Here is a 56,340-nt window from a genome sequence, read left to right as displayed (position 1 = left end):
GGGTGACCCGGGCGGTGCGCTGGTGTCTGCCCCTCTCCGAGCTCGACGACTCGGACGGTCCCGGCGAGCCGGGCACCGCCGTCCACGCCGCCGCGGCCGCACTGCGGGACGAGGCCGGGGCGGCGCTGGTCGAGCGGGTGGCGGCGGCGGGCGCGGTGGCCCTGCTCGTCCGGCTGACCCCGGAGGACCTCGCCGGTCCGGAGCCGCTGCCGACCCTGTTCCCCCAGGCCCGGGGCGCCGCCGACGCGGCCGCGCTGCCGCTGGCGCTGCTCCCGCCGTCGGCCGGGTACCGCACGGTCAGCCAACTCGTCGCCACCAAGGTCCTGGCCCAGACCACCCACGTCCTGGAGTACAGCGACCGGGTGCACCGCTCGCTGGGGGAGATCCTGGCCCGCGGCGCGGGGATCTCGCCGCTGGCGTACGGCATGGCGCGGATGGGCGAGGCGCCGGTCGTGGTGGTCGACGCGGAGGGCGCCGTGCTCGCCGTCGAAGCCACGGCGGCGACCGGCAGGCCGGCCGTCGAACCGGTCGCCGCAGCGTTGGCGCGGTACCTGGAGACGGTCTCGGGCGGGCCGCTGCCGCACGGCGCCGAGGTGCTCGAGACGGTCGCCGACGTGGTGCCGATCGTGGCGGCGGTGACCTTCGGCGGCGAGGTGAACGGCCTGGTCGCGGTGCTCGAGCCGCGAGACGCCGACCCCCACGACCGGGCGCAGCGGCGGATCGTCGCGCAGGAGGGCGCCACCCTGATCGGCTCGGAGATGCTGCGGCTGCGGTCGATGACCGAGGCCGAGGAGCGGACCCGCGGCGACTTCGTCGTCGACCTGGTGCACGGCCGGTTCGCCGACGGCGGGCAGCTGCAGGCCCGGGCGCGCCACCACGGGTTCGCCGTCGACGGCGCCTACGCCGTGCACGTCGCCGAGCTCGACCCGCCGATCTCCGACGATCCGCGGGCGGTCCGCCGGTTCAACGCGGCCGCCCGCGCCGTCGAGCGGCTCGATCCCGACGGCGCGGCCCCCACGCTGGCCACGCAGGTGGGCGGCAACCTCGTCGTCGTGCGGCCTGCGGCGGACCCGAGCGACGCCGCGACCGTCCGCGACCAGGCGGGAGCCGTCCGGCGGGTGCTGCGCGAGCGGCTGGGATCCGACGCCCGGGTGGCGTACGGCCGGGTCGGCACCGGCGCCCGGGGCGTCGCGGCGAGCTACCGCGAGGCGCGGACCGCGCTCGCCCTGGGCAGGCGGGTCGACGTGCCGCCGGTCGCCGGGTACGACGACCTGCGCATCTTCGTGGCGCTGCAGGACCTCGCCGACTCGGAGAACGGTCGCACCTTCGCCGCCGAGATGCTCGCCCCGCTGCGCCGCGCCGACGGGCACGCCCGCAGCCTGGAGAGCGTGGTCACGGCCTACATCGCCGAGTCGGGCAACCTCAACGCCGCCGCGCGGCGGCTGGGCCTGCACCGCAACACCACGCTGTACAAGCTCGACCGGGTCTCGCGGGTGCTCGGCATGGACATCCGGTCGGCGGACACCCAGTTCATGATCTGGCTGGCCCACCACATCGACACCTTGAGCCAGGTGACCGACAGCCTCGACGCCGAGCTCGCCCCACCCCCCTGACGGCGAACGGCGCGTCCGCCCACGAGGTGTGAGCGAACGCGCCGTTCGTCGATGGAGGGGGCGGGATCAGGCCTGCGCGGTCTCCTGCGGGCCGATGGCGAAGCGGAGCTCCTCCTGGCCCTCGTCGTTGGTGAAGGGCTGTACGTCGAGGACCTTGTCCTCCAGCACCTCGGCCGCCATGGGCTCGAGGAACACGTTCAGCCCCTCCCCGGTGAGAACCGTGTCACTCCCGTCCGCCTGGGCGGCGAGGGAGAGCTCCAGACCCTGCTCGGGATCGGTGGCCGCGATCCGCAGGCCGCCGCCGTCCGGCAGCTCCGCGTCGGTGGTCAGCGTCTTGATGGCTTCGGCCGCGGTATCGGTGATTGCCAACATTCGACCGACCGTACCGAGAATCCCGGGCGCCTGCAGACCTCAGCCGAAGGTGTCGGGGTCCGGGCCGATCCGGTTGCCCGCGTCGAGGCCGGTCAGGGTGGCCACGTCGTCGTCGGCCAGCTCGAAGCCGAAGACGTCGAAGTTCTCCACGATCCGCGACGGCGTCACGGACTTGGGGAACACGATGTTGCCGAGCTGGAGGTGCCAGCGGAGCACGATCTGCGCCGGGGTGCGGCCGTACTTCTCGGCGAGCGCGAGCACCACCCCGTCCTGCAGCAGCGGTCCGCCCTGGCCCAGCGGGCTCCACGCCTCGGTGGCGATGCCGTGGTCGCGGTGGTACTCGCGCAGCACGGCCTGGCCGAAGTCCGGGTGCACCTCGATCTGGTTGACCGAGGGGACCGTGTCGGTCTCGGCGGCGAGCCGGTCCAGGTGCGGGATCTGGAAGTTCGAGACGCCGATGGACCGGGTCTTCCCCGCGGCCTTGGCCTCCTCGAACCCGCGCCAGGTGTCGACGTAGGCGTCCCGCTTCGGCTGCGGCCAGTGGATCAGGTAGAGGTCCACCTGGTCGAGCCCCAGCTTCGACAGGCTCTCGTCGAGCGCCTTCTGGGCCTCCTGGCGGCCGTGGCGGTCGTTGTTCAGCTTCGTGGTGACGAAGAGCTCCTCGCGGGCGATCCCGGACTTCGCGATCGCCTTGCCCACGGACTCCTCGTTGCCGTACATCTGCGCGGTGTCGATGTGGCGGTAGCCGGCGTCGAGGGCGCGGGCGACGGCCTCCTCGGCCTCGGTGCCCGCGTCGACCTGCCAGACGCCGAACCCGAGCTGCGGAATCTGGACACCGTCGTTGAGGGTGATGGTCGGAACAGACATGGCTCCGGTCTACCCCTGAACCGGCTCGGTTACCCCGCGAGCATCCTCACGCCGGCGGCGGGAATTCCGGCGGGAGGTGCTCAGCGCGGGAACGGGATGTGCGGGCCCAGCGGGAGCATCGCCTCGACCAGGGTGCCGCTGACCGAGCGGCGGACCACGCAGGTGCCGCCGACCGCGGCGGCCCAGCCGCGCATGGCCGGGACGCCGCTGCCCGCGACGAAATCCGCAGGCAGACCGGGACCCTCGTCGGTGACCTGGACCTCCAGGTACGGGCCGCGCACCCGGACCCGGACGCGGGCGGGCGCCCCCGGGGCGTGCCGGGCGGCGTTGGCGAGCGCCTCGGTGGCGATCGACGCGGCCGCCGACTCGACCTGCGCGCCCATCACCGGCAGCGGCCAGACCTCGACGGCCGCACCCCGAGCCGCCCGGTACAGCGCGGCGGTCAGCCCGTCCTCCAGCGGCGCGAGATGCGCGCGGGCCCGCACGGCGGACCGGGCGACGACGTGGGACCGCAGCCCGGCGGCGAGCCGGGCGGCGACGGCCGCGAGCAGGTGCGGCCGGTGGCCCACCGCCGGCACGACGAGCGATCCCACGAACTCGTTGCCGTAGCGCAGCGGTACCCGGACGACGTCCGACCCGAGGATGCCCCAGCGGGCGACCTCGTGTCCCGGGGCGGCCCCGACCTCCACGGCCGCGGCGCCCACCCCGGCGCTCGCGACCACCAGCCCCATCAGGGCCGTGAGCTCGGCATCCGCCCCGACCGGCCCGAAGGTCCCGGTCCGGTGTTGCTCCGCCACGATCGTCATCCCGTCAGCCCCCGCCTCGGTCTGGTCCCGTCTCGGGCCCGTTGTCCGACTTCTCGCGAAGCCGGTCGGTCTCATTACGGTCACGAGTCGACGGGGCGAAAGGTTCACCCGTCAGGGCGAAGTTCGGCCCTCAGGCCCAGCGCCTGTGCCGCCATCCGGGCGAGGTGTACCGGCTCTCTGGTCCCCGCCTGGCGGAGTTGGGTGCGGCAGGAGAAACCGTCCGCGATCACTGCGACGTCCGGGTCCGCGGTGCGGACGGCGGGCAGCAGCACCCGCTCGGCGGCCGCCATCGAGACCTCGTAGTGGCCCTTCTCGAACCCGAAGTTGCCCGCGAGCCCGCAGCACCCGGAGTCCAACACCTCCGCCTCGATGCCGAGCGCGGCCATGACCGCGCGGTCGGCCTCGCTGCCGAGGTCGGCGTACTGGTGGCAGTGCAGCTGCACGAGCGCCCGCGCGCCGCCGGAGGCACGTTCGCGCAGCTCGTCGGTGTGCTCGGCGAGCAGCTCGGCGAAGGTGCGGACGTCGAGGGCGGCGACCAGCGGCTCGTCCGGCAGCAGCTCCTCGGCGTCGGTGCGCAGCGCGGCGGTGCAGGACGGCTCGAGGCCGACCACCGGCACCCCCTGCTCCACCCACGGCGCGATCGTGCGCAGCGAGCGCCGCAACACCCGGCGGGCGGCGCCGACCTGGCCGGTCGAGGTCCAGGTCAGCCCGCAGCAGACCGTGCGCGGCGGCAGCTCGACGCCGTAGCCGAGGGACTCCAGGACGGCGACGGCGTCCTCGGCGATGGACGGGTCGAAGTGGTCGGTGAAGGTGTCCGGCCACAGCAGCAGGCGCCCCCGCGGCGCGGGCCGCACCGCGGTCTCCAGCGCCCGGGCGCGGGCGGTGGTGGTGAACGTCTCGGGCGCGATCGCCGGGATCTCGCGCTCCGGCGCGATCCCGCCGACCCGCTTGGCGAGGGCGGCGAGGGGCTTCACCCGGGCGAGCGCGTTGAGGCCGGTGACGGCGCTCGCCGGCAGCTTCCCGACCAGCCGCATCCACCGCGGCAGGGCACCCATCGAGTAGTGCGACGCCGGACGCAGCTTGTTGCGGTACCGCTGCGCCAGGAACTCGGTCTTGTAGGCGGCCATGTCCACGCCGACCGGGCAGTCGGTCTTGCAGCCCTTGCAGGACAGGCAGAGGTCCAGCGCGTCGGCGACGTCGTCGTCCTGGAAGCCGCCGGTGACCACCTCGCCGTTGGCCATCTCGAACAGCAGCCGCGCGCGGCCGCGGGTGGAGTGCTGCTCGTCGCCGGTGGCGCGGTAGCTGGGGCACATCACGCCGCCGTGGCTCGTCACGCACTTGCCGACGCCCAGGCAGCGGCGCAGCGCCCGACCGAACTCGCCCCGGTCGTGGGTGAACCCGAGCGCCGGGGTGCCGAGCGCCGGCATGCCCATGAAGATCCGCAGGTCCTCGTCCAGCCGGGCCGAGCGCACGATGCAGCCGGGGTTCATCCGGTCGTCCGGGTCGAAGATCCCCTTGAACTCCTCGAACGCGGCGATGACGTCCGGCGGGTACATCCGCGGCAGCAGCTCGGAGCGGGCCCGCCCGTCCCCGTGCTCCCCCGACAGCGAGCCGCCGTGGGCGACGACCGCGTCCGCCGCGTCCTCCATGAAGGCCCGGAAGTTGGCGACCCCGGGCCCGGTGAGCAGGTCGAAGTCGATCCGGACGTGCAGGCAGCCGTCGCCGAAGTGGCCGTAGTACACGCCCTTGCGGCCGTGCCGCTCCAGGACGCGGTCGAACTCGCGCAGGTAGGAGCCGAACCGCTCGGGCGGGACGGCCGCGTCCTCCCACCCGGGCCACGCCTCGCCGCCGTCCGGGCTGCGGGTGAGGATCCCGGCGCCGTCCTCGCGGATGCGCCACAGCGCCTTCATCCGGGCCGCGTCGTCCTCGACGACCGCCTCGGTGAGGCCGTAGGGCTTCATCGCCGCGGCGATGGCCTGGGCCTTGGCCCGCGCCTCGGCCTTGTCCGCCCCGCCCGTCTCGACGTAGAGCCAGCCCCCGCCCGGGGGCAGCGCGCGCCAACTGGTGGACACCGGGTCCTGCGCGCGCAGGGCGGCGATCAGGCCGGAGTCCATGCCCTCGATCGTCAGCGGCGCGTGCTCGCGGACCACCATGACGTTGTCCGCGGCGACGTACGCCGACTCGAAGCCGAGGACGGCCAGGGCCCGGGCCGGCGGGGACTCGACGAGCCGCATGGTCGCGGCCGTCGTGACGGCGAGGGTGCCCTCGGACCCGACCATCGCCTTCGCCAGGTCGTGCGGCAGCTGGTCGAGGTTGTAGCCGGACACCCGGCGCGTGAGGTCGGGGAAGGTCTCGGCGATGCGGGGGCCGATGCGCTCGTGCAGGGCCAGCAGCGCGGCGGGCATGGCGTCCCGCGTGTCGATCCGCTCGCCGCGGTAGGTGAGGGCTTCGAGCCGGACGGTGTTGTCGACCGTCTTGCCCCAGGCCACGGAGTGCGACCCGCACGCGTTGTTGCCGATCATCCCGCCGATCGTGCAGCGGTTGTGCGTGCTGGGGTCGGGGCCGAACGTCAGGCCGTGCGGGGCGGCGGCGTCTCGCAGCTGGTCGCAGATCACCCCCGGCTCGACGCGCGCGGTGCGGGCCTCCGGGTCGATCTCCAGGATGCGGTTCATGTGCCGGGTGAAGTCCAGCACCACCGCCGTGTTCACGGCCTGGCCCGCGATCGAGGTGCCCGCGCCGCGCGGGAGCACGGGGACCTGGTGCTCCCGGCACACCGCGAGCGCGGCCTCGACGTCCGCCGCGTCGCGCGGGCGCACGACCCCGATCGGCACCTTGCGGTAGTTCGACGCGTCCGCCGACCACATCGCGCGGTGCGCCGGGTCGAAGCGCACCTCCCCGCCGACGACCCTCTGCAGGTCGGCGGCCAGGGCTGCGGCGGCGTCGGTCGTGGTGGTGGGTTCGAGCGCGGTCACGGGCCTCAGTCTGACGTCGGCGCCGGGTCGGGGCTCGACGCGGGCGTCGGCTCGGCGTGGCCGTGCCCCTGACCGTGACCGTGGCCGTGCCCGTGGCCGTGGGCCTTGGCGCCCGGGACGGGTGCGGTGCCGGAGAGCTGGATGTCCCCCGCGCGCAGCGGCGCGTCGTGGTAGCGGCCCTCGTGGGCCAGGATCGGCCGCTGGTCGCCCGCGATCTCCGGGTACTTCTCCTCGAGCTTCTGCCGGGAGTCCCAGCTGCGGCGCATGGAGTCGATGTACTCGGAGTTCCCGTTGTAGACGCCCCTCCAGGTCTGGGGCATCTCGTCCTTCGACAGGCCGGGGCTCGCCTGCCCACCGAGTGAGAACCCGGCGGGCACCTTCGTGGTGGCACCCCCGCACCGCGGACAGCCGGGTGCGTCGGTCGAGGTCATCGACGTCAGGTGCTCGAAGCGGGTCCCGCACTCACAACGGAACACGTAGATCGGCATGCGAGGCCTCTCCGGGGTCGTGAGCGGCGATGGTCGCCATGGCGACCATCGCCGCTCACGGGTCACCAGTTCTGGATGGACTTCGTGAGGATGTCGGCGATGTCGTCCTCGGTCGGGACCTTGGGGCACGTGGCGAGCAGGCGCTGCTGCTTCATCGTGCCGGGCACCAGGTCCGGGACGTCCGCCTCGGTGTAGCCGACGCCACCGATCCCGTTGGGGATCCCGATGTCCTGCATCAGCCGGGTCAGCACGCTCGGCAGCTGCTCGCGCGGGTCGTTGTGGGTGTCGGCCCGCGGGTCCATGAGCTCCGCCGCGCGAAGGTGCCGCTCGGGCGCCGACTCGAAGGAGAACCGGAACGCCTCCGGCGCGGTCAGCGACACCGACTGCCCGTGCGGGACCATCGGCTCGTCCGGCGGGTAGCCGTCCGGGACGTAGTCCTTGACCATGCCCGCGATCGGGTAGGCGTTCGCGTGCGGGATGTGCACCCCGGAGTTGCCGAACCCCATGCCCGCGAACGTCGCGGCCATCATCATGTCCGAGCGGGCCTCGAGGTCGTCCGCGCCGCGGTGCACGGCGTTGCGGAAGCTCTTGGCCAGCAGGGTCATCGCCTTCTCGCACCACAGGTCCGAGACCGGATTCGAGCCGCAGTAGGTGACCCGCTCCTCGGGCTTCTTGCGGTCGAACGTCGTGTAGTACCGCGCCGTGTAGCTCTCCACCGCGTGGCAGGTGATGTCCATCCCCGCCGCCGCCGTGACCTCCGGCGGGAGCGTCATGGTGAGCAGCGGGTCGATCACGGCCAGGGTCGGGCGGAGGCGCCAGTGGCTGATCCCCGTCTTGACCTTCATCGACAGGATGTCCAGCACGCACATGGCGGTGGACTCCGAGCCGGTGCCCGCCGTCGTCGGAACCGCGATCAGGGGCTTGAGCTGCCCCGGCGGGACCTTCGCGTTGCCGATCGGCTTGTTGATGTAGTCCATCAGCTCGCCGGGGTGGCTGGTCAGCAGGTTGATGGCCTTGGCCGTGTCGATCGCAGACCCGCCGCCGACGGCCACGAACCCGTCCCACGGCCCCTGCACCCGGGCGTACTCGGTGGCCTTGTTCATCGAGTCGTCGGTCGGCTCGACGTGCACGCCGTCGAAGATCTCGGAGTCGATGTCGTAGCGCTTGAGGGTGTCCGCCAGGCGCTGGGGGGCGCCGAGGGCGTTGACCCCCGGGTCGGTGACGATCAGCACCCGCTTGACGCCGTACGCGGTCAGCTCGAAGCCGACCTCGTCGATGGCGCCCGCGCCGAACTTCAGGGGCGGCGCACCCCAGGTGAAGATCGTCTCCTCGGTCAGCTCGGGTACCTCGAAGCTCGTCACGTGTAGGACCCCTCAGGCGCCTTGCGCAGCTCGTGGATCTGGTTCGCGTCGTGCCCGAAGATCATCTGCGCGGAGGTCTGCTCCTGGATGCCGCGCAGCTTCTCCACCGAGCTGAACCACTGCTCCAGGTTGTTCACGATCGCGGCGGGCGCGGCGGGCGGGCCGTAGCTGTCCCCCATGTACACCGCGTCCGAGGTGAAGATCATCGTCCCGGTGTCCGGCAGGTCGACCTGCATGGACATGCAGCCGACGGTGTGCCCGGGCGTCTGGATCAGCTTGACGCCGGGCAGGAAGTCCACGTCCCCGCTGACGGTCTCCCAGTTCAGACCCTCGTAGTCGGCCTTGAGGTGCGCGCCGTTGAAGTCGCCCTCGAAGTTCAGCGCGAACTCCTTCTCCTTGTCCGAGCACACCATCTTCGCGTGGGTGTTCTTGAACAGGTTGGCGTTGCCCGCGTGGTCGAAGTGCAGGTGCGAGAGCACCACGTAGTCGATCTCGTCCAGGCCGACGCCCATCTGGTTCAGCCGGGAGTCGAGGTAGTCGTCCGGCCCGGCCTTGTCGTAGGGGAAGAAGTCCTGCAGGCCCGTCGGGCCCCAGCGCTCCTCCCAGTCGGCCGGGCAGGAGGTGTCCCACAGGAGCTTCCCCTCGTCGGTCTCGACGAGCACGCAGTGCGTCGGGACGTCGACCCAGTCGATCGGGGACCCCTTCTCCTGGCGGGGCTTGATGCTCACACCCGGCTTGAGCAGCAGCCAGGTCAGGTCGGCGGTCATGGCTCCGCACGGGATCACGGAGACTCGGTTCGCAGTGGCCACGATGGTCCCTTCGGCACTGAGGGGTGGGCGGTGACACCGTGGCATGTGGCATGCCACTCGTCAATTCGTGCGCATCACCGCACCTGTCGTCCAGGAGAGGTCGACGTCGACGGGCTCGCCGCCCGCCTCCTGCGCGATCAGCAGGGCCGCGGTGTGCTCCACGTGCGCGCGCATCGCCTCCGCCGCGCCGACCGCGTCCCCGTCCTCGACCAGGTCGAGGATCACCCGGTGCTCGGCGACGATGTCGTCCAGGCTGCGGGACTCCCGCGCGGTCGACACGCCGCGGCGCAGCACCATGTCCCGCAGACCGTCGACGATCCCGGCCAGCCGCGCGTTGCCCGCCGCCTCCAGCAGCACCCGGTGGAAGCGGCGGTCGTGTTCGAACATGGTGAACTCGTCGTCGGACTTCGCGGCCTTCTCCATGTGCGCGAACGTGCGCCGCAGCTCCTTGAGCTGGGCGGCGTCCAGCCGGTCGACGGCGCGTCGGGTGGCCGCGGGCTCGAGCAGCAGCCGCAACGCGAAGACCTCCTCGAGGTCGTGCAGGCTGGTGAGCAGCACCCGGACCCCGCGGTTGCGCTCGAAGCGCACCATGCCCTGCTGCGCGAGCTTGATCAGCGCCTCGCGGACGGGCGTCCGGGACACGCCCAGCTGGGTGGCGAGGGTCTGGACCGAGTAGAGACTCCCGGGTGCGAGCTCCCCGCTGATCACCGCGGCGCGCAGGGCGGAGAGCACCTGTGCGTTGACACTCGTCGTCTCCCGCAGGGGTTTCATGGGCCTCCCACCGGCTCGTCGGCGAGAGTGGCATGCGACACGTCACCGGTCAATTCGGACCTTGGCCCCGGGCGCGGGCCGGTGCTTGGTAACGTCCTCGGCGCGAGTCCAGCAGCGAGGCCCGCGGTCCCAGTAGACCGAGACCCGCTGGACAGGTGGACATGCCCGAAGACCTCGATCCGTCACGCCCGGACGAGGCCGCACTGCTGGTCGAACGCATCGCCCAGCTCGAGAGCGCGCTGCGCAGCCGGCCGGTGATCGAACAGGCCAAGGGCATGCTCATGCTCGTCCACCGGTGCGACGAGGAGCAGGCCTTCCGCATGCTCATCGCGGTGTCGCAGAGCAGCAACCGCAAGCTTCGGGAGATCGCGACGGAGATCGTGGAGGTGCTGCCGAGCGGCGGAACCCTCGCCGCCGACATCGCCGACGCGTTCGACGTGGAGCGGCGCCGTTAGGGTCGGGCGGTGAGCGATTTCGTCTCGGAGACCTTCGACCCGGCGGCCTGGTCCCCGGTGTCGGGGTTCGCGTTCTCCGACATCACCTACCACCGGGCCGTGGACTGCGGCGTCGTGCGGATCGCGTTCGACCGCCCCGAGGTCCGCAACGCCTTCCGCCCGCACACCGTGGACGAGCTCTACGCCGCGCTCGGGCACGCCCGCACGAGCGCGGACGTCGGCGCCGTGCTGCTCACCGGGAACGGACCCTCCCCGAAGGACGGGGGCTGGGCCTTCTGCTCCGGCGGCGACCAGCGCATCCGCGGCCGCACCGGCTACCAGTACGCGGACGGGGACACCGCCGACACGGTGCAGGCGGGCCGGGCCGGGCGGCTGCACATCCTGGAGTGCCAGCGCCTGATCCGGTTCATGCCCAAGCCCGTCATCGCCGTGGTCAACGGCTGGGCTGCGGGCGGCGGACACTCGCTGCACGCCGTCGCCGACCTCACCCTGGCCTCCGCCGAGCACGCCCGGTTCAAGCAGACGGACGCCGACGTCGGCTCCTTCGACGGCGGCTACGGCTCGGCCTACCTGGCCAAGCAGGTCGGCCAGAAGTTCGCCCGGGAGATCTTCTTCCTCGGCCGGACCTACACCGCCGAGCAGATGCACGCCATGGGCGCGGTGAACGCCGTCTACCCGCACGCCTCCCTCGAGGCCGAGGCCCTGCAGTGGGGGCGGGAGATCCTGGGCAAGTCCCCGCAGGCCCAGCGCATGCTCAAGTACGCGTTCAACCTCACCGACGACGGCCTGGTCGGCCAGCAGCTCTTCGCGGGCGAGGCGACCCGCCTGGCCTACATGACCGACGAGGCCGTCGAGGGCCGCGACGCCTTCCTCGAGAAGCGCGACCCCGACTGGGCGCCCTACCCCTGGCACTACTGATCCGCGCCTCCGGCGCCTGTGAGTGGTAAGTGGTGCTCTGGCACCACTTACCACTCACGAGCGCCGGAGGCGCCGGTACGGTGCGCGACATGCGTCCGTTGTCCGTGCTCCCCCTGGACGGGTCGCCCGACTCGCTCGACGACCTGGTCGGCGCGCTGACCGCCGCGATGGACGGAAGCGGGCCCGCCGTCCTGCCCCTCGGCGCCGCGGACCATCGGCGCGGCGCCTCGGCCCCGCCCGCGGACGAGGTGCCGGACGAGGTCGCCGTCGTCATCTCGACGTCGGGGTCCACCGGACGGCCCAAGCACGTCATGCTCTCCGCCGCGGCCCTCACCGCCTCCGCTCGGGCGACCGAGGAACGGCTCGGGGGTCCCGGCCGCTGGGTGCTCGCGCTGCCGGTCGACCACGTCGCCGGGGTGCAGGTCGTGCTGCGCGCCCTGGCCGCGGGGGCGCCGCCGGTGCTGCAGGACGTCCGGGACGGGTTCCGGCCCGCCGGGTTCGCCCGGGCCACCGGGCGGCTGCCGCACGGCGCCCGGCGCTACACCAGCCTCGTCCCCACCCAGCTCGGCCGGATCCTCGACGAGGGCGCGGCCGCGATGTACGCCCTCGCCGGCTACGACGCCGTGCTCGTCGGGGGTGCGGCACTGGCCCCCGCCCTGCGGGAGCGGGCCGAGGCGGCCGGCATCCGGGTCGTCGCGACCTACGGGATGAGCGAGACCTGCGGCGGCTGCGTCTACGACGGGCTGCCGCTCGCGGGGGTGGACGCGCGGGTGGACGCCGCGGGCAGGCTCTCCCTCGGCGGTCCGGTGCTCGCGTCGGGCTACCTGGGCGATCCCGCCGCGACCGCGGCGTCGTTCGTCGGAGGGCGGTTCGTGACCGGGGACCTCGGCCGGTGGGACGGGGAGCGGCTCGTCGTGCTGGGCCGGGCGGACGACGTGATCGTCACCGGCGGGGAGAAGGTGGCACCCGCGGCCGTCGAGCGGGTGCTGGCGGCGCAGGCCGGGGTGGCGGCGGTGTGCGTCGTCGGCCTGCCGGACCCCGAATGGGGGCAGGTGGTGGCCGCCGCGATCGTCCCGTCCGGGGCCGGACCCGACCTGGAGGCGGTGCGCGCGGCCGTCCGGGCGGCCGAGGGTCGGGCCGCCGTCCCCCGACGGATGCAGCTGGTGGCCGAGCTTCCGCTGCGGGGCGTGGGCAAGCCGGACCGCACGGCGGTCGCCGCACTGCTCGATCGGGTGGGAGACCCCCCGACTCGGTGACGGATCGTGACACCCCATGGGGTCGCTTACTCTCCGTTGATTGACCACTACACATTCATCCGTTGTGCTCTCGTCCCATGCGACACAGGTTCACCTGTAGTCACACCGACCACACGGGACGGAGCACGGAATGCGTATGAGGTGGCGCACGGCGGTCCTGGCCGCCGCGACCGCAGCGCTCACGCTCGCCGGGATCGCACCCGCGGTCGCGGCCGAACCGAGCGGGACGTCCTGGACCGCCGATCTCGCCTCGGGCGAGGCGGCGGGGGTGACGACGTCCGGTGGTGCGGTGCGGCTCGACCCGGCCACCGCGTTCCGTGCGCCCGCGGACGCACCTGCCGGCGAGGCGCTGACCGAGGGCGCCGCCGACCTGGTCTCCACCGGGCTGCTGACGCTCGCGCCCCAGGACCTGGACACCCCGACGTCGGCGGTGGAGTCGGTGCTCGACGCGGCCGTCCCGCCGGGCTCCAGCGCCTCCATGGACGTGCGCGGACGGACGGCGACCGGCGGGTGGACCGAGTGGATCCCGTCCTCGGGCACCGGCGTCGCGGAGCTGCCCACCCGGACCTCCGAGGTGCAGGGGCGGCTCGTCGTGACCGGGGACGCGGCGGTCCGCGGTGCGACCCTGCGGGCCGAGCCCTCGACGGGTGGCGTCGAAGGTCTCACGGAGCAGGCACCCCTGTCCTACAACGTGTTCGCGACGCGGGAGGGGCTCGTGGGGGGCACCACCGCCAACGGACACGTGATCACCGAGCGGGACCACTTCGTGGCGCTGCCCTCGCGGCGGGCGCTGTCCCCGCGGGACACCAGCGACTACTCGGTGCGGGTCTGCGCGCCGAACGGGCAGTGCGCGTTCGCGCCGGTGTGGGACGTCGGCCCGTGGAACACCCGCGACGACTACTGGAACTCCGCCGACCAGCGCCAGGAGTGGAAGGACCTGCCCCAGGGCGTCCCGCAGGCGCAGGCCGCCTACCGCGACGGTTACAACGGTGGCAACGACCAGTTCGGCCGCAAGGCCGCGAACCCCGCCGGGATCGACCTGGGCGACGGGGTGTTCTGGGACGCGTTGGGCCTCAAGGACAACTCCCAGGTGCAGGTCGACTACCTGTGGACCGGCTCGGTGCGGCTGTCGAAGGTCTCCGCAGAGGGGGTCGCGCAGGTGCGCTCGGCGCCCTCGGACGACGCGTCGGTGGTCGGCGTGGCCGCGGACAGCGCGGACGTCCCGGTCGAGTGCGTCTCCGCGGGCTGGGCCCGGATCGGCGAGGGCCAGTTCCTCACCGCCTCGGTGCTCCCGGAGGCGACCGACGCCCCTTCGTGCGCCGCGGCGGGCGACGCGGTCGCGGGTGGTGCGGCGGCGCCGGGCGAGGAGCCGACTCACGCCGCCGCGGCCGCACCGGGTTCGGCGGGCCCCGGGTCGGATGCCGCCGGGAATGCTGCCTCCGACGCGGCTACGACGGCGTCGGGCTCGGTGGGTGCTTCCGTGGTGGGTGCGGGTGGTCGCGCCGATGCGGGCGGCGCGGGCGGCGCAGGTACGCGCGGCGCGGGCGCGAGTGACGCAGGTTCCGGCGGCGCGGGCCTGAGTGGCGCGGGTGCAGCGGACCCGGCGGACACCGGGCCTGTGACGGCGCCGAGCAGCGCGGAGGTCGGCGGCGCGGCGGCGGTGCGCGCCGGCGCCGCGACCGTCGAGCAGCCCGCCGCGACAGGCTGACCGCCCGGGCGGCCTGCGGAGCCCGGTGATCAGCCGCGGAGCCCGTCCGGGGCGGGGGCCGATCGGCCGGGCGCGCGGGTTAGATTTCGTTGTGGCTTCTCTCGCGCAGTGGGTCCAGGGCGCACGGCCGCGGACCCTGCCCACGGCCGTCGCGCCGGTGCTGGTGGGGACCGGGGCGGCGATCGGATCCGGGACGGTGTCGATCGGGCGGGCCGTGCTCGCGCTGATCGTGGCGGCGGCCCTGGTCATCGGCGTCAACTTCGCCAACGACTACTCCGACGGCATCCGCGGCACCGACGACGAGCGGGTGGGCCCCATGCGGCTCGTCGGATCGAAGGCGGCCACCCCCACAGCGGTGCGCACGGCGGCGTTCGTGTGCTTCGCGATCGCCGCCCTCGCCGGCCTGACGCTCGTCTCGCTGGCCCGCGCGTGGTGGCTGATCGCAGTGGGCGCGGTGTGCATCGCGGGTGCCTGGTTCTACACCGGCGGCAAGCGGCCCTACGGCTACGCGGGGCTCGGCGAGGTCGCGGTGTTCGTGTTCTTCGGACTGGTCGGCACGCTCGGCACCACGTACACCCAGTCGGGCACCGTCGGCCCGCTCGCGATCGTCGGGGCGGTGGGGGTCGGTCTGCTCTGCTGCGCGGTGCTCGTCGCGAACAACCTGCGAGACATCGCGGGAGACACCGAGGTCGGCAAGCGCACGCTCGCCGTCGCGCTCGGCGACCGGGACACCCGCCGCTTCTACGCGGCCCTCGCCCTGCTCCCGTTCGTGCTCACGATCGGGATGGGGGTGCTCAGCCTGCCCGTCCTGCTCGGCCTGCTCGCGCTCCCCCTCGCGATCCCACCGACCCGCGCCGTCCTCCAGGGCGCGGACGGCCGCCCCCTCATCCGCGTGCTGCAGCAGACGGGCGTGGTCCTGCTGGCCTGGTCCGCCCTGACGGCCGTCGGGCTCGCACTCGGCCTAGCGTTCTAGCGTCGACCCCGACCACGGTCCAGGTGCCCCGGGACCGTCGGCCCCGCCAGGCGGGACGCTCAGGTTCCTGCTCCTCCGCCTCCCCGACCATCCGAGCGACCTCGGACGCGGCGGGCCCATCGCCACACGTTGCCCAGGTTCCAGACGCTCCAGACCCCCGACCATCCGGCCGACCTCGGAGCTTGCCGGCCCAACGCCACGCGATGCCCAGGTTCCGAACGCTCCAGACCCCCGACCATCCGAAGGCCCTCAAACCCGCCACGCACACCCCGGCGCGATGCTCAGGTTCCGGATGGTCCAGACCCCCGACGATCCGGACGCCCTCCGACCCGGCGGGCCCAACGCCACACCATGCCCAGGTCTCGGATGCTCCAGACCCCCGACCATCCGAAGGCCCTCAGACCCGCCACACAGACCTCGGGGCGATCCTGACGCTCCTGCTTCCCGACCCATCCGAACACCCTCAAAACCGCGACACACAACCCGGCGCGATGCTCAGGATCCTGATGGTTCACGCCACTGGCCATCCGAGCGCCTGCGGGCCGGGTGGGTGCACCTCGACGTCGACTCTGCTCCCTGATGGTCCGGCACCCGATTCATCCTGCGCGGGAGCGTCCGCCCTCGGATCATCAGGAAGCTGAGCAGCGCACTGCAGCGGGTCGACCAAGTACGCCGGTCGCCGGACGGTCGGCACACAGGACCGTCAGGAGCCTGAGCCAGGCTGATCAGGGCGCCGTCGGACCTCGCCCGTGATCGGATGCCGCGACCGGATGACCCGAGCGCCGAGAGCGCCAGGAAGCTGAGCATCGCGCGGCGGCGCGTCGACCAGATGCGCCCGACGTCGGATCTCGGCGCATCTGAGCATCAGGATCCTGCACATCGCCCCGGAGTGCGCGTGGCGGGTCCAGTGCTGCTCGGATGAGTGGGGGCGTGGACTGTCAGGAACCCGAGCATTGCGGTGAGGCACGCAGGTTCACTCCGAGGCCGTCCGGATGATCGTAGGCGCGGACCATCCGGACCCTGAGCATCGTGTGGCGTTGGGCCTAGCGGTTCTGAGGCCGGCCGGATCGTCGGGGGTCCGGACCATCTGGACCCTGAGCATCGTGTGGCGGGATGCCTGGTGGCTCTGAGACCCTCCGGATGGTCGGGAAGGCGGAGCATCCGGAACCTGAGTATCGCGCCGGGTCACGTCGGTTCAGTTCGAGGCCGTCCGGATGATCGTCGGCTCGGACCATCCGGGCCCTGGGCATCGCGTGGTGTTGGGTCTGCCGGGTCGGAGGGCGTCCGGATCGTCGGGGGCGTGGAGCGTCAGGCTGACCGGAGCGCGCAGGACGGTGCTGCGCATCGCTCCGGGTTGGGCCCGCGCGCTCCGAGGGGGTTCGGATGACCTGGCAGGCGGAGCGTCAGGAACCTGCCCACCGGTCCGGCGAACGTCCCCGTTGACTCCAGGGTGCGGTGACCATGGGCGCGAGGTCTCAGGAACGGTCGAGGCGCTCGTCGGACTTCGAGGCGGCGACGGCAGGGGCAGCGGCAGGACCGGCCGGTTCGGTGTCAGGCTTGTCGGCCTCCGCCTCGGCTGTGCGGTCGGCGACGGGCTTGGCGGGACCGTCGGCCGGCCCGGTGCGCTCGGCAGAGCCCGCGCGCTCGGCAGGGTCGGTGCGCTCGGCAGGGTCGGTGCGCTCGGCAGGGTCGGTGCCCTCGGCGGAGCCGGTGCGCTCGAGAGGGTCGGGGTGCCCTGCGTCGTCGCCACGGAGGCCGGCACGGAGTACGGCGCGCTCGGCGCCCCGGCGCTCGCGGGCGGCGGAGAGGGCGGCGTCCAGGCGGCCGCGCAGGCCGCGGAACAGCACCATGGACAGGGGCAGCGCCACGATCAACCCGATCAGGATCGCCAGGAGCACCGGGACCCCGACGAGCGCCAGCACGGCGGCGATCAGGGCGAGCAGCCCGAGCCGAGCGAGCGTGTAGAGGGCGATGGTGGCGCCCAGCGACGGCGCGCCGCGGGTCTCGGTGTCGGCGGACATGGCGACGAGGGTACCGACCGCTCGCCGCCTCGGGTTCACCGTCCGGCGGTCCCGAGCCCGGCCTCACACGCGCCGCACCGGATCGCGGGCATCCTCGGGAACGCGAGAGATTCCGCAGCTCAGGCCCCTCTGTCGCGGCGCTCAGGCTCCTCTCAGACTCCCGCCCGGCTTTCGCCCGGAAGTCCGCTTTGCCCTTTAAGAGCCCTTTACCTCCGCCCAACCGTTCGAGTACCCGGGGTCCTCGGTGTCACGATGGCCCGGTAATCGACGATACGGATTCCCTTGCGGAGGCACGGATGTCTGCTCCGACCCAGAACGCGAACGAGCGCCTGCTCACCCCCGGCGAGGTGGCGACCCTCTTCCGTGTCGACCCGAAGACCGTGACCCGTTGGGCCTCGGCCGGTCGGATCGGCTCGATCCGGACCCCCGGCGGCCACCGCCGCTTCCGCGAGTCCGAGGTGCGCGGCATGCTCGCCGACCTCACCAGCGAGGCCACCATGGGGACGCACCACCGCTGATCCCCCACCCGGGGTTCTTTACCGGGGCATTGCCCATCCCTTCGGTACGCTCGGTACCGGAGGTGATGGTGTGCTCTATCTCGTGGCATTCGTCGGCGCGGCGGTCATCGCATTCCTGCTGTGGCGGGCGATGAACGGTGACCGCGCCGAGATCCCGCGCGGCACGAGCGCTCCGCGGGCCTCGGACGTGCCGCGCAAGCCGCGGCCCACGGGTCCGGACGACGATCCGGACTTCCTGCGCAGCCTCGACACGACCCTGCGCAAGCCGGACGAGGGCCCCGGCGAGACCGACGGGCCCCCGTCCGACAAGGGTGACCGCGCCTAGCGGGGGAACCCGTCGGCCACGTACGCGGCCAGCTCCAACAGGGCGATCCGCGTAGGCGCCGAGAGGCGGTCCAGGTCGACCTCCGCGCCTTCCTCGAGGTGCGGGTCGAACGGGATCTGGACCACCGCACGGCAGCGCCCGGCGAAGTGCCGTGCCACCTGGTCCAGGTCCACGGCCCCGGCCTGCCGGTGCACGTTGTTGATCACGGCGATCCCGTTGCGGACGAGGTCGCCGTGGTCGTGCGCCTCCAGCCAGTCCATCGTCGCGGAAGCGCTGCGCGCTCCGTCGATCGAGCCCGACGACACGATGATCAACTGGTCCGCCACGCCCAGCACGCCGTACATGGCCGAGTGCATCAGGCCGGTTCCGCAGTCGGTGAGCACGATGTTGTAGAAGTGCTCGAGCAGCGTGACCGTGCGGCGGTAGTCGTCCTCGCTGAAGGCCTCCGAGACCGCGGGGTCCTCCTCGCTGGCCAGCACCTCCAGCCGGGACGGCCCCTGGGACGTGTAGGCCCGGACGTCGGTGTAGCGGCGCACGCGCTGGGCGTCTCGCAGCAGGTGGCGCACGGTGGCGCTGGTCTCGAGCGGGATCTTCTGCGCGAGCGTGCCGCGGTCGGGGTTCGCGTCGACGGCGACGACCCGGTCCCCGCGCTTGGAGGCGAACGTCGCGCCCAGGGTGGCGGTGATCGTCGTCTTGCCGACGCCGCCCTTGAGGCTCAGCGTCGCGATCTTGTGGCAGCCCAGCAGCGGCTGGTTGATCCGGGAGATGAGCTCGCGCTCCCGGATGTCCTGCGGGCTCTCCCCCGGGTTGATCAGGCGCCCGGTGAGCAGGTAGAGGAACTTGCGCCACCCGGTGCGCGGCGGCCGCCTGCGGCTGGGCCGCAGCAGGCGGGCCGTGGAGAGGTCCGCGGACTCGTCGGAGGAGTCCGCGCGGTGCCGCTGCGCCTCCTGCGCGGCGACGGCGCCGGGGTCCGTCCAGCGCCCGACGTCCCGGATCGGCCGCTGCGGCGCAGGCACCCCGTCGGGCGGGGTGGCGTCGTCGGGGGTCTCGGCGGTGTCCTCGGTGGCCGGCAGCCGGTACGGGCGCGCGGGGGTGGACGTCACGTCACGGTCGGGCACCGCCGGTTCGACGGGCGGGGGCACGGCGGGCGGAGGCACGGCGGCCGGGGGTGGCGCGGCGGGAGACACCGGGGGTGTCGACGACGTCGGCTCCGGAGCCTGGAACCACTCGGAGCGGTCCTCCTGAGGTGGGACCGGGCCAGGGTGGACCGGCTCCTGCGGAGGCGGGGTGTAGGCCTGCGGAGCCTGCGCCGGGGGCTCCTCGGCGCCGTCCTGCTCGTCGATCTCCAGGACGTCCGAACCCCAGGTCGCGTCGTCCGGGACCACGCCCCAGGCCTCGTCGCGCCGGGCGCCGATGCCGGGCTGCTGCTCCCGGCGCTCCTGGGCGGCACGGGCGTTCGCCGCCCACCGCTCCCGGACGTAGCGGCCCACGGAACCGTCGGGGTACTCGTCCGGCCTACTGTCGCTCACGGTCGCCGACGGTAGTCGTGCGAGCCGTCTCGGTCGAGGTGACGGTCAGCCCAGCCCCGCGTACGAGTGAAGGCCCGCGATGACCATGTTGACGAAGAAGAGGTTGAAGATCACCGTGGCGAGTCCCACGATGTTGATCCACGCGGCCGGGGCGTGGCGCCAGCCCGCGGTCGCCCGCGCGTGCAGGTAGGCCGCATAGACGACCCAGGAGATGAACGCGACGGTCTCCTTGGGGTCCCAGCCCCAGAACCGACCCCAGGCCGCCTCGGCCCAGATCGCACCGCAGATCACGGCGAAGGTGAACATCGGGAACGCGACGACCGTGGTCCGGTACGCGAGCCGGTCCAGCGTCTCCTGGGCGGGCAGCTTCGCGACGAACCCGGCGGGCCGCCCGGAGCGCTTCATCAGGTACAGGATGCTCGCGACGCCGGGGACGATGAACAGCCCCGTCGACAGCGTGATGGTGGTCACGTGGATGACCAGCCAGTACGACTGCAGCGCCGGCACGACGGGTGCGGCCTGCGCGTAGAGCACGGTGCCCGCCAGCACCATCAGGACGAGGATCGGGGCGTAGAGGAACACCCCGAGCCTGCGGATCCCCCGACTCCGGCCCGCCCCGCGCTGGAGCACCACCAGCCACGCGACCATCGCCGCGAGACAGACGGCCGAGGTGTACTCGTACATGTTGCCCAGCGGCCACCGCTCGGCGGCCAGCCCGCGCAGCGCGATCGAGCCCAGGTGCAGCAGCACGCCGAGGATGGTCAGCGAGACGGCCATCCGGCCGAAGCGGTCCGCCCGGCTGCGCTCCGGCTTCGGCGTCCTCACCGGGGGCGGCGGGATCTCGTCCGCCGCGGAGCCCGCCGAGCCGGCGGAGCCCGAGACGGCCGCGGGCTCGGCGCTGGTCGCCGCGACGGCGACGACCTCGGCGGGCTCCGCGGCGGGCGTGCTCTGCCGGGCCGTCACGTACTCGACCGCCGAGAACACCATGGCCAGCAGGTACACCACCACGGTGCCCTCGAACAGCAGGTCGCTGTACTGGGAGAGCAGGGGGTCGACAGGCATCAGCGTGCTCCGCTTCCGGTCGGTTGCAGCAGGTCCGTCAGTGTCGTGCGCAGACGGTCGAACTCCTCGCCGTAGCCCGCGCGGTCGGTGCGGGCGAGCCCGCCCAGCTCGACCCGGCTACGGCCCTCGCCCTCGGGCGTGACGCGCACCCAGAACCGCCGCCGCTTGATCGACAGCGACAGCGCGAGCCCCCCGAGCATGAGCAGCGCGAACACCAGCACCGCCTCCTGCCCCGGGTCGTGGCTGATCTGCAGGGCCACCCACTGGGTGACGTCGTCGAAGCGGATCTGCGTGCCGTCGTCGAGGGTGATGCTCTGGCCCGGGACCATGTTCTCGCGGGCGACCCGGGTGAGCTCGCCCGAGTCGACCTTCGACTGGTCGACCGAGAAGATCGACTGGCCGCGGCCGTCGTCGAGACCCAGGTCGCCGCGCATGACGTCCACGGCGGCCTCGGGCGCGAGCAGGTCCGGGAAGGTGGAGGTGACGACCTGGCCGCCCGAGCTCGTCGGGGCGAACAGGCCGGTGATCGCGATCGAGCTGCGCTGCCGCTCCGCGGGATCCGCGATGCCGGGGCGCTCGAACTTGGTGGCGCCCTGCGAGAGGTAGGTCCGCAGGTCCACGGGCTGCCACTGGATCTCCCCGGTCCGCTGCGTGCCGTCGGGCCAGGTCACGGTGAACCTCGGGGCGTACCCGTGGTTGAGCAGGTAGACCCGCTCGCCGTCGATCCGCAGGGGGTGGTTGACGGCGAGCTCGTAGTCCTGCCAGTCGGCGGCGTCGCCGGACTCGACCTGGGCGGCCGTCTGGTAGCCGAGCTGGGCGCGGTACTGCTCGGGCTGGCCGTTGGACAGATAGTCGGCCTGGAAGGAGTTCACCTGGATGCAGAAGGGGGCGAGCTCGGTGCCGTCGACCTGCAGGCCGGGGCGGAAGGAGTCGTAGCCGAGGATCGAGGTGTTGCAGAACTGGCTGCCGTTGGCCAGCACGATGACCTGGCCCTCGTACCCGAACAGCTTCCCGACGGCCATCGCGATCAGCAGACCCACGATGCTCACGTGGAAGACGAGGTTGCCCGTCTCGCGCAGGTAGCCCTTCTCCGCGGAGATCGTGTCCGCCGAGCGGACCCGGCGCCAGCCCTTCAGCTGCGCGTCCATCCGGTCGAGGACCTGGTCGGGGGTCCCCTCGACGACGTCGACGGCGTGGTGCGGCATCCGCGCCAGGTTGCGCGGGGTGGCGACCGGCCGCTGCCGCATCGCGCGCCAGTACTCGATCGTGCGGGGCGTGAGGCACCCGACGAGCGAGATCATCAGCAGCAGGTAGATCGCGGCGAACCACGGGGTGGCGAAGACCTCGAACGCGCCGACCTTGTCCAGCAGCGGCGCGAGCTGCGGATAGTCGGCGAAGTACTGGTCGACGAGCTGGGCGTTCAGCGAGCGCTGCGGCAGGAGCGCGCCGGGCAGCGAAGCCAGGGCCAGCAGGAACAGCAGCACCAGGGCGGTGCGCATGCTCGTGAGCCCGCGCCAGGCGTTCCGCGCGAACGCCAGGACCGCACGAGTGCGGTGCGGGGGTGGGGGCGCGGCGGCGGGCGGCGCGGGGATCGTGGTGCTCATAGGGCCGGGGTGAACCCTGCGATCGAGACCTGCAGCTCGGCGAGCAGCTGCCCCCACAGGCCGCTGACCAGCAGCACCCCGACGGCGACCATGAGCACCCCGCCCGCGATCTGGATGGAGCGGGTGTTGCGGCGCAGCCAGCCGAGCGCGGCGACCGCGCGGGAGGCGCCCAGCGCGATCAGCACGAACGGCAGCCCGAGCCCGGCGCAGTAGGCGAGCGTGAGCACGACGCCGCGCATGCTCCCGCCGCCGGTCCCCGCCGCCACGGCGACGACGCCCGCGAGCGTCGGGCCGATGCAGGGCACCCAGCCCAGCCCGAACACCGCGCCGAGCAGCGGGGCGCCCCAGAGGCCGAGCTTCGGGACCCAGTGCACGCGGCGCTCGTTCTGCAGCACCGGGATGAGCCCGACGAACGCCAGCCCCATCACGATCATCACGATCCCGCCGACCCGCTGGAGCACCTGCTCGTTGCGCACGAGCACGTCCGCGAGCCACACGACGCCGACCAGGATCGCGCCGAACACCACGGTGAAGCCCGCGACGAACAGCCCGGCGGCACCGGCGACCCGGAACCGGCCCTCGGTGCGGTTGCGGTCCACCCCGACCAGCCCCGCCAGGTAGGCGAGATAGCCGGGGACGAGCGGGACCACGCAGGGGGACGCGAAGCTCACCGCGCCCGCGAGGACGGCGACCACCGCTGCGACGAGCAGCGGGCCGCTGACCGCGAGGGTGGTCGACGCATCCATCGCCCGCCAGAGTACGCACCTTCTACGCGTCGTAGTGCGCCGGGCGGGCCGGTGGTGCGGGGTGAGGTGACGCTTGGGCGGCCCAAGCGTCGCTGCATGGTGCTTGGGCGTCCCAAGCGTCGGTGCCGCGCCAGACCCGCTGACGCTTGGGCGGCCCAAGCGTCGCTGCATGGCGCTTGGGCGTCCCAAGCGTCAACGGCCCCCACGTCAGGGGACCGCGTCGTCAGGAGACGGGTTCGGCCGCCACACGTTGCACGGTGCTGAGCAGGTCGCTGGGGCGGATCACGGTCAGGTAGACCGCGGCCACCCGGTGCTGCCGGTCCAGGACCAGCGTGCTGGGCACGACGTTGCGCGGGTAGCCCGAAAGCGCGGCGAGCGAGCGACCGTAGGGATCATAGATCGAGTCATAGGTCAGGCCGCGATCGCGCACGAAGTCCTGCGCCGCAGTCTTCTCGTAGTCGCGCACGTCGATGCCCAGCACCGAGACCCCCGCGGCGGCGCTCTGCTGCGCAACGAACTCCAGGTCCGGTGCCTCCGTGCGGCACGGCCCACACCACGAGCCCCAGATGTTGACGACCACGACCCGGCCCGCGTAGTCGTCGAGCCCGACCTGGGCGCCGTCGTTCATCAGCGACTCGCCGGACAGGTTCGGGGCGACCCCGCGAGACGACGGCGGGTCGTACAGGATCGTCGTCTGCCCGCCGGGGGCGACGAACGTGAACTCCTGCGCGCCCGTCGCGACGGCGTCCTTGCTGGTCGAGCAGCCCGCCAGCACGAGCAGGCCGAGCAGCAGCGGCAGGACCCTCCTCATGCGCCCGTCACCGTGGGGTCGGAGGCACCCGCGGGCTCGGCGTAGGTGAGTCCGGTCATCGTGGTGCCGGTGAACTCGACGCTGGTCAGCGAGGCGAGGGCGCACTGCCGCGAGCGGGGGTCGTGCCAGAGGCGCTGCCCGAGCAGGTAGCGGCGCAGCGTCCAGATCGGCAGCTGGTGCGACACGCAGACCGCCTCACGGCCCTCGGCCAGCGCGCGGGCGCGGTGCACCGCGCCGAACATCCGGTGCGCGATCCTGAGGTAGGGCTCGCCCCAGGACGGGGTGAACGGGTCCCGTACGAGCCGCCAGTTCGCCGGGCGGCGCAGCGCGCCGTCCCCGACGCCGAAGGTCTCGCCCTCGAACAGGTTGCCGGACTCGATCAGCCCGTCCTCGGTGACGATCTCGAGGCCGTGGGTGTCCGCGATCGGGGCGGCGGTCTCCTGCGCCCGCTGCAGCGGGGACGCCACCACGGCGGCGATGTCGTTCGACGCCAGGTACTTCGCGACGATCCCCGCCTGCTCCTGCCCCTCCTCCGCGAGCCGGTAGCCCGGGATGCGGCCGTAGAGGATGCCGTCGGGGTTGTGGACCTTGCCGTGGCGCAGCAGGTGCACCACCGTGCGCGGGCCGCTGACCGGCGGGGAGCTGCGGTCACCGCTCACTGGACGGCCGCCGCCGCGGCCTGCGCCGCCGCCGGGAGGGCCCGCTCGATGACGGCGAACGCGTCGTCGTCCAGGGCCGCGGAGACGAACCAGGCCTCGAAGGCGCTGGGCGGCCCGTAGACGCCGGCGTCGAGCAGGGCGTGGAAGAAGGCGGGGAAGCGCCAGGTCTCGGCGGCCTTCGCGGTCTCGTAGTCCACCACCGGCGACTCGGTGAAGAAGACCGAGAACATGTTGCCCGCCGTCTGCACCCGGTGCGGCACGCCCGCGGCGGACAGCGCGTCCCCGAACAGGCCGACGAGGCGGGCCGCGTTCGCGTCGAGCGTCTCGTAGACGGCCTTGTCCGCGGTGCGCAGCGTGGCCAGCCCGGCGGCGACGGCGACGGGGTTCCCGGACAGCGTCCCGGCCTGGTAGACCGGGCCCTTGGGCGCCAGGTACGACATGAGCTCGGCCGAGCCGCCGAAGGCCGCGGCGGGCAGGCCACCGGACATGACCTTGCCGAAGGTGTAGAGGTCACCGGCCACGCCGTCGAGCCCGAACCACCCGGCGGGCGAGACGCGGAACCCGGTCATCACCTCGTCCATCACGAGCAGCGCGCCGTGCTCGCGGGTGATCTCCCGCAGGCCCTCGTTGAAGCCCGCGACGGGCGCCACCGCGCCCATGTTCCCGGCCGCCGCCTCGGTGATCACGCAGGCGATCTCGGATCCGCGCTCGGCGAACACCGCGCGGACCGCGTCCAGGTCGTTGTACGGCAGCACCACGGTGTCCTGGGCCTGCGCGCCGGTGACGCCGGGGCTGGTGGGCAGCCCGAGCGTCGCGACGCCGGAGCCCGCCTGGGCGAGCAGCGCGTCGACGTGGCCGTGGTAGCAGCCCGCGAACTTCACGACGACCGTGCGCCCGGTGATCCCCCTGGCCAGCCGGATCGCGCTCATGGTCGCCTCGGTGCCCGAGTTCACCAGCCGGACCTGCTCGACCGGCTCGACCCGGCCGATGATCGCCTCGGCGAGCTGGATCTCGGCCTCGGTGGGCGCCCCGAACGACAGGCCGCCCAGCGCCGCCTCCCGCACCGCCTCGACGACGGCGGGGTGTGCGTGGCCGAGGATCATCGGGCCCCACGAGGAGACCAGGTCGACGTAGCGGTTGTCGTCCGCGTCCGTCAGCCACGCGCCGCGCGCGGACGCCATGAACCGCGGGGTGCCGCCGACCGCGTTGAACGCGCGGACCGGGGAGTTGACGCCGCCGGGGATGACCCCCGAGGCGCGGGCGAAGAGGGCGGCCGACTCGGTGGTGCTCACCCCGTCAGTCTTACAGCTTCGCGAACCAGTCCGACGACGGGCGGCGGTGCAGCAGCACGATCCCCGCGATCAGGAGGACCAGCGGCACGGCCACGACCAGGCCCGCGGCGCTCACGGAGAGGTTGAGCACGAGGAAGATCGCGAAGAGCACGCCGAGCACCGTGGCGACCGTGCGGGCCCAGCGCCTGCCGGTCAGCGCCGTGAGCGACACCGCGACGAAGGCGAGCGCCAGCAGGGTGATGATCGCGAACATCAGCCGCAGCGCCTGCAGGAGCTGGTCGAACGTGACGTTCGCCTGCGCCAGGGTCTGCTCCAGGTTCAGGTCCGGCGGCAGCACGGACTGCAGCTCGGCCTGGGTGAGCGGGGTGACCAGCGACAGCACGCCCAGCACCACGAACGGCAGCGCCGCGACCACCAGCAGCACCACCCCGGCGACCACCGTGCCCGGCCTGCGGCGCGGCGGGGCCGGGGTGTGGTCCTGCGGCGCGGAGGGCTGCGACGGCGCGGAGTAGGGGGTGTACGGGTAGGGCTGTCCGGCGTTCGACCCGTAGGGGTTCTGCGGGTACTGCGCGTAGCCCCCACCCGACCTCGGGGGGATGTATCGGGGGCCGTCCTCGCCGCTGCTCACGCAGGCCAGGGTACCGGTCAGGGCTCCCGACGGGTCCGCTGCGACAGGCGGACGACCGCCACGAGGAACTCCAGGACCACCCGCAGGAGCAGCAGCGAGAAGACCGCCGCCACCGCCCCGCCCACCAGCGCGGCGATCCCGAGGCCGAAGCCGCGGGAGAAGGTCACCAGCACCACGCCGACGTACCCGACGACGATGAGCACGATGCCCACGACGTAGAGCAGCCGGGCGACCGCGGGCGTGGCGAAGCGGTCGAAGTCCAGGTCCGTGAGCGCGGTGAGCACCCCGGGTTCGTTCACAGCCACTGCGCGGCCTCCGCGGCCCAGTAGGTGAGGACGAAGTCCGCACCGGCCCGTCGGAAGCTGGTCAGGGACTCGAGGATGGTGCGCTCGCGCTCCAGCCACCCGTTCGCGGCGGCGGCCTCGATCATCGCGTACTCGCCGCTGACCTGGTACGCGGCGACCGGGACGTCCGCGGTGTCGGCGATGGTGCGCAGCACGTCGAGGTAGGGCAGGCCCGGCTTGACCATGACCATGTCGGCGCCCTCCTCGAGGTCGAGCGCGAGCTCGCGCAGCGACTCCCGCAGGTTCGCGCCGTCCTGCTGGTAGGTCTTGCGGTCACCCTTCAGCTGGCTCTCGACGGCGTCCCGGAACGGGCCGTAGAAGGCGCTGGTGTACTTGGCGGTGTAGGCGAGGATGCCGGTGTCGGTGTGCCCCGCCTCGTCGAGCGCCTCGCGGATGACGCCGATCTGGCCGTCCATCATCCCGCTCGGCCCCACGACGTGGGCGCCCGCCTCGGCCTGCGCCACGCCCATGCGGGCGTAGACCTCCAGGGTGGCGTCGTTGTCCACGCGACCCTGCTCGTCCAGGACGCCGCAGTGCCCGTGGTCGGTGAACTCGTCGAGGCAGAGGTCCGACATGAGGACGGTGTCGTCGCCGAGCTCCGCCCGCAGGTCGCGCAGCGCGACGTTGAGGATCCCGTCGGGGTCCGTGGCGCCGGAGCCGACCGCGTCGTGGGTCGCGGGGACGCCGAACAGCATGATCCCGCCGACGCCGCGCTGCACCGCCTCGACCGCCGCCTTGCGGAGGCTGTCGCGGGTGTGCTGGACCACGCCGGGCATGGACGCGATCGGGGTGGGCTCGGCGGCGCCCTCGCGCACGAACATCGGCAGGACGAGGTGGCGGGGCCGGACGTCGGTCTCGGCCACCAGCCGTCGGAGCGCGGGGGTGGTCCGCAACCGCCGCGGCCGCTGCACAGGGAAGCCCATGCACCCAGCGTACGACCGGGGGTGGGTGCCGGGGCGGGTCACCCCATGGGGCATCCTGCGCGCGTGACCAAACCGGGACGCAGCGTCATCGCCCTCCTTCTCGATCGATCCAGCTCGCTCGGCCCGCTGCGCGACGAGGTGCGCGCCGCCGTCGCCGGGCTCCTCACCGAGCAGGCCGCCCGGCCCGGCGAGGTCGAGGTGTACGTCACCACGACCGGTCGTCGCGCCGGGAAGCTCGGCGGCGGGATCCCGGCCGGGGACGCCGCCGTCCCGAAGCTGCGCGGGCGGGGCACGGCCGCGGTCCGGGACTCGCTCGGCGCGCTGGTCGGCGGGCTGGGGTCCGCCCTCGCCGGGATGCCGGAGGACGAGCGCCCCGCGCGGGTGTTCCTGGTGGTCGTCACCGGGGGCGCCGACGAGGGCAGCGCCACCTGGGGTCCGGACGAGCTGCGCGACCTGGTCGCCACCCAGGAGCGCGACTACGCGTGGGAGGTCGTGACCGTCACGGTCGCCGAGCACGCCGGCCTCGCGCCGTGGGGCGAGGGCTTCCGCTCGATCGGTGCGGCCCCGACCGCCGAGGGCGTGCGCGCGGGTGTCGCCGCCGCGTCGGCGTACGTGGCGCGCGCCCGCGAGGTCGGTCCGTGGGAGCCCGTCGCCGGGTTCTCCCAGGAGGAGCGCTGGGCCGCCTACCCGCCCGCCTTCCACGCCGACGAGGCGGGCGCGGACGAGACCGCCGTCATCCCCGTGATCACCGCCGAGCGCCTGGCCGAGGCCGACCGCGCCGACGCCGAGAGCCGACGTCGCTGGTGGGAGCACCTGCTCCGCCGCCCCGCCAAGGTCTGACCGCCCCCGGCGAACGGCGCGTTCGCCGACCAGGTGGGAACCAACGCGCCGTTCGCTCATCCGGGCCCGAAGACACGAACGGCGCGTTCGCTCACCAGGTGGGAGCGAACGCGCCGTTCGTCGCAGCAGGGGTCAGCGGCGGCGGGCCTTGACCTTCTTCGGCGGCGGCAGGGCGCCCTCCGCGCGGAGCTTGGCCGCGTGCGCCGCCAGCGCGTCGACCAGGGCCGGGACGCGGGCCTCCTCCGGCTGGACGTCCACGCGCAGGCCGAACTCGCGAGCGGTCTCCGCCGTGGCCGGGCCGATGCAGGCGACCAGCGTGCGCGCGTGCGGCTTGCCCGCGATGCCCACCAGGTTCCGCACCGTCGACGACGAGGTGAAGCAGACGGCGTCGAACCCGCCGGTCTTGATCGCCTCGCGGATCGGGGCGGGCGGCGGGGCCGCGCGCACGGTCCGGTAGGCGGTCACGTCGTCGATCTCCCAGCCGCGGTCGGTGAGCCCGGCGGCGAGGGTCTCGGTGGCGATGTCCGCCCGCGGGAGCAGGACGCGGTCCACCGGGTCGAGGATGTCGTCGTGCGGCGGGAAGAGCTCGAGCAGCCCCTCCGACGTGCTGGTCTGCGCCTCGTCGATGTCCGGGACCAGCTCGGGGACGATCCCGAACTCGCGCACCTTCTCGGCGGTCGCGGTGCCGACGCACGCGATCTTCACGCCGGAGAAGGCCCGCGCGTCCAGCCCGAACTCGTGGAACTTCTCCCAGACCGCGCGCACGGCGTTGGTCGAGGTGAACACGACCCAGGCGTAGCGCCCGTCGACCAGGCCCTTGACCGCACGCTCCATCTGGGTGGGCGAGCGCGGCGGCTCGACGGCGATGGTCGGGACCTCCTCGGGGATGGCCCCGTGCATGCGCAGCCGGTCGCTCATCACGCCGGCCTGGTCCTTGGTGCGCGGCACCAGCACGCGCCAGCCGTACAGCGCGCGGGACTCCCACCAGGCCAGGTCGAGCGCCCCGCCGACGGTCACGACCAGCGGGCCCTCGAGCTCGGCGGCGTCCGACGCCATGGCGCCGATCGTCGTCGAGACCGTCTTCTGGGTGTTCTCGGTGCCGTGCGCGGTGACCGCGACGGGGCTGTCGGAGGCGCGGCCCTGGCCGGTCAGCGCGGTGGCGACCTCGGCCAGGTGGGCGGCGCCCGCGTGCAGCACCAGCGGGCCGGGGGAGGCGCAGAGCGCGGCCCAGTCGACGCCGGCGCGCACGTCCGCCTCGACGTGCCCGGACCCGAGCGCGACGCCCGCGTACGCGGGCACGGCGGTCCCGGCGGGGACCCCGGGCACCACGTCGAAGGCGAGCCCGGCGGCGGCCACGGCCCGGGCCTCGGCCACCACGGCGTCGACGGTCAGCGGGTCGCCCGAGACGAGCCGGACCACGGGGCGGCCGGACTTCGCCTCGGTGACCAGGTCGCCTGCGACGTCCGCGGGCTGGCCGACGGCGGGCCGCACCTCGGCGCCCTCGGCCACCAGGCCCAGCACCGCCTCGGGCACGTCCGGGTCGTTGACCACGAGCGGCGCCGTGGACAGCACCTCGCGGGCGCGCACGGTCAGCAGTCCGGGGTCCCCGGGGCCGGAGCCCACGAAGGCGATCCGACCGGCGGTCGGGGTTGTGCGAGTCATTGTTGTTCCTACGCTCCCAGCGTCTTCTTCTCTAGCGCGCAAGCTCGTCGGCGCCCATGTCGAGCAGCTCGAGCGCGAGGGACGCGCCGAGCTTCTCGGCGTTCTCGATATCCCCGGTGACGGACGCGCGCAGCAGTGCGCCCTCGGTCACCTCTCCGATCCCGACCACGGCGCGCAGCGACAGCCGCTCGACCACACGCCCCTCGTCGTCGAGGTCCTCCACCACGTCCGCGTGGGCGGCCACGGGTGCGCTGCACCCGGCCTCCAACGCCGCGAGCACGGCCCGCTCGGCGCTGACCGCCGCGCGGACGCCCGCGTCGTCGAGCACGGCGGACAGGAACTCGATCAGCTCCGTGTCCCCGGCCCGACACTCGATCGCCAGCGCCCCCTGGGCGGGGGCGGGCAACATCTGCAGGGGGTCGAGCAGTTCGCTCGCCTCCGACACCCGGCCCAACCGGCGCAGTCCCGCGGCCGCGACGATCACGCCGTCGAGCTCGCCGGAGCGCACCTTCCCGATCCGGGTGTCCACGTTGCCGCGGATCGGGACGACCTCCAGGCCGAGCCCGAGCGCGTGCAGCTGCACGGTCCGCCGCGGCGACCCGGTGCCGATCCGCGATCCGGGCCGCAGCGCGCCGAGCACGGTGTCGGCCACCAGCGCGTCCCGCGGGTCCTCGCGGACGGGCACGGCGGCCAGCGCGAGCCGCGGGTCCGCCGCGGTGGGCAGGTCCTTGTAGGAGTGCACCGCCACGTCCACCTCGCCCGCGACGAGCGCCTCGCGCAGCTGCGAGACGAACACGCCCACGCCGAGCTGCTCGATCGGGGCCGACGAACGGTCGCCGGTCGTGTGGACGTCGACCAGCTCGGCGTCCCGGCCTGCGGCGCTGATGAGGTCCCGCACGGTGCCGGACTGGGCCATCGCGAGGGTGGAGGGGCGGGTGCCCACGCGGAGTGTCATCGCTCGTCCTCCACCGGCGCGTCGATCGCCACGGCCACGTCCTTGCCCCGGATCGACGAGCCCGCCACGGCGGCGGGCTTGCCCGGGTCGAGCTCGAACAGGGTGCGCAGCGCGGCGGCGTAGCTGTCCCCGTCCGGGCCCTCGGCGAGCCGCTTGACCTGCACGGTCGGCGTGTGCAGCAGTTTGTCGACGACGCGGCGGACGGTCTTGGTGAACTCGTCCCGCACCGCGTCCGGCAGCGCGGGGAGGCGGGAGTCGAGCCGCAGCAGCTCGGCGTCCACCACCTCGGAGGCGCGGCGGCGCAGCGCGGTGACGGTCGGGGTGACCTCCGCGGACCGCTGCGCGGCCAGGTAGAGCTGGGCCTCCTCGGCGACCAGCTCGGCGGCCTTGGCGACGGCGCCGTTGTTCGCGGGACCCGCGAGCCGCTGCTGCAGGGCCGCGAGGTCGACGACGGTGACCCGGGGCAGCTCGGCCACCGCGGCGTCGACGTCCTTCGGCAGGCCGAGGTCGCACACCACGAGCGGCGCCGCGCGGCCCGCGAGCCCCTGGGCGACGGCACCGGCCTCGACGACCGTGCCGATCGCCCCGGTACAGGCGACGAGCAGGTCCGCGTCCGCCAGCTCGGCGGGCAGGTCGGTGAGCAGCCCCGCGCGGGCGGGCAGGCCCGCCTCGCCGGACTTCTCCGCGAGCCGCTGCGCCCGGTCCAGGCTGCGGTTGAGCACGGTGATCTCGGCGGCGCCCGCCCGGCGCAGGTGCGCGGCCGCCAGCGCGCCCATCGCGCCCGCCCCGACCAGCACGGCCTTGCGCCCGGCCAACCCGTCGAGCACGGTCGAGGCGTCCGCGAGGGCCTCGGACACGACCGACGCGCCGGCGCCGTCGATGCCCGTGGTGGCCTGCACCCGCTTGCCGACGCGCAGCGCCTGCTGGGCGAGCTCGTGGAGCACCCGGCCGACGGTCCCGGTCTGGTCCGCGGTGGCGTAGGCCTGGCGGAGCTGGCCGAGGATCTGCGACTCGCCGACGACCATCGAGTCCAGACCCGCGGCCACCGAGAACAGATGCTGCACCGCGGAGCCCGCGTAGTGCACGAAGAAGTGCTCGGTCAGGTCGGCCATCGGCAGCCCGGAGTGCCTGCCGAGCACCTCGGAGACGTCCGCGAGGCCGCCGTGGAAGGCGTCCACGACCGCGTAGACCTCGACCCGGTTGCAGGTCGAGAGGAGGGTGACCTCGGAGACGTGCGCCCGCCGGACCATCTCGTCCAGCAGCTTGGGCACGTCGTCGGCCGAGACCGCGACCTTCTCCAGCACATCGACCGGCGCACTGTGGTGCGACAAGCCGACGACCAGCACGCTCATGATGTGGCTACCGCCGATCCGTTGCGTCCGTGCACGACCTGGGGAGAGGTCGGCCCGCCCTCGTTGATACGCCCCGCCACGTGGAAGGCGAGCACCTGCAGCTCCACGGCGAGGTCGACCTTGCGGACCTCCACCTCCGCAGGCACCTGCAGCACGGTGGGGGCGAAGTTCAGGATGGAGTGCACACCCGCGGCCACGAGCTGGTCGCACACCTGCTGGGCGGCCTGCGCGGGCGTGGCGATCATGCCGATGGTGACGCCCACCGCCGGGCAGACCGAGGGGATGTCCCGCACGTGCCGGACCTCGATGCCGTTGATCGGCGTGCCGACCAGGTCGGGGTCGACGTCGAACATGGCGGTGACGGGGAAGCCGCGGCCGCCGAAGCCGCCGTAGCCCGCGAGCGCGTGCCCGAGGTTCCCGACCCCGACCAGCGCGACGGCCTGCGGGTGGTCGAGCCCCAGCACCTTCTCCAGCTCGTGCTGCAGGGACGCCACGTCGTAGCCCACGCCGCGGATCCCGTAGGTGCCGAGGTGGCTGAGGTCCTTGCGCAGCTTGGCCGAGTTGACCCCGCTGACCGCCGCGAGCTCCTCCGACGACACCGTCTCGGCGCCGCCGTCCGCCAGCTGGCCGAGCACCCGCAGGTAGACCGCGAGCCGGGCGACGGTCGCCTCCGGGATGACCTTGACGACCTTCTCGGAGTCACCGGGGTCGGCCTGCGGCGGCAGCATCACGCGGCGGCTCCTCGAGGTGTCCTACTCGTCGATGGGCCGCGGGCTGGGGCCGACGGCCTGCGCGGCCGGAGGATCACGCGGTGAATACCCTGGCGGCGACGCCATCACACGGTAGTCGCTCGTGAACGTGCGCACAAAGTTGCGATCTTGGTCCGCGGCGTGGTCTCGTACGCGACCCACGGCGGGCGACCGGTGGTCGCCCGCCGACGGCCGCTCACCGCGCCCGGCGGGGCCTGCGCCTGCTCAGGACGGCTGCAACACGTGGTCGACCAGGAACACGTTCGCGTTCTGCGTGGTGATGTCCCCGCACGTCACGGCCGCCTCGGTGCCCGCGCCGTCGGTGACCGTCGTCTCCTCCGGGGTGCCGCCGACCCGGACCTCGCCGCCCTCGAGCTGCTGCGAGACCCCCGCGGCGCGCAGCTGGGCGCCGGTCTCCCGGGTGTTCGACACGTGGTACTCCAGCAGCGCGCGCAGCCGGGCGGGGTCGGACAGGGCGGGCGCCGCCTCGAAGGCCGCGTTGGTCGGCGCGAAGACGGTGAGCTCCGGGGCGGTGTTCAGCATGTCGGTCAGCCCCGCCCGCACGATCGCCTCGTGCAGCCTGCTCAGCTCCGGGCTCGACTCGATGGCCGCGGCGACCGGCTGCAGGCGCACGTTGTCCAGCGAGCCCGGGTCGTCGGACAGCGGGAGATCGGCGCAGCCGGGCCCGAACGCCGCCACGGCGACGTCCGGCGAGGGGGCCGGGGTCTTCGCACCCTGCGCGGCGACGGTCGGGACCGGCGGCACGTCCGTGGCGGTCGACGCCTGCTGGCTGGGCGCCGAACACGCGCCCACGATCGCCAGTGCCGGGAGTACCGCCCAGAGCTTCCTCATGTCCACCTCGTCTGTCGCCCTCGTCTACCGCGCGGTGAAGATCACCGCAGGCCAGCCGGTCGCGCCGTCCGGCAGGACGTCTGCGGCCCGCTCGGTCTGCAGCGCACCCGTCCCGTCGGTCGCCCGGACGCGCATCGTATGGCTGCCCGCGCCGACCTCGACGGAACCCCGCCACATCCGCCACGTGTCGCCCCCGACCGTGTCGGCCAGCTCGGCCTCGGCCCAGGGCCCGCCGTCGACGCTGTACTCCACCCGAGAGATCCCGCGCGGCTGCGACCACGCGATCCCGGCGACCGTGACCGCGCCCGCGGGCACGGCGGCGAACGGGCGCGGGAGGTCGATGCGGGCCTCGGTCTTGATCGGGCCGCGTTCGCCCCAGCCGCGCTGCTCCCAGTAGGACTCGCGGGCGGCGAACGTCGTCAGCTCGAGGTCGGTGACCCACTTGGTCGCCGAGACGTAGCCGTAGAGGCCGGGGACGACCATCCGCACCGGGAAGCCGTGCTCGGTGGGCAGCGCCTCCCCGTTCATCCCGACGGCCAGCAGCGCGCCCCGCCCCGGTTCGAGCAGCACCTCGGTGGGGGTGCCCGCCGTCCAGCCGTCCGAGCTGGTGGAGAACACCTGGTCGGCGCCCGGCCGCGGGCCTGCGGCGCGCAGCACGTCCGCCAGCTCGACGCCGACGAACCGGGCCGTGGAGATCAGGTCGCCCCCGACGTCGTTGGACACGCAGGTGAGCGTCACCGTCCGCTCGACGAGCGGGCGGGCCAGGAGGTCGTCGAAGGTCAGGGTGAGCTCGCGGTCGACCATCCCGTGGATCCGCAGGCTCCAGTCCTCGGCCCGCAGCTGGGGCACCCGCAGGGCCGTGTCGATCCGGTAGAAGTCGGCGTTCGGCGTGACGTACGGGGTGAGCCCGAAGTCGGTGCCGGCCCCCGTCTCGCGGGCGACCGACGCGGCGGCCAGCCGGGCGGTCACGACCGCGCGGGAGTCGATCGTGGGGCGGCCGAGCAGCACGCCCGCGCCGCCGCCGACGACGGAGAGCCCGCCGACCACGGCGGTGGCCTGGAGGAACCGCCGTCGGGTGATCCCGTCGGCCGATCCCGTGTACTCCATGGCCCGCCGGTGCAGCTCGCGGAACACCCACCAGCCCACCCCCGCGGCCACGACCGGCGCGAGCAGGTCGGTGGGCGCGAAGGTCGGGTTCGTGGCGGTCGCGGCGATGCCGAGCACGCCGAGCACCCCCACCGTGACCTGCCCGACGGTGGCGAACCGGCGCGAGGCCAGGCCCGCGCCGACCGCGACCAGCAGCAGCACCACGCCGATCCCGACCAGCAGCACCGGCTTGTCCGCGGTGCCGAACGCGGACTTGGCGAACTCGACCACCGGGGCAGGGGCCAGCCGCACCACCGCGTCCCCCACCTGCAGGAACGGCGACGACGACGGCGCCACCAACCCGGCCACCAGCTGCCCGGCGGCGAGCGCGGCCACGATCGCGAGGAGCAGCACCCCGACCGCGACGGGCGCGCGCAGGGTCGTGGCGAGAGAGGGCTTCACCGGACCATCCTCCGCCAGGGCGGTCCCGGAGGATGTGACGAAACGGTGATCTCCCCACCGCCCCCCGCATCGTGGAGCCACACTGCGTCAGGTCAGGGCCTTGCGGAGGCGCGCCTCCTCGACCGTGTAGTAGCCGTGGGTCCTCCCGTCGATCTGGATGACCGGGACCATGTCGCCGTACTCGGCGCGCAGCTCGTCGTCGGCGTCGACGTCCTCGGTGGTCCACTCCACGCCCAGCTCGCCGCAGATCCGGGCCACGTCGGACTCGGCGACCTCGCAGAGGTGACAGCCCACCCGCGTCAGCACCGTGACCCTCACGAGGTCACCGCCAGGACCCGGCGCGCGATCTTGCCGGTGGGCGTGCGCGGCAGCTCGTCGACGAAGGAGATCACGGTGGGCCGCTTGAACCGGGCCAGCCGCAGGGCGCACCACTGCCGGACCGCGTCCTCGTCCACCCCCTCCGCCACCAGCACCGCCTTGACCGCGGCGCCGGTCCGGTCGTCCGGGATCCCGACGACGGCCACCTCCTGCACCCCGTCGAGGGCGAGCAGCACCTGCTCCACCTCGCGCGGGTAGACGTTGAAGCCGTTGACGATCACCAGATCGGAGGAACGGTCGACGAGGTGGAGGTCGCCCTCGGCGTCGAGGTAGCCGACGTCCGCGGTGCGGAACCAGCCGTCCGCGTCCGGGCCGCCCGCGCCGTCCGGCCAGTAGCCGGAGAACAGGTTGGGGCCGCGGACGGACACCAGCCCGGTGTCGTCCCCGGTGTCGGAGAAGTCGTCCGAGGGGTCTCCCTCCTCCAGCTCCTCGGCGGGCCGGTCCGCGAGCGGCTGCCCCTCGGCGTCGACCAACCGCAGCTCGACGCCGGGCAGCGGGCGCCCCACCGAACCGGGCTTGGACCGGCCGGGCACGTTGCTGGTGACCACCGGCCCCGCCTCGGACAGCCCGTAGCCCTCCAGGACCTCCATCCCGGTGGCCTCGCGGAACGCCGTCATCCACGCGGGGGGCAGCGGCGCGCCGCCCGAGGTGCAGATGCGCACGCCCTCCAGGGCCGCACGCAGCTCGGCGGGGTCGACGTCCAGCAGGGCCCGGTACATCGACGGCACGCCCGCGACCCCGCTCACCCGGTGCTCGCGCAGGATCCCCGGGGTGGCCTGCGGGTCGAACCGCTCGGTGAGCACCGCGGTGGCCCCGGACCAGGCGACCTGCAGCAGGCCCGCCGCCAGGCCGAAGCTGTGGAACAGCGGCAGCGCGAGCAGCACCCGGTCCGCGGGGGTGACCGGCGCGGGCCGCAGCGCGGCGGTCTGCTCCCGGTTCGCGAGCAGCGCCCGGTGGGACAGCTGGACGCCGCGGGGGCGTCCGGTGGTGCCGGAGGTGTAGACGAGCAGGGCGATCGCCTCGCCGCCCGGCGGGTCGGCGAGCGGCTCACCCGTCCGGGCGTCCGGGTCCGGCGGCGACAGCACCGGGACGGTCGCCTCGGCGGCGACGTCCGCGGCCACGCCCGCCTCGGTGACGACCGCCGCGGGGCGGGCGTCCGCGAGGATCTCCGCGACCTCGCGCGCCACGGACCGCTGACCGACGGGGACCGCGATCGCCCCGGCCCGCAGCGCCCCGAACAGGGCGACGCAGAAGCCGACCCCGTTGGGCAGGACCAGCACGACCCGGTCCCCCGGCGCGATCCCGGCGGCGGCGAGGCGCGCGGCCTCGGCGCTCGCGGCGGCGTCGAGCTCCGCCCAGGTCAGCGTGCGTCCGGCGGTGACGTCCACGACCGCGGCGTGCTCGGGTGCCCGGACCGCCGCGCGGCGGACCAGCGCGCCGAGGTGGGAGACCGACTCGGTTGGCTGCACCCCGGCAAGACTAGTGGCGTTGCGGGGCGGGGCCGTAGGGCGCAAGGGGCATGCGCCCGACGGTGCGCCGACACGCCCGATTCGGTGCGATCGACCGGACACACTGCGCTACCACCACGTTGACCGCGCGTGACCGTCCGCTCACCGGATAAGAGACTCGGCGAGCGGTGGCGCCCTCGGTGGTGGCGCCGGGCTCCCCTAGGGTCCACCCCCACAACCTTCCAACGCCGCTCCTCCGGGAACGGCACGAGACCTCACCCAAGGGAGTGGCATGCAGTCTGTCGCCGGCGCACCGCGGGTTCCCGGGTGCCGCCCCGGTCCCGCCCTTCGCGACCGGGTCGCCCAGGCTTCATGACCTCCTCGATGCGACCCGAGGGACTGCTCCCGGTGGAGCGGTTCGGCTCCGCGGGTCAGGTCTCCTCCGGACGGGGTTCCGCGGCGTGGTCCGGCCTGCCCAGGCAGGTCGGACCCGGCGTGGCCCGCACCGGCGCGGGCGGGGCCGAGCTCCCCGCGGCCCCGCCGCCCGGTACCCCCGCCGACGTCGTCCCCGGTACCCCGGAGACCTCCGCTCCCCCGGCCCAGCCCGACCACACCGCCACCGCGAGCCTCGGCCGCGCGGCGGTGGACGGTCGGCCCACTCCCCGGCAGGCGCCCGTGACCGCTCCCCCCGTCGCTCCTCCCTTCTCGCGGCCGCAGGCGCCGCCCGTCCAGGGACGGCCGCCCGCGGGCGGACCGCCGCCGGGTCGGACGCAGCCGCCGCAGGCCGCGCAGGCCCCCGAGGCCACCCAGGCAGCGCAGGCCCAGGCCATGCCGGACCCCAACGACGAGTCCATGGGCAGCTGGGTCCTGGTCAAGGCCTGCCAGGCGGGCGACCAGGACGCGTTCCGCGAGCTGTACGCGCGGTACCAGGACGTCGTGTTCCGGTACGTGCTGTTCCGGCTGGGTGACCGCACCCTGGCCGAGGACCTCACCCAGGAGACCTTCCTGCGCGCGCTGCGCCGCATCTCGTCGGTCAGCTACCAGGGCCGCGACATCGGGGCGTGGTTCGTCACCATCGCCCGGAACCTGATCTTCGACCACGTGAAGTCCAGCCGCTACCGCCTGGAGTCCACGACGGCCGACATGGTCGAGCACTCCCCGACCACGCACGGCCCCGAGCAGCAGGTCATCGAGAACGCCACGAACTCCGAGCTGCTCAAGGCGATCGACAAGCTCAACGCCGATCAGCAGGACTGCATCCGGATGCGCTTCCTCCAGGGGCTCTCCGTCGCCGAGACCGCCGAGCGGATGAACCGCGCGGAGGGCGCGGTCAAGGCCCTCCAGCACCGCGCCGTCCGTCGGCTGGGACAGCTCATGCCGGAGGGGCTCCGATGAGGGTCGGCCCCGCGAGCGCCGCCTCCGCGATGAGTGCGCCACATATCGCGAACTACATGCTTGTCGTTACTCCTGCGACGAGTGAGCTACACCAAGCGGTGAACGGTCCCTGTGCCGTAACCGACGACCGTTCGCCTCGTTGTGTGGGTGAACGTCGATGGAGCGCGAGGCCCCGATCGGGCCGAGCGCAGGCGAACAGCGCAGGGATGCAGTGAGGACGGCGAACATGGCCTCGGGACGATGGGGCTCCGACGAGGAGCGCTGGGACGCCGAGCTGTACTACGGCCCGGACGAGGAGCTGGAGCACGAGCTCGCGCTCGCGGCCGCCCTCGACCGCAGCCGTGTCGACCTCAGCCCGGACCCGGACGCGGCCGACCGCATGCGGGGGGACTTCTTCGCCCGCCTCGAGCAGGAGTGGCAGACCGCTCCGCCCGAGTCCGACGCGGAGCGCACCGCCGTCATGGCGCCGATCCCGCCGGTCGACCTCGGCCCGACCCAGGTGATCGCCGCGGCCCGGGACGAGGAGCCCGCGCCCGAGGACGCCGAGCCGGTCGCCGAGCCGGTCGCCGACGTCGTGTCGATGGTCGGCCGCAAGGGCCGCAAGCGGCACAACCTGCCCGCCAACCACCCGGAGAACCCGCGGCGGCCCAAGACCGGGCGGCGCGTCGCGCTGGTCGGTGCGGCCGCGGCGGCCGGGCTGGTCGCGCTGGTCGGCGGCACCGCGGCGATGAGCCAGGGCGCGCTGCCCGGGGACTCGCTCTACTCCATGAAGCTGATGTCCGAGTCCACGGGCTCGGCCTTCACCTTCGGGGACGCCGCCCAGGCGAAGCGCCATCTCGACATCGCCGCGACCCGGCTGGCCGAGATCGAGTCGCTGCGCCAGGCGGGCCGGACCCCGGACGCCGCGACCTACGAGGCCGCGCTGCGGGCCTTCGACACCGCCGCGAGCGAAGGCTCCCGGATGGTGCTCGCCGGCCCGGACCCGAGCGAGGCGAGCCTCGAGGACCTGGGCGCCTGGGCGCACCGCCAGTCGGACACGCTCGCCGCGCTGCAGTCCGGGAGCGGTCAGGTCCCGGGCGCGGCCGACTCCGCGCGGCTGATGGAGCGGGTGGCCGAGCGGTCCGCCGCGCTGCAGGCCCGGATGGGGTGCACCGAGGTCAGCGACGGCGTCGACGATCTCGGCCCGATCCCGGCGACCGGCACGTGCGTCCCGGCCCCGAACGCCGCGCGCTCGTCCGGCTCGGCCGTGCAGGCGGGCCCCTCGGGGTCGTCGTCCGCCCGCGGCGGGGCGGGCACCGAGTCCGCCACGCCGGAGTCGGCCACCGAGACCACGGCGCCGACCGGCACCACCGCCCCGCAGCAGGAGGGCGACCTCCTCGACCCGCTGCTGGGCGGTCAGGAGTCCTCGACCACGTCGACGACTCCGGGGAGCCCGAGCTCCACGACGTCGAGCGGCTCGTCCACGGGTTCGTCGGGATCCGACGACCGGCACAACGGCGGCGGGAGCGGCGGGGGCGGCGGGCTGCTACCCCCGATCAACCTGCCGCCGCTGCTGCCGGGCCTGCCCTCCATCACGCTGGGCTGACCCGGGCGACCGAGCTCCGCCTCAGGGCCGCGCGGTGGCTCCTCTCACGACGAGGGGCACCGCGCGGCCCTCGTTCCGTGCGGGCCCGCGTCGGTACTGTGGTCACCGGCTGGACTGTGGTGACCGGCTGGTCGACTCCGAGGTGGCGGTAGATACAGGTGGTCAGGGAGCAGGACGCGGACGGGCGGGCACAGGTCGCGGGTGTCGCCGAGTCCGCCGACGTGATGGCGTCGGTCAGCGCGCTGGACCGGTCGCAGCGGGCGGGTGAGGCCTCCGCGGCCGCCGCCGTGGCCGCCGGGGAGACCGCGCCGCCCGCGGGCTCGCTCGCGGCGGCCGAGCTGGACCTGACCGCCGCCGCCTTTTTCGACGTCGACAACACGATGATGGTCGGCGCCTCGATCTTCCACTTCGCCCGCGGACTGGCCGCGCGCAAGTTCTTCACCACCTCGGACCTGGCCGGGTTCGCCTGGCAGCAGCTCAAGTTCCGGGTCGGTGGCCGCGAGGACAAGACCGGGATCGCCGGGCACCGGGACACCGCGCTGTCGTTCGTGGCCGGGCGCCCGGTCGACGAGGTCGTGGCGCTCGGCGAGGAGATCTACGACGAGCTGATGGCGGACCGCATCTGGGCGGGCACCCGCGCGCTGGCCCAGATGCACCTCGACGCCGGGCAGCGCGTCTGGCTGGTCACCGCCACCCCGGTGGAGCTCGCGCTGATCATCGCGCGCAGGCTGGGGCTGACCGGGGCGCTCGGGACCGTCGCCGAGAGCGTCGACGGGCACTACACGGGCCGGTTGGTCGGTGAGATCCTGCACGGCCCGGCGAAGGCGCACGCGGTGCGCGCGCTGGCCGTGACCGAGGGGTTGGACCTGCGCCGCTGCACCGCCTACTCGGACTCGGTGAACGACGTGCCCATGCTCTCGGCCGTGGGCACCGCGGTGGCCGTCAACCCGGACTCCGAGCTGCGGGACGTGGCCAAGGAGCGCGGCTGGCAGGTCCGGGACTTCCGCACCGGCCGCAAGGCCGCCCGTATCGGCGTGCCGAGCGTGCTCGGCGCGGGTGCGGTCGCGGGTGCGGTCGCCGCGGGTCTGGCCTACCGCAAGCGCTGAGCCTCAGCTCAGGGTGAGGACGTCCCGGGCGGCGTCCGCCACCGGGGCGGGGACCTCGCCGGTGCGGACGAAGGCGCCCCAGACCGCGCGGAAGCGGCGGCCGAGCTCGTCGACCTCCGCCCACGGGGTGTCGCCGAGCAGGGCGGCGCCCGCCCAGCCCGCGCGGGCGCCGAACAGCAGCGGCAGGTCGACGATGTGCGCGGCGCCGTAGCGGCTGCCGCGGGGCGCCCAGGTCATCGTGTAGTGCACCGCGCGCCCGCCCGCCCGGCGGTGTCTGCGGGCGAAGGCGCGCGCCGGGCCGCCGTAGATCAGCCGGGTGGCGCCCGCGACGAGTGCCCGGCCGACCGGGCCGGGTGCGGACCCCAGCAGCAGGCCCGCCTCCGCGGCCGTCGCCCCGATCAGCAGGTCGATCTCCGGGGCGCAGGCCCGCCAGGCCGCCGCCCGCTGCCGTTGCGGCGGCAGCGGCGGGCGCCCGTACCGGACCCCGAACGGCATCCCGCCCGCGAGGCCGAAGGGCTTCGCGGCCTTCGCCGCGACGCGGTGCAGCGCCAGCAGGTCCTCGACGGAGGCCGACGGCGGCGGGGTGCCGACGGCGCGGGCCATCGCATCCCCCATCCGCGAGCGTCCGCTCGTGGTGGCCAGCGGGGCGGACTGCACGATCGCCCGCCGGAACAGCCCCCGCGCCCCGTCGCTGATCATCAGGTGCGCCACCGCGTCTCCGCCCGCGGACTGCCCCGCCACGGTGACGGCGGCCGGGTCGCCGCCGAAGGCCGCGATGTTCGTGTGCACCCACCGCAGCGCCGCGAGCTGGTCGACCAGCCCCAGGTTCGCCGGTGCGACGCCGTCCATGCCCAGGTAGCCGAGGAGGCCGAGCCGGTAGCCCACGGTCACCACGACGAGCCGCTGCTCCTCGACCAGCGCCTGTGGGTCGTAGACGGGGGCGTCCCCCGCGCCCGTCTCGTAGGACCCGCCGTGGATCCAGACGAGCACGGGCAGCCGCTCCTCCGGCCGGACGTCCGCGGGCAGGGTGATCGTGAGCCGCTGACAGTCCTCTCCGACGGTCCCGCCCGTGACCTCGCCGACCAGCGCGGTGAGCGTCGCCGACCGCTCCTGGCGCGCGGCCGGGCCCGCCTCCAGCGCGGGGAACGGCTCCGTGAAGCGCGTCGGCGGGCGCGGCAGGCCGAACCGCGCGGCGTGGGCGTAGGGCACCCCGCGCACCCGGACGACGGCCCCGTCACGGCGCCCGAGGACCGGGCCCGCGGGCGGTTCGAACCGGATCAACCGAGGAAGACGTTGCGGCGCTGGGACAGCAGCCGGTAGAGCGTGTGCTGGATCGTCTCGCGCACCTGGTCGGTGAGGTTGAAGACGAGCATGGGGTCCTCGGCGTCCGCCGGGGTGTAGCGGTCCAGCATGATCGGCTCGCCGAACTCGATGTACCACTTCGACGGCAGCGGCACGAGCCCCAGCGGGCCGAGCAGCGGGAAGGTCGGCGTGATCGGGAAGTACGGCGCGCCCAGCAGCCGGGCCAGGGGTGCCACGTCGCCGATCTTCGGGTAGGTCTCCTCGGCCCCGACGATGGAGCACGGGATGATCGGCACGCCGGTGCGCAGCGCGGCCGAGACGAACCCGCCGCGGCCGAAGCGCTGCAGCTTGTAGCGGTCCGCGAAGGGCTTCCCGATCCCCTTGAAGCCCTCGGGGAAGACGCCGACGAGCTCCCCGGAGCCCATCAGCCGCTCGGCGTCGGGGTTGCAGGCGAGCGTGGCGCCGTTCTTGCGGGCGAGCTCGCCCACGATCGGCAGCCGGAACATCAGGTCCGCGCCGAGCAGCCGCAGCCGCCGCCGCGTGGGGTGCTCGCTGTGCAGGGCCTGGATGGTCATCAGCGCGTCGAGCGGCAGGGTGCCGGAGTGGTTGGCGACGATCAGGGCGCCGCCGCTGTCCGGCACGTGCTGCATCCCGATCGTCTCGACCCGGAACCAGTGCTGGTAGAGCGGCTGGAGCACGGGGGCGATCACGGACTCGGCGAGCTCGGGGTCGTAGCCGAACTCGTCGACCGGGTAGTCGCCCGCGAGCCTGCGCCGCACGAAGCGCAGCGCCGACTCCAGCGCCGACTCCCAGGCCGGGGGCTCCGGGTCCGGGACGACCGCGATCGGCGGCGTCTGCGGCGGCGCGTCGTCCGCGGGCGGCCGCGGGCGCGGCGTGGTCGACGCCCTCGAGGTGCTCGAGGGACCCGAGGTCCCCGCGTCGGAACGGCGGGCGCGCCCGGACGGTTCGCGGTCGGAGCGGCCCCGCGGACGGGTCTCCCCCGCCCCCAGCCGCCAGCGCGTGCGCCCACCCGTGTCGTCGGCGTGCAGCGGGATGACGCGTGCCTCCGGCACCCGAGCCCCCTTCCCGTTCTTCTCCACCATCAGCCGAGCACCTTCACCGCGCGCAGCACGGTCCGCTCGGCCGCCTCGAGCCGGTCCCGGCCGAGGACGGGACGCAGCGCACGGCCGCGGACGTAGTCGTCGAAGGCCTGCACGGTGGTCCACCGCGGCGCGAAGCCGAAGCGCTCCTTGAGCCTGGTCGTGTCGACCACCCGACCGAAGTGCAGGAACCGCATCTGCTCGGGGCTGTAGTCCACGATCCGCGCGCCCCGCAGCAGCCTGCCGACCGGGCCGACGGCCGGGGAGGGCACCGGGACCTGGACCTGACCGGCCCGGCGGATGGCCTGCGACAGCATGAGCACGCCGTCCGCCGCCACGTTGTAGACGCCCGGGAGGTCGTGGGTGGCGGCCCGTTCCAGCACCGCGAGCGCGTCCTCCTCGTGGAGGAACTGCATGCGCGCGTCGAACCCGAGGACGGTCGGCACCACGGGGAGCGCGAAGTACCGGGTCATCACGGTGTCGATGCGCGGGCCGACGTAGTTGCAGAACCGCAGCACCGTGGTCCCGACGTCCGGGCGGCGGCGGGCGAACCCGCGCAGGTACCCCTCGATCTCGGCGGCGTCCTTCGCGTAGCCGCCGGACGGGAGGTCCTTGGGGGTCATCGACTCGTCGAACAGCGCGGGGTCGCGGGACCCGGAGCCGTAGACCGCGGTCGTCGACTTGAGCACCACGCGCCGCACGCGCTCCGCCTTCTGGCAGGCGGCGAGCAGCTGCATGGTGCCGATGACGTTCATCTCCTTCATCGCCGTGCGGCCACCGGACGAACCGGGGCTCGCCGACAGCGCGGCGTGCACCACGGTGTCGACGCCCGCACCGGCGATGACCTTGGAGATGAGGGGGTTGCGGATGTCCGCGCGGACGAACTCGGCGCGGCCCATCCGGCGGAGCATGTCCCGCGAGGGCGGGACCGTGTCCACCCCGAGGACCCGCTCGATCGCGGGATCCGCGGCCAGCCGGGCCGCGAGATTGCCGCCGAGGAAGCGGCTGACACCGGTCACGAGCACGACGGAGGGCCGGTCCAGGGGCTGCGGTCCCGAAGGCGTCACGGGCACGACCTGTCTCGTCGCGGAACGGGTGTTCGTCGCGGAACGGAAGCGGGCCCCGCCCTCAGCAGGACGGGACCCGGTACCTCACTTGCCGAGCTTGCGACGCTGGACGCGGGTCTTGCGCAGCAGCTTGCGGTGCTTCTTCTTCGACATCCGCTTGCGACGCTTCTTGATGACCGAACCCATGCGCGGTACCTCCTACTGCAGCTTCACTCAACTCCCGCGCACGCGGGTGCACACGGCGAGACGACTACCGGCTGGCGATCCTACCCGGCGGGCGGACACCGCCGCCCGGGGGGCCGGCTCAGCCCGCGTCGAAGTACGCGTGGCGCAGGTAGTCCTCGACGGCGCGCTTGGGCACCCGGAACGACCGCCCCACCCGGGCTGCGGGCAGCTCTCCGCCGTGCACCAGCCGGTACACGGTCATCTTGGAGACGCGCATCATCGCGGCGACCTCGGCCACGGTCAGGAACTGCACCGCGGAGAGGTTCTCGGGCCGGCCGGACTGCTCTCGGTCGTCCATCCGGACACCGCCTTCCCCGTTCGCCACCCACTGTTCCCTGTGAGGATAGCGGGACCGGTGTGACGCCTTCGACACACCATGCCACACGCGCGGGGTCTTCAGGCGCGCGTCAGGGTGACACGTGCTCCTACATTCGGGTCAACGGACCTACACCGAGCGTCCCAACTCGACGCTCCGGTCCCGGGCGGCCTCGATGGCATCGATCAACGCGGCCCGCACGCCGTGGCGCTCCAGCTCGCGGATCGCCGCGATCGTGGTGCCCGCGGGCGAGGTCACGGCCTCGCGCAGCAGGACCGGGTGGTCGCTGGACTCGCGCAGCATCGTGGCGGCCCCGTAGGCGGACTGGATGATGAGGTCGGCGGCGACGGCGCGCGGCAGCCCGAGCAGGATCCCCGCGTCGATCATGGCCTCGACCAGGAAGAAGAAGTACGCGGGCCCGGAGCCGGACAGCGCGGTGACGGCGTCCTGCTGGCTCTCCGGGACCCGCACGACCGCGCCGACGGCGCCCAGCAGCTCCTCGACGAGCGCGAGGTGCTCCGGGGTGGCGTGGGTGCCGCCGGAGACCGCGCTCATCGCCTCTCCGACGACCATCGGGGTGTTCGGCATGACCCGCACGACCGGGGTGCCCTCGGGCAGCCCGCCCTCGAACAGCGCGGTCGGCAGGCCCGCGCACAGGCTCACGACGAGCGTCCCGGGGCGCAGCGCAGGCTTCAGGTCGGTCAGCACGGGGGCGATGTCCTGGGGCTTCACGGCGACCACGACGACGTCCGCCTCCGCCGCGGCCTTCGGGACGTCGGCGGACTCGACCCCGAGCCGCCGGGTGAGCTCCGCCGCCCGCTCCGGGTGCCGCTCGGTGAACACGAGGTCGGCCGCCGGTCGGCCCGCCGCCAACAGCCCCGCGAGCAGCGCCTCCCCGATCTTCCCTGCACCCAGCACGGCGATTCGTGTCATGCGCCGAACGGTAGCCCGCGCGCAGGCCGGTCCTCCCGCCCGGGCTACCCGCGCGGCAAGGGCGCGAGGGCGAGCTGGCGGGCCTGGCAGACGATCATGCCGCGGGAGTCCCGGACGGTGCAGTCCTCGTCGAACCAGGTGCCCGCGACCATCTCCGAGCGGGACTCCAGGCGCAGCCAGCCGGGCGCGGGGTGGGCGCGCAGCAGCGCGGTGAGCTGCACCGTCGGCGCCCAGCCGAAGTCGCCGCCGAGGTTGAACAGGGTGGGCGGCAGCGCGTCCCCCGCCAGCAGCGCGAACAGCGGGTCGGGGTCCTCGCCGCGGGGGCGCATCCACCCGCGGATCTGCGGGTCGCCGGTCTCGCCGCGCAGGAAGGCCATGGTGCCGGCGTCGTAGCGGGCCTCGGTGGCGGCCGCGAGCCCCTCCCCGGGGGTCCGGACGTCCGGGACCGCCTCCCGCGCGTCCGCGGGCGGCTCGGCGGGCATCTCGGTGGGGACGAGCCACCGCGGGTCCGCGTCCGGGAGCGCGCCGCCGGTGACCGTGGCGGACAGCACGAGCCTGCCGGCCTGCGCCATCCGCACCGTGGCGATCGAGGCCTGCCTGCCCAGCTTGACCACCTCGGTGTCCAGGTCGACCGTGCCCAGCTCGGGCGCGCGCAGGAACTCCGTGCTCACCACCACCGGGTCGACCTCGCGGCCGAGCTCGGAGGCCAGCCGGGCGAGCCCCGCCTTGGCCAGCAGCACCATCAACAGGCCGCCGTGGGCCTTCCCCCCGATGGTGAACCGTGTACCCAGCTCCGCGGTGTACCGGCCGCCGTCGTGCGCGGTGAGGGCGGTCGCCGTCGAGAACGGCCGCTCGGTGGTCGTCATGCAGGCAGTCGTATCACAGGCGCCGGCGCCTGTGATCGTCAGAGCGAGGGCTCGGGGGCGGCGGCGAGGTGCAGCCGGGCGTAGACCAGCGACTCGGCGAGCAGCGCCGCCCGCTGCTCCCGGGTGCGGCAGCGCCGGGTGCTGACCTCGAGCACCACGACACCGTCGAAGCCGGCGACGCGTTCGCACACCTCCGCGCAGGGCTGGGTCCCGCGGCCCGGGACCAGGTGCTCGTCACGCGGTGCCCCGGTGCCGTCGGTGAGGTGCAGGTGGACGAGCCCCTCGCCCATCCGGTCCAGCAGCTCCAGGGCGTCCGTGCCCGCGGCGGCCGTGTGCGAGAGGTCGAGGGTGTAGAAGCGGTGGCCGACCTCGGTGGGGTCGAACCCGGGCGCGTACGGCACCCGCCGGACCCCGAACCGCGACACGGGGAACATGTTCTCCACGGCGAGCCGCACGTCCGCGACCTCGCCCGCGCGGGCCACCTCGTCGGCGAAGGCGGCGGCGTAGCGGCGCTGCCAGCGAAACGGCGGGTGCACGACGACCGTGCGCGCCCCGAGGTGCTCCGCGGCGCCCACCGAGCGGCGGAGCCGGGCGATCGGGTCCGACCCCCAGACCCGCTGCGTCACGGCCAGACAGGGCGCGTGCACGGCCAGCACGGGCATCCCGTGGCGCTCCGACAGCCGCCGCACGGCCCGGACGTCCTGCGACACGGGGTCCGTCCACACCATCAGCTCGACGCCGTCGTACCCCAGCTCGGACGCGAGCTCGAACGCCGCCGCGGCGGGCTCGGGATAGACCGAGGCGGTCGACAGCGCGACCGGTGGGCCGGTGGTCACCTCTCCAGGAGTACCAGGATCGCGGGCGAGACGGTGAGCAGCAGCCCCACGCCGACGGCGAAGACCGTGGTGCGCAGGTCGTCGTTGCGCAGCAGGGCGCGGACGCCGAGCACCAGCCCCACGGTGATGATCACCGCCGCGGCCAGGGCCACGACCGGCAGGTTGAACCACAGGTAGCGGAAGCCGACCCAGATCCCGGCGCCGACCAGCGCGCCCGCGATCCACTGCCCGATGACGACGGCCCACCCCTGCGGCGTGCCCTCGTCCTCGTCCTCCTCGTCGTCGACGTGGTCGGCGTCCCGGGCCGCGCGGCGGCCGAGGCCCGCGGGGGCGGCGTAGTCGGTGCCGGCCTCGTCCTCGTCCTCGTCGTCGTCCAGGAGCGGCGCGCCGAGCTGCGTCGGAGGTCCGCCGTCGGCGTCCTCGTCCTCGATCGGCGGGGCGCCCAGCTGGGTGGGCGGGCCGCCGTCGGAGACCGCCGGTGCCGCCGTGAACGGGGCGGTCAGCGGCTCCTCGGCGGCGCCGAGCCTGCCGAGCTGCTCCGTCTCGCGTTCCGGGGCCGTCCCGCGACGGGCCGCCGTGCCGGGCCAGGCCGCGCCGGACAGTCCGGCCGCACCTGTCGCGTTCGCCGCACCGGCCGCGTTCGCCGCACCGGCCGCGTTCGCCGCACCGGCCGCGTTCGCCGCGCCCGCTCCGCGGGAGTTGCTCGGTGCCCCGCCCGCGGCGCCGGGTTGCGCGCCGCCGCGCCCGGGCCAGGGGCTCTGCGCCGGCGCGCCCTGCGGCGGGCTGGTCCGGGGGGTGGCCGCCGGGCCGCGGTTCCAGGCCTGGGCGCCGTTGCGGTCCCAGTCCTGGCGCGCGGCACGGTCCCGCTCGGGGACGGGCGGGGACTGCGACGGGGGCTGGGCCTGGGACTGCGACGGGGGCTGGGCCTGGGTCTGGGGGGCGGGCGCGCCCCCGCGCGACCAGTCCGACCGCGCGTTGCTGCGGGACCGGTCCCCGGCCGCGGACCAGGGGTTCGCGGGCGCCCCGGCGCCCGGCATGGCGGCGGGCGGGGCGGGCGGCCTGGCCGGCTGGCCCGAACCGTTGCGCGGGAACCCGTTCTGGGCGGGCCCCGGCCGGCGACCGGTCGCGCGCGGGTCGACCCCGGCACCGCTCATCCCGGCACCGCTCGCCCCGGCACCGTTCGCTCCCGCACCGTTCGCCCCGGCACCGTTCGCTCCCGCACCGTTCGCTCCCGCACCGTTCGCCCCGGCGCCGTAGCCGCCGTTCCGAACCGCGCCGCCCGCAGCGCCGCCCACGCCGCCGCCCTCGGGCTGCTCCTCGCGCTCCAACCAGCTCGCGGGCTGCTGCTGCCGCGCCTCCTCGGCGGCGCGCCGCTCGGCGCGGCCGCCCGGGCGGCCCACGAAGGGCCCCGGGGCGGGGGCCTCCGCGGTCGAGCCGGGAACGCCTCCGGCGGCGGGGTCGTCGTCGTCTCGGCGGCGCCGACGACGCCCGGTCGCCGCCCCGCCGTTCTCGGCGAGGAGCTCGGCGACCGTGCGCTGGCGCGGCTGGTCGGTTTCGGAGCTCATCCGCTACACCGTGCCTGTTCCGGCGTCAAGGGTCCAAGTGATGGGGGCGCGTCCTGCGCCGAGCGGTCGCCACGGGTCGACCCATCGAGCGTGTCGAGCCGTCGGAAGATCACCCCTTCGCGCAGCGCCCAGGGGCAGATGTCGAGTTCGGTGATCTTCAACGCCCGCATCGCGGCCTCCGCGACGACCGCGCCGGCGACCAGCTGGTGCGCCCGGGAGGGACTCACGCCCTCCAGTTCGGCGAGGTCGCCGGAGGACATCCGGCTGATGAACGAGCCGAGCTGGCGCAGCCCCTGGTGGGTCAGCACGCGCCGGGCCCGCGGCCCCGCCCCGGACGGCGCCGCGCCCGTCAGGCGGGCCAGCGAGCGGAAGGTCTTCGACGTGCCCACCGTGAGGTCCGGCTCGCCCACCCGCCGCAGCTCGCGGGCGACCGGCGCCAGGTCGGCGTCCACCTTCTCGCGCAGCGCCTCGATCTCGCGGCGAGACGGCGGGTCCGCGGAGAACCACTCGCGGGTCAGCCTGCCCGCACCGAGCGGCAGCGAGGCCGCGGCCGCGGGGTGCTCGTCCCGCCCCGCCGCGAGCTCCAGGGAGCCCCCGCCGATGTCCAGGCAGAGCAGCCGCCCCGCCGACCAGCCGTACCAGCGCCGCACCGCCAGGAAGGTGTACCGCGCCTCGTCCTCCCCGGGCAGCACCTCGAGGGCCACCCCGGTCTCGGACCGGACCCGGCCGAGCACGGCGGCGGAGTTCGACGCGTCCCGCAGGGCGGAGGTCGCGAACGCGATCATGTCGTCGCAGCCGAGGTCGGCCGCCGAGTCCCGCGCCGCCACCACGGCCTTGAGCAGGGACGACGTGCCGGCGTCGGTCAGCGCCCCGCGGGCGTCGAGGTGCTCGGCGAGCCGCAGCTCCGACTTGATCGACGTCGCCGGGGTGGGGTGGCCGCCCCGCTGCGCGTCCACCACCAGCAGATGGACGGTGTTGGACCCGACGTCGAGCACTCCCAGTCGCACGGCGGGTCAGGTTACCGGCCCGTGCCCCGACCGTGCCCCGAGCGTGACCCTCACCCCTCGAACTTGTACCCGAGCCCGCGGACGGTGACGAGGTGCTGCGGAGTGCCCGGGTCCTGCTCCACCTTGGCGCGCAACCGCTTCACGTGGACGTCGAGGGTCTTGGTGTCGCCCACGTAGTCCGCGCCCCACACCCGGTCGATGAGCTGGCCGCGGGTCAGCACCCGGCCCGCGTTGCGCAGCAGGTACTCGAGGAGGTCGAACTCCTTGAGCGGCAGCGGGACGTCCGCGCCGTTGACCGACACCACGTGCCGCTCGACGTCCATCCGCACCGGACCGGCCTCCAGGACCCCGGCGTCGTCGGACTCCGGGCCGTCGCCGCCGCGCCGCAGCACGGCCCGCACGCGGGCGATCAGCTCGCGGGCCGAGTACGGCTTGGTGACGTAGTCGTCCGCGCCCAGCTCCAGCCCGACGACCTTGTCGATCTCCGAGTCGCGCGCCGTCACCATGATCACGGGGACGGCGGAGCGGGTGCGCAGCGCCTTGCACACGTCCGTGCCGCTCATGCCGGGGAGCATGAGGTCGAGCAGCACGATGTCCGCGCCGTTGCGGTCGAACTCCTCCAGGGCCTCCTGGCCCGTGGTGGCGACGGCGGCGGTGAAACCCTCCTTGCGGAGCAGGAACGCGAGCGGGTCGGCGAAGGACTCCTCGTCCTCGACGATCAGCACACGGGTCATCTCATCCTCCAGGTGGGGGTGTCTGATGGGCCTCCGTCGAGTCCGCGGAGTTCCAGGTGGGTAGCCCGCAAGGCCGAGGAGCGGCCGATCCCGGGGTTGGATCGGCCGCGACGAGAACGCCGCGAGGTGCCCGCCTGGGACTTCGCGGACTCGACGGAGGCTCATCAGACACCCCCGACGCCGGATGCCCCGGCCGGATCTCGGTCGCCCGCCACCGGTCGGGCCGCGGGGAGTCGCATGGTGAACGTCGAGCCGGTGCCGGGGCGGCTCCACAGCCGCACCTCGCCGCCGTGGTTCGCCAGCACGTGCTTGACGATCGCGAGCCCGAGCCCGGTCCCCCCGGTCGCCCGGGAGCGGGCCGGGTCCACGCGGAAGAACCGCTCGAACACCCGCACCTGGTGCTCGGGGGCGATGCCGATGCCGCGGTCGGTCACCGAGACCTCCACCCAGCCGTCCTCGACCGTGCGGCTCACCGACACCGACGCGTCCGGCGGGGAGTAGGCGATGGCGTTCTCCAGCAGGTTCGACAGGGCCGTGACCAGCAGCGTTCGGTCGCCGTCGACGGTGATCCCGGACGGCTCGTCGACGGTGACGTCGATCCGCGCGGACTCGGCGGAGAGCCGGGAGCGGCCCAGCGCCTCGCTGACGACCTCGTCGACCTCGACCTCCTCGAGGTCCGGCAGCGCCTCGGCCCCGGTGAGCCGCGACAGCGCGATGAGCTCGGTCACGAGGTGCCCGAGCCGGGTGGACTCGCGCAGGATCTTGGAGGCGAACCGCTCGACGGTCTCCGGGTCGTCCTTGGAGTCGAGCACCGCCTCGGCGAGGAGCCCGACGGCCCCGACCGGCGTCTTCAGCTCGTGGCTCACGTTGGCGACGAAGTCCCGCCGGGTGGCCTCCAGACGCACCGACTCGGACATGTCCGCGGCCTCGACCAGGGTGAACCCGTCACCGAGCCCCTGCACGGTGGCCATCACGGCGGCGGGCTGCCTGCCGCGCGCCTCGAGCGGGGCGAGGTCGACGACGTCCGTCGCGACGACGCCGTCGAGCACCCGCCTGCAGGCGGCCCAGGCTCGGGGGTCCGGCCGCCCGGCCCGGACCACGCCCAGCTCGGCGGCGCGCCGGTTGTGCAGCACCACCTCGCCGGAGCCGGACAGCACGGCCAGCCCGGACCCGGTGGTGCGGAAGGTGCGCTGCAGCAGCTCGGCGAGGGTCGGGCCCCGGCGGACGTCGGGTCGGGTGGCGGGTCGACGGCTGATGCTGCGCCCGATCAGCACGCCCGCCCAGAGGCCGAAGCCGAGCGCGACGGCGACTCCGATCGCGGACGCCACGGGGTTCACGGGCCCATCGTAGGCCCGGTGACCAGGCCGAACACCAGCCTGAACCGCCGAAGGTGAGCGGCCTGACTCCCGGAACGGGGGATGTTCGGCCCCCGTTCAGGAGGCGTTCACCGACCCTGGTTCGCCACGCCCGCGATGGCCTCCTCGGCCGCGGCGGGATCCAGGTACTCGCCGCCCTCGGTGATCGGCACGAGCGCGTCGTCCAGCTCGTAGCGAAGCGGGATGCCGGTCGGGATGTTCAGCCCGGCGATGTCGGCGTCGGAGATGCCGTCGAGCTCCTTGACCAGCGCGCGCAGCGAGTTGCCGTGCGCGGCGACCAGCACGACCTTGCCCGCGCGCAGGTCCGGCGCGATGGCCTCGTCCCAGTACGGCCGCATCCGCACGACGACGTCCGCGAGGCACTCGGTCAGGGGCGCGTCGATCCCGGCGTAGCGCGGGTCGGCGTCCTGCGACCACTGCGAGCCCTTCTCAATGGGCGGCGGCGGGGTGTCGTAGGAGCGGCGCCACACCATGAACTGCTCGTCGCCGAACTCCTCGCGGATCTGCTTCTTGTCCTTGCCCTGCAGCGCGCCGTAGTGCCGCTCGTTGAGCCGCCAGTCGCGGTGGACGGGGATCCAGTGCCGGTCCGCGGCGTCGAGCGCGAGGTTCGCGGTGTTGATGGCGCGGCGCAGCAGGGACGTGTGCACGACGTCCGGCAGGATGCCCTGCTCCTTGAGCAGCTCGCCGCCGCGGCGCGCCTCCCCCTCGCCCACCTCGGACAGCGGGACGTCCACCCATCCGGTGAACAGGTTCTTCACGTTCCAGTCGCTCTGGCCGTGGCGCAGGAGCACGAGAGTCGGCATGCGAGCAGCCTAGGCCGTGTGCCGCGGGCCGGAGGCTGTGGATTCCGTGATCGAGGTCGCCTCCGGCGCGGAAGCCGGGGCCTCCGGCCTGCGACACACGGCCTCAGGGACAGACCCCCGGCATGGGGGTGGCGTCCGGGTCACGGGTGAGCCTGCCCAACATCGCCCGGCAGATCGCCTCGAGCTGGTCGACCTGCTCGGGGGTCAGCGCGTCGAACAGGTTGTCCCGCACGGTGCCCACGTGGCCCGGGGCGGCCCGGCGCAGGGCGTCGAGACCCTCCGGGGTCAGGGTCGCGAAGGTGGAGCGGCGGTCGTCCGGGCAGGGGCGGCGGGAGACCCAGCCCTCCCGCTCCAGCCGCGTGACGGCGTGGCTCAGCCTGCTCTGGCTGCTCTGCGTGGCCGCGGCCAGCTCGCTCATCCGCAGCGTGTGGTTCGGGGCGTCGGACAGCATCGCGAGGATCAGGTAGTAGGCGTGCGGCATGCCGGAGTCCCGCTGGAGCTGCCGGTCGAGCGCACCGTCGAGCAGCGTCGTCGCCGCGACGAAGGCCATCCAGGCCTTCAGCTCGGCGGGCGTCAGCCAGCGGGGTTCGGTCATGCCCCCAGCATACTTGAGAACTCAACCTATGGGGTGGCGCCGATGAGGTACCCGTCCTTGGCGCTGAACTGCGCGGTCAGCGTGAACCGGTCCCCGCGCACCAGCGTGTGCCGCCACTCGACGGCCGCGCCGCGCGAGCGCCCCAGCCGCTCGATGGCCAGCGCCGCGACGCCCGGGCCGATCTCCAGCAGCCTGCGCTCCTCCGCGGAGGGCACCACGGCCCTGATGTTCTCCCGGCCCCCGGCGACCCGGATCCCGCACAGCCGCTCCAGCTCGGGGTAGACGCCGGTGTGGGTGAAGTCGACGTCGAGCAGCGGGGCCGCGACCTCCTCGGGCAGCCAGACCCGGTCCACGGCCAGCGGCTCGCCCTCGGCGAGGCGCAGCCGCTCGAGGTGCACCAGCGGGGTGGACTCCTCCAGCCCGAGCCGCGCCGCGATGACCCCGTCCGCCCGGACGTCGAGGGTCCGGACGACGCTGCGCTGCTCCCGCCCGGTCGACTCGACGGCGGAGAAGAGGCTGTAGAGCGACCCGAGCTGCTGCTCGATCTCGACCGGCCCGGCCAGCCGCGGCGTCCGCCCCCGCCCGGCGACGACCAGGCCCTCCTCGCGCAGCCTGCGCAGCGCCTCGCGGACGGTGTGCCTGCTGACCTTGTACTCGGCGACGAGAGCGAGCTCGCCGGGGAAGGCCGAGTCGAACTCGTGGGCCTCCAGCCGGTCCCGCAGGTCGGCGAGGAGCTGGGCCCACAGCGGCTCGACTCCCTTGCGCACCAGGGGGCGCGCGCCCATCGCGTCCTCCCGGGTTCGCAGGTGCGTCGCGAAAGCGTAACCCGTCCTGTGAGCGGCGATGGTCGCCATGGCGACTATCGCCACTCACGACACCGGCTCGTCCACCGTCGGTGCCGGACGGCGGCGCCGCACCACCTGCCGTCGGACGAACCAGCCGAGACCCGCCGGCACCGCCACGATCGGGAGCATCGGCACCACGAAGCCCAGGACCGCCAGCGTCGCCGCCCCGACGGCCTGCAGACCCTGCCAGCCGAGGGTGAGACCGCCGAGGAAACCACCGGTCGCGGGCGGCGGCGGCGCGACGACCGGGGTCAGGGAGAGCTCCACGGTCGCCATCGAGACCTGGTCGCGCAGCACCGCGACCCGCCGCTGCAGGGACTCCAGGTCCGCCTCGCGGGAGGCCAGCTCCGCCTCCACGGAGACGATCTCGCTGATCGTGGTGGCCCGGTCGAGCAGCCCGCGCACCCGCGCGACGCTCGCCTGCTGGGCCGCGACTCGGCCGTCGAGGTCGGCGACCTGTCCACCGACGTCCTGGGTCTCGCCGCCCCGCGCGGTCACCGTGCCGAGGCCCGCGATCCGCTCGGTGAACGCGTCGAGCCGGTCGGTCGGCACACGCAGGGTGAACCCGGCCGAGGAGGTCCCCACGCTGCGCTCCTGCGCCACGAACCCGCCGGCGGCGGCCACCGCGCCGCGGACCTCGCCCGCCGCGACCGCCGGGTCGGCGACCTGCAGGGTCAGCGTCGCGGTGCGGATCACGTCCATCCCCGCGAGGGCGGGGTCCAGCGGCGCGATCCCCGGCGCGCTGCCGCGGTCCGCGATCGCCGGGCTGCTCGGGACGGACTCCGCGGTCGGACCGCTGTAGCCGCCGACCTCCGCGGTGCCGGTGTCCGGCGCGGCGGCGCCGCTCACCCCGCCGGACTCCAGTGCCACCCCCGCCACGACCGAGGCGGAGCCCAGCACGATCACCCCCGCGACGATCCCCGCGACCCAGCGCCCACGCCGCGTCCGTGCTGTCCGCGGGTTCCGTGGGGTCCGTGGGGTCCCTGGGGTCCGGGACAGCCCCGCCCGCTCCGCCACCAGCTGCATGTCACCCTCCGAGGTCCGGTTCGACCCCAGGACGCAGGGAGTG

The 56,340-nt window shown here is 74.1% G+C and carries 55 protein-coding genes (1 of these 55 cut by a window edge); 12 read left to right on the top strand and 43 right to left on the bottom strand.

Annotation, left to right across the window (positions count from 1 at the left end; translation table 11 throughout):
* Positions 1–1,613, top strand: the 3' portion of a protein-coding gene (locus L3X23_RS29865; RefSeq protein WP_237196415.1) for a CdaR family transcriptional regulator. It extends 106 nt beyond the left edge of the window; the window shows 1,613 of its 1,719 coding nt (coding positions 107–1,719); its start codon lies off the left edge, out of view; it ends in the stop codon at positions 1,611–1,613.
* A gap of 66 nt (positions 1,614–1,679) precedes the next feature.
* Here the strand turns inward: L3X23_RS29865 and L3X23_RS29860 are convergent, their stop codons facing one another.
* From L3X23_RS29860 to L3X23_RS29825, 8 genes are all read right to left on the bottom strand, one after another.
* Positions 1,680–1,985 carry an adhesin gene (locus tag L3X23_RS29860; RefSeq protein WP_093076585.1) on the bottom strand — a complete coding sequence of 102 codons (306 nt, stop codon included), beginning with the start codon at positions 1,983–1,985 and terminating at the stop codon, positions 1,680–1,682.
* Positions 1,986–2,024: 39 nt separating this feature from the next.
* Positions 2,025–2,852 carry an aldo/keto reductase gene (locus tag L3X23_RS29855; RefSeq protein ID WP_237196413.1) on the bottom strand — a complete coding sequence of 276 codons (828 nt, stop codon included), beginning with the start codon at positions 2,850–2,852 and terminating at the stop codon, positions 2,025–2,027.
* Positions 2,853–2,932: 80 nt separating this feature from the next.
* The gene (locus tag L3X23_RS29850; RefSeq protein ID WP_237196411.1) at positions 2,933–3,658 is read right to left on the bottom strand and encodes a sensor histidine kinase; all 726 of its coding nucleotides are present in this window, start codon (positions 3,656–3,658) and stop codon (positions 2,933–2,935) included.
* A gap of 104 nt (positions 3,659–3,762) precedes the next feature.
* Positions 3,763–6,630, bottom strand: a complete 2,868-nt coding sequence (locus tag L3X23_RS29845; protein WP_237196409.1) for an FAD-binding and (Fe-S)-binding domain-containing protein — start codon at positions 6,628–6,630, stop codon at positions 3,763–3,765.
* Between the two features lie 5 nt (positions 6,631–6,635).
* Positions 6,636–7,118 (bottom strand): zinc ribbon domain-containing protein, encoded by a 483-nt coding sequence (locus L3X23_RS29840; protein ID WP_237196407.1) that lies wholly within the window; start codon positions 7,116–7,118, stop codon positions 6,636–6,638.
* Between the two features lie 62 nt (positions 7,119–7,180).
* Positions 7,181–8,479: a hydroxyacid-oxoacid transhydrogenase gene (locus L3X23_RS29835; RefSeq protein WP_093076573.1), complete on the bottom strand. Its 1,299-nt coding sequence runs from the start codon at positions 8,477–8,479 to the stop codon at positions 7,181–7,183.
* Positions 8,476–9,246 (bottom strand): N-acyl homoserine lactonase family protein, encoded by a 771-nt coding sequence (locus tag L3X23_RS29830; protein ID WP_237196405.1) that lies wholly within the window; start codon positions 9,244–9,246, stop codon positions 8,476–8,478. The genes L3X23_RS29835 and L3X23_RS29830 overlap by 4 nt, the downstream gene beginning before the upstream one ends.
* Positions 9,247–9,348: 102 nt before the next feature.
* A complete protein-coding gene (locus tag L3X23_RS29825; RefSeq protein WP_093076567.1) occupies positions 9,349–10,059 on the bottom strand; it encodes a GntR family transcriptional regulator in 711 nt (236 codons plus the stop codon).
* A gap of 161 nt (positions 10,060–10,220) precedes the next feature.
* Here L3X23_RS29825 and L3X23_RS29820 point away from each other — a divergent pair, with 161 nt between their 5' ends.
* From L3X23_RS29820 to L3X23_RS29800, 5 genes are all read left to right on the top strand, one after another.
* On the top strand, positions 10,221–10,514 hold the full coding sequence (locus L3X23_RS29820) for an ANTAR domain-containing protein (RefSeq protein WP_093077416.1): 294 nt from the start codon (positions 10,221–10,223) through the stop codon (positions 10,512–10,514).
* Positions 10,515–10,523: 9 nt separating this feature from the next.
* A complete protein-coding gene (locus L3X23_RS29815) occupies positions 10,524–11,432 on the top strand; it encodes a 1,4-dihydroxy-2-naphthoyl-CoA synthase (RefSeq protein ID WP_237196402.1) in 909 nt (302 codons plus the stop codon).
* An 89-nt stretch (positions 11,433–11,521) separates the two neighbouring features.
* The gene (gene menE, locus L3X23_RS29810; RefSeq protein WP_237196400.1) at positions 11,522–12,688 is read left to right on the top strand and encodes an o-succinylbenzoate--CoA ligase; all 1,167 of its coding nucleotides are present in this window, start codon (positions 11,522–11,524) and stop codon (positions 12,686–12,688) included.
* A gap of 136 nt (positions 12,689–12,824) precedes the next feature.
* The gene (locus L3X23_RS29805; RefSeq protein ID WP_237196399.1) at positions 12,825–14,396 is read left to right on the top strand and encodes a hypothetical protein; all 1,572 of its coding nucleotides are present in this window, start codon (positions 12,825–12,827) and stop codon (positions 14,394–14,396) included.
* Positions 14,397–14,487: 91 nt separating this feature from the next.
* Positions 14,488–15,369, top strand: coding sequence for a 1,4-dihydroxy-2-naphthoate polyprenyltransferase (locus L3X23_RS29800; protein WP_237196397.1), 882 nt, complete (start codon positions 14,488–14,490; stop codon positions 15,367–15,369).
* A 1,475-nt stretch (positions 15,370–16,844) separates the two neighbouring features.
* Here L3X23_RS29800 and L3X23_RS29795 read toward each other — a convergent pair.
* On the bottom strand, positions 16,845–17,390 hold the full coding sequence (locus L3X23_RS29795) for a DUF4229 domain-containing protein (protein WP_237196395.1): 546 nt from the start codon (positions 17,388–17,390) through the stop codon (positions 16,845–16,847).
* Between the two features lie 296 nt (positions 17,391–17,686).
* On the opposite strand from L3X23_RS29795, the gene L3X23_RS29790 reads away from it, so the two are divergent.
* Both L3X23_RS29790 and L3X23_RS29785 read left to right on the top strand, forming a co-directional pair.
* On the top strand, positions 17,687–17,908 hold the full coding sequence (locus L3X23_RS29790) for a BldC family transcriptional regulator (RefSeq protein ID WP_093076559.1): 222 nt from the start codon (positions 17,687–17,689) through the stop codon (positions 17,906–17,908).
* Between the two features lie 70 nt (positions 17,909–17,978).
* Positions 17,979–18,233 (top strand): hypothetical protein, encoded by a 255-nt coding sequence (locus tag L3X23_RS29785; protein ID WP_237196392.1) that lies wholly within the window; start codon positions 17,979–17,981, stop codon positions 18,231–18,233.
* On the opposite strand, the gene L3X23_RS29780 is transcribed toward L3X23_RS29785, so the two are convergent.
* From L3X23_RS29780 to hemB, 10 genes are all read right to left on the bottom strand, one after another.
* Complete coding sequence (locus tag L3X23_RS29780; protein ID WP_255735709.1) at positions 18,230–19,582, bottom strand: AAA family ATPase; 1,353 nt, start codon at positions 19,580–19,582, stop codon at positions 18,230–18,232. The genes L3X23_RS29785 and L3X23_RS29780 overlap by 4 nt on opposite strands.
* Positions 19,583–19,807: 225 nt before the next feature.
* Positions 19,808–20,824, bottom strand: a complete 1,017-nt coding sequence (ccsB, locus tag L3X23_RS29775) for a c-type cytochrome biogenesis protein CcsB (RefSeq protein ID WP_237196388.1) — start codon at positions 20,822–20,824, stop codon at positions 19,808–19,810.
* Positions 20,824–22,428, bottom strand: a complete 1,605-nt coding sequence (locus L3X23_RS29770; RefSeq protein WP_237196386.1) for a cytochrome c biogenesis protein ResB — start codon at positions 22,426–22,428, stop codon at positions 20,824–20,826. Before L3X23_RS29770 ends, ccsB begins: the two co-directional genes overlap by 1 nt.
* Positions 22,425–23,174 carry a cytochrome c biogenesis CcdA family protein gene (locus L3X23_RS29765; RefSeq protein ID WP_093076548.1) on the bottom strand — a complete coding sequence of 250 codons (750 nt, stop codon included), beginning with the start codon at positions 23,172–23,174 and terminating at the stop codon, positions 22,425–22,427. Before L3X23_RS29765 ends, L3X23_RS29770 begins: the two co-directional genes overlap by 4 nt.
* A 223-nt stretch (positions 23,175–23,397) precedes the next feature.
* Positions 23,398–23,985 carry a TlpA disulfide reductase family protein gene (locus L3X23_RS29760; RefSeq protein WP_237196384.1) on the bottom strand — a complete coding sequence of 196 codons (588 nt, stop codon included), beginning with the start codon at positions 23,983–23,985 and terminating at the stop codon, positions 23,398–23,400.
* Positions 23,982–24,644, bottom strand: a complete 663-nt coding sequence (locus L3X23_RS29755) for a histidine phosphatase family protein (RefSeq protein ID WP_093076542.1) — start codon at positions 24,642–24,644, stop codon at positions 23,982–23,984. The genes L3X23_RS29760 and L3X23_RS29755 overlap by 4 nt, the downstream gene beginning before the upstream one ends.
* Complete coding sequence (gene hemL / locus L3X23_RS29750) at positions 24,641–25,936, bottom strand: glutamate-1-semialdehyde 2,1-aminomutase (RefSeq protein WP_237196382.1); 1,296 nt, start codon at positions 25,934–25,936, stop codon at positions 24,641–24,643. Before hemL ends, L3X23_RS29755 begins: the two co-directional genes overlap by 4 nt.
* A 10-nt stretch (positions 25,937–25,946) precedes the next feature.
* The gene (locus tag L3X23_RS29745) at positions 25,947–26,564 is read right to left on the bottom strand and encodes a hypothetical protein (RefSeq protein WP_237196380.1); all 618 of its coding nucleotides are present in this window, start codon (positions 26,562–26,564) and stop codon (positions 25,947–25,949) included.
* Positions 26,565–26,581: 17 nt separating this feature from the next.
* The gene (locus L3X23_RS29740) at positions 26,582–26,869 is read right to left on the bottom strand and encodes a DUF4282 domain-containing protein (RefSeq protein WP_237196378.1); all 288 of its coding nucleotides are present in this window, start codon (positions 26,867–26,869) and stop codon (positions 26,582–26,584) included.
* On the bottom strand, positions 26,860–27,831 hold the full coding sequence (hemB, locus tag L3X23_RS29735; RefSeq protein WP_237196377.1) for a porphobilinogen synthase: 972 nt from the start codon (positions 27,829–27,831) through the stop codon (positions 26,860–26,862). Before hemB ends, L3X23_RS29740 begins: the two co-directional genes overlap by 10 nt.
* A 63-nt stretch (positions 27,832–27,894) precedes the next feature.
* Here hemB and L3X23_RS29730 point away from each other — a divergent pair, with 63 nt between their 5' ends.
* Positions 27,895–28,671, top strand: coding sequence for a hypothetical protein (locus L3X23_RS29730; RefSeq protein WP_237196375.1), 777 nt, complete (start codon positions 27,895–27,897; stop codon positions 28,669–28,671).
* A 132-nt stretch (positions 28,672–28,803) separates the two neighbouring features.
* On the opposite strand, the gene L3X23_RS29725 is transcribed toward L3X23_RS29730, so the two are convergent.
* The 8 genes from L3X23_RS29725 to L3X23_RS29690 all read right to left on the bottom strand — a co-directional run bounded on the left by L3X23_RS29725 (position 28,804) and on the right by L3X23_RS29690 (position 37,636).
* Positions 28,804–30,333 carry a uroporphyrinogen-III synthase gene (locus L3X23_RS29725; RefSeq protein ID WP_093076527.1) on the bottom strand — a complete coding sequence of 510 codons (1,530 nt, stop codon included), beginning with the start codon at positions 30,331–30,333 and terminating at the stop codon, positions 28,804–28,806.
* A gap of 31 nt (positions 30,334–30,364) precedes the next feature.
* Positions 30,365–31,288 carry a hydroxymethylbilane synthase gene (gene hemC, locus L3X23_RS29720; protein WP_237196373.1) on the bottom strand — a complete coding sequence of 308 codons (924 nt, stop codon included), beginning with the start codon at positions 31,286–31,288 and terminating at the stop codon, positions 30,365–30,367.
* Positions 31,285–32,640, bottom strand: coding sequence for a glutamyl-tRNA reductase (locus L3X23_RS29715; RefSeq protein WP_237196371.1), 1,356 nt, complete (start codon positions 32,638–32,640; stop codon positions 31,285–31,287). Before L3X23_RS29715 ends, hemC begins: the two co-directional genes overlap by 4 nt.
* Complete coding sequence (locus tag L3X23_RS29710) at positions 32,637–33,368, bottom strand: redox-sensing transcriptional repressor Rex (RefSeq protein ID WP_237198159.1); 732 nt, start codon at positions 33,366–33,368, stop codon at positions 32,637–32,639. Before L3X23_RS29710 ends, L3X23_RS29715 begins: the two co-directional genes overlap by 4 nt.
* Positions 33,369–33,614: 246 nt before the next feature.
* Positions 33,615–34,241 carry a fasciclin domain-containing protein gene (locus tag L3X23_RS29705; RefSeq protein WP_237196369.1) on the bottom strand — a complete coding sequence of 209 codons (627 nt, stop codon included), beginning with the start codon at positions 34,239–34,241 and terminating at the stop codon, positions 33,615–33,617.
* Between the two features lie 24 nt (positions 34,242–34,265).
* Positions 34,266–35,789 (bottom strand): molybdopterin-dependent oxidoreductase, encoded by a 1,524-nt coding sequence (locus L3X23_RS29700; RefSeq protein ID WP_237196367.1) that lies wholly within the window; start codon positions 35,787–35,789, stop codon positions 34,266–34,268.
* 87 nt (positions 35,790–35,876) lie between these two features.
* Positions 35,877–36,107, bottom strand: coding sequence for a glutaredoxin family protein (locus tag L3X23_RS29695; RefSeq protein ID WP_237196365.1), 231 nt, complete (start codon positions 36,105–36,107; stop codon positions 35,877–35,879).
* Entirely contained in the window at positions 36,104–37,636 is a 1,533-nt protein-coding gene (locus tag L3X23_RS29690; protein WP_237196363.1) for an AMP-binding protein, read from the bottom strand. The genes L3X23_RS29695 and L3X23_RS29690 overlap by 4 nt, the downstream gene beginning before the upstream one ends.
* An 807-nt stretch (positions 37,637–38,443) precedes the next feature.
* On the opposite strand from L3X23_RS29690, the gene L3X23_RS29685 reads away from it, so the two are divergent.
* The 3 genes from L3X23_RS29685 (at position 38,444) to L3X23_RS29675 (ending at position 41,701) form a co-directional block, all read left to right on the top strand.
* Positions 38,444–39,010 (top strand): sigma-70 family RNA polymerase sigma factor, encoded by a 567-nt coding sequence (locus tag L3X23_RS29685; RefSeq protein ID WP_237198158.1) that lies wholly within the window; start codon positions 38,444–38,446, stop codon positions 39,008–39,010.
* A 226-nt stretch (positions 39,011–39,236) separates the two neighbouring features.
* Complete coding sequence (locus tag L3X23_RS29680; RefSeq protein WP_093076506.1) at positions 39,237–40,595, top strand: DUF5667 domain-containing protein; 1,359 nt, start codon at positions 39,237–39,239, stop codon at positions 40,593–40,595.
* Positions 40,596–40,819: 224 nt separating this feature from the next.
* Complete coding sequence (locus tag L3X23_RS29675) at positions 40,820–41,701, top strand: HAD-IB family hydrolase (protein ID WP_093077395.1); 882 nt, start codon at positions 40,820–40,822, stop codon at positions 41,699–41,701.
* Positions 41,702–41,704: 3 nt separating this feature from the next.
* Here L3X23_RS29675 and L3X23_RS29670 read toward each other — a convergent pair whose 3' ends face one another.
* The 16 genes from L3X23_RS29670 to L3X23_RS29595 form a co-directional block, all read right to left on the bottom strand.
* Positions 41,705–42,982, bottom strand: a complete 1,278-nt coding sequence (locus L3X23_RS29670; protein WP_237196358.1) for a carboxylesterase family protein — start codon at positions 42,980–42,982, stop codon at positions 41,705–41,707.
* Positions 42,979–44,106 (bottom strand): lysophospholipid acyltransferase family protein, encoded by a 1,128-nt coding sequence (locus L3X23_RS29665; RefSeq protein WP_237196357.1) that lies wholly within the window; start codon positions 44,104–44,106, stop codon positions 42,979–42,981. Before L3X23_RS29665 ends, L3X23_RS29670 begins: the two co-directional genes overlap by 4 nt.
* Positions 44,106–45,170: an NAD-dependent epimerase/dehydratase family protein gene (locus tag L3X23_RS29660; protein WP_237196355.1), complete on the bottom strand. Its 1,065-nt coding sequence runs from the start codon at positions 45,168–45,170 to the stop codon at positions 44,106–44,108. The genes L3X23_RS29665 and L3X23_RS29660 overlap by 1 nt, the downstream gene beginning before the upstream one ends.
* 84 nt (positions 45,171–45,254) lie before the next feature.
* Positions 45,255–45,356, bottom strand: coding sequence for a 30S ribosomal protein bS22 (locus tag L3X23_RS29655; protein ID WP_010241351.1), 102 nt, complete (start codon positions 45,354–45,356; stop codon positions 45,255–45,257).
* Positions 45,357–45,474: 118 nt separating this feature from the next.
* A complete protein-coding gene (locus L3X23_RS29650) occupies positions 45,475–45,693 on the bottom strand; it encodes a helix-turn-helix domain-containing protein (protein ID WP_237196353.1) in 219 nt (72 codons plus the stop codon).
* Between the two features lie 147 nt (positions 45,694–45,840).
* Positions 45,841–46,644: a pyrroline-5-carboxylate reductase gene (gene proC, locus L3X23_RS29645; protein WP_237196352.1), complete on the bottom strand. Its 804-nt coding sequence runs from the start codon at positions 46,642–46,644 to the stop codon at positions 45,841–45,843.
* Between the two features lie 44 nt (positions 46,645–46,688).
* Complete coding sequence (locus L3X23_RS29640; protein ID WP_237196350.1) at positions 46,689–47,510, bottom strand: thioesterase family protein; 822 nt, start codon at positions 47,508–47,510, stop codon at positions 46,689–46,691.
* Between the two features lie 38 nt (positions 47,511–47,548).
* Complete coding sequence (locus tag L3X23_RS29635) at positions 47,549–48,346, bottom strand: sugar phosphate isomerase/epimerase (RefSeq protein ID WP_237196349.1); 798 nt, start codon at positions 48,344–48,346, stop codon at positions 47,549–47,551.
* Positions 48,343–49,911 (bottom strand): Yip1 family protein, encoded by a 1,569-nt coding sequence (locus L3X23_RS29630; protein WP_237196347.1) that lies wholly within the window; start codon positions 49,909–49,911, stop codon positions 48,343–48,345. The genes L3X23_RS29635 and L3X23_RS29630 overlap by 4 nt, the downstream gene beginning before the upstream one ends.
* Positions 49,908–50,918 carry a Ppx/GppA phosphatase family protein gene (locus L3X23_RS29625; RefSeq protein ID WP_237196345.1) on the bottom strand — a complete coding sequence of 337 codons (1,011 nt, stop codon included), beginning with the start codon at positions 50,916–50,918 and terminating at the stop codon, positions 49,908–49,910. Before L3X23_RS29625 ends, L3X23_RS29630 begins: the two co-directional genes overlap by 4 nt.
* 50 nt (positions 50,919–50,968) lie before the next feature.
* Complete coding sequence (locus L3X23_RS29620; protein WP_093076482.1) at positions 50,969–51,652, bottom strand: response regulator transcription factor; 684 nt, start codon at positions 51,650–51,652, stop codon at positions 50,969–50,971.
* 164 nt (positions 51,653–51,816) lie between these two features.
* Complete coding sequence (locus L3X23_RS29615) at positions 51,817–52,989, bottom strand: cell wall metabolism sensor histidine kinase WalK (protein WP_237196342.1); 1,173 nt, start codon at positions 52,987–52,989, stop codon at positions 51,817–51,819.
* A 107-nt stretch (positions 52,990–53,096) separates the two neighbouring features.
* Positions 53,097–53,831: a phosphoglyceromutase gene (locus tag L3X23_RS29610; protein WP_237196341.1), complete on the bottom strand. Its 735-nt coding sequence runs from the start codon at positions 53,829–53,831 to the stop codon at positions 53,097–53,099.
* A gap of 103 nt (positions 53,832–53,934) precedes the next feature.
* Positions 53,935–54,426, bottom strand: a complete 492-nt coding sequence (locus tag L3X23_RS29605; protein ID WP_237196339.1) for a MarR family winged helix-turn-helix transcriptional regulator — start codon at positions 54,424–54,426, stop codon at positions 53,935–53,937.
* A gap of 26 nt (positions 54,427–54,452) precedes the next feature.
* Positions 54,453–55,211, bottom strand: a complete 759-nt coding sequence (locus tag L3X23_RS29600; RefSeq protein ID WP_237196336.1) for a GntR family transcriptional regulator — start codon at positions 55,209–55,211, stop codon at positions 54,453–54,455.
* Positions 55,212–55,295: 84 nt separating this feature from the next.
* On the bottom strand, positions 55,296–56,297 hold the full coding sequence (locus L3X23_RS29595) for a DUF4349 domain-containing protein (protein WP_237196334.1): 1,002 nt from the start codon (positions 56,295–56,297) through the stop codon (positions 55,296–55,298).
* Positions 56,298–56,340: the final 43 nt, after the last annotated feature.

This window comes from Pseudonocardia sp. WMMC193, from assembly GCF_021728735.1.
Classification (GTDB): domain Bacteria; phylum Actinomycetota; class Actinomycetes; order Mycobacteriales; family Pseudonocardiaceae; genus Pseudonocardia; species Pseudonocardia oroxyli.
Note: the sequence above shows the minus strand (reverse complement) of the source record. Positions and strands in the feature narration are given on the sequence as shown.

Bases quoted from the DNA above. Each gene is read 5' to 3' on its own strand.
- L3X23_RS29860 (WP_093076585.1), bottom strand. From the start codon at position 1,985: ATGTTGGCAATCACCGATACCGCGGCCGAAGCCATCAAGACGCTGACC.
- L3X23_RS29855 (WP_237196413.1), bottom strand. From the start codon at position 2,852: ATGTCTGTTCCGACCATCACCCTCAACGACGGTGTCCAGATTCCGCAG.
- L3X23_RS29850 (WP_237196411.1), bottom strand. From the start codon at position 3,658: ATGACGATCGTGGCGGAGCAACACCGGACCGGGACCTTCGGGCCGGTC.
- L3X23_RS29840 (WP_237196407.1), bottom strand. From the start codon at position 7,118: ATGCCGATCTACGTGTTCCGTTGTGAGTGCGGGACCCGCTTCGAGCAC.
- L3X23_RS29830 (WP_237196405.1), bottom strand. From the start codon at position 9,246: ATGACCGCCGACCTGACCTGGCTGCTGCTCAAGCCGGGTGTGAGCATC.
- L3X23_RS29825 (WP_093076567.1), bottom strand. From the start codon at position 10,059: ATGAAACCCCTGCGGGAGACGACGAGTGTCAACGCACAGGTGCTCTCC.
- L3X23_RS29820 (WP_093077416.1), top strand. From the start codon at position 10,221: ATGCCCGAAGACCTCGATCCGTCACGCCCGGACGAGGCCGCACTGCTG.
- menE (WP_237196400.1), top strand. From the start codon at position 11,522: ATGCGTCCGTTGTCCGTGCTCCCCCTGGACGGGTCGCCCGACTCGCTC.
- L3X23_RS29805 (WP_237196399.1), top strand. From the start codon at position 12,825: ATGAGGTGGCGCACGGCGGTCCTGGCCGCCGCGACCGCAGCGCTCACG.
- L3X23_RS29795 (WP_237196395.1), bottom strand. From the start codon at position 17,390: ATGTCCGCCGACACCGAGACCCGCGGCGCGCCGTCGCTGGGCGCCACC.
- L3X23_RS29790 (WP_093076559.1), top strand. From the start codon at position 17,687: ATGTCTGCTCCGACCCAGAACGCGAACGAGCGCCTGCTCACCCCCGGC.
- ccsB (WP_237196388.1), bottom strand. From the start codon at position 20,824: ATGCCTGTCGACCCCCTGCTCTCCCAGTACAGCGACCTGCTGTTCGAG.
- L3X23_RS29770 (WP_237196386.1), bottom strand. From the start codon at position 22,428: ATGAGCACCACGATCCCCGCGCCGCCCGCCGCCGCGCCCCCACCCCCG.
- L3X23_RS29765 (WP_093076548.1), bottom strand. From the start codon at position 23,174: ATGGATGCGTCGACCACCCTCGCGGTCAGCGGCCCGCTGCTCGTCGCA.
- L3X23_RS29760 (WP_237196384.1), bottom strand. From the start codon at position 23,985: ATGAGGAGGGTCCTGCCGCTGCTGCTCGGCCTGCTCGTGCTGGCGGGC.
- hemB (WP_237196377.1), bottom strand. From the start codon at position 27,831: ATGGGCTTCCCTGTGCAGCGGCCGCGGCGGTTGCGGACCACCCCCGCG.
- L3X23_RS29725 (WP_093076527.1), bottom strand. From the start codon at position 30,333: ATGACTCGCACAACCCCGACCGCCGGTCGGATCGCCTTCGTGGGCTCC.
- hemC (WP_237196373.1), bottom strand. From the start codon at position 31,288: ATGACACTCCGCGTGGGCACCCGCCCCTCCACCCTCGCGATGGCCCAG.
- L3X23_RS29715 (WP_237196371.1), bottom strand. From the start codon at position 32,640: ATGAGCGTGCTGGTCGTCGGCTTGTCGCACCACAGTGCGCCGGTCGAT.
- L3X23_RS29710 (WP_237198159.1), bottom strand. From the start codon at position 33,368: ATGCTGCCGCCGCAGGCCGACCCCGGTGACTCCGAGAAGGTCGTCAAG.
- L3X23_RS29705 (WP_237196369.1), bottom strand. From the start codon at position 34,241: ATGAGGAAGCTCTGGGCGGTACTCCCGGCACTGGCGATCGTGGGCGCG.
- L3X23_RS29685 (WP_237198158.1), top strand. From the start codon at position 38,444: ATGCCGGACCCCAACGACGAGTCCATGGGCAGCTGGGTCCTGGTCAAG.
- L3X23_RS29680 (WP_093076506.1), top strand. From the start codon at position 39,237: ATGGCCTCGGGACGATGGGGCTCCGACGAGGAGCGCTGGGACGCCGAG.
- L3X23_RS29675 (WP_093077395.1), top strand. From the start codon at position 40,820: ATGGCGTCGGTCAGCGCGCTGGACCGGTCGCAGCGGGCGGGTGAGGCC.
- L3X23_RS29665 (WP_237196357.1), bottom strand. From the start codon at position 44,106: ATGGTGGAGAAGAACGGGAAGGGGGCTCGGGTGCCGGAGGCACGCGTC.
- L3X23_RS29655 (WP_010241351.1), bottom strand. From the start codon at position 45,356: ATGGGTTCGGTCATCAAGAAGCGTCGCAAGCGGATGTCGAAGAAGAAG.
- L3X23_RS29650 (WP_237196353.1), bottom strand. From the start codon at position 45,693: ATGGACGACCGAGAGCAGTCCGGCCGGCCCGAGAACCTCTCCGCGGTG.
- proC (WP_237196352.1), bottom strand. From the start codon at position 46,644: ATGACACGAATCGCCGTGCTGGGTGCAGGGAAGATCGGGGAGGCGCTG.
- L3X23_RS29640 (WP_237196350.1), bottom strand. From the start codon at position 47,510: ATGACGACCACCGAGCGGCCGTTCTCGACGGCGACCGCCCTCACCGCG.
- L3X23_RS29630 (WP_237196347.1), bottom strand. From the start codon at position 49,911: ATGAGCTCCGAAACCGACCAGCCGCGCCAGCGCACGGTCGCCGAGCTC.
- L3X23_RS29620 (WP_093076482.1), bottom strand. From the start codon at position 51,652: ATGACCCGTGTGCTGATCGTCGAGGACGAGGAGTCCTTCGCCGACCCG.
- L3X23_RS29610 (WP_237196341.1), bottom strand. From the start codon at position 53,831: ATGCCGACTCTCGTGCTCCTGCGCCACGGCCAGAGCGACTGGAACGTG.
- L3X23_RS29605 (WP_237196339.1), bottom strand. From the start codon at position 54,426: ATGACCGAACCCCGCTGGCTGACGCCCGCCGAGCTGAAGGCCTGGATG.
- L3X23_RS29600 (WP_237196336.1), bottom strand. From the start codon at position 55,211: ATGGGCGCGCGCCCCCTGGTGCGCAAGGGAGTCGAGCCGCTGTGGGCC.
- L3X23_RS29595 (WP_237196334.1), bottom strand. From the start codon at position 56,297: ATGCAGCTGGTGGCGGAGCGGGCGGGGCTGTCCCGGACCCCAGGGACC.